At 58.5% G+C, this 57,671-nt stretch carries 46 protein-coding genes and 1 rRNA gene (1 of these 47 running past the window's edge); 20 read left to right on the forward strand and 27 right to left on the reverse strand.

What is annotated here, in order from left to right:
* The 3 genes from VJU77_09650 to VJU77_09660 form a co-directional block, all read right to left on the reverse strand.
* Window positions 1-374 (reverse strand): 16S ribosomal RNA (locus VJU77_09650); the annotation flags it as partial.
* A gap of 524 nt (window positions 375-898) precedes the next feature.
* The gene (locus VJU77_09655) at window positions 899-1,804 is read right to left on the reverse strand and encodes a hypothetical protein (GenBank protein HKP03609.1); all 906 of its coding nucleotides are present in this window, start codon (window positions 1,802-1,804) and stop codon (window positions 899-901) included.
* Window positions 1,805-2,450: 646 nt separating this feature from the next.
* On the reverse strand, window positions 2,451-3,821 hold the full coding sequence (locus VJU77_09660; protein ID HKP03610.1) for a hypothetical protein: 1,371 nt from the start codon (window positions 3,819-3,821) through the stop codon (window positions 2,451-2,453).
* A gap of 415 nt (window positions 3,822-4,236) precedes the next feature.
* Between VJU77_09660 and VJU77_09665 the strand changes: the two genes are divergently transcribed.
* A complete protein-coding gene (locus VJU77_09665; GenBank protein HKP03611.1) occupies window positions 4,237-4,947 on the forward strand; it encodes a response regulator transcription factor in 711 nt (236 codons plus the stop codon).
* A 111-nt stretch (window positions 4,948-5,058) separates the two neighbouring features.
* On the opposite strand, the gene VJU77_09670 is transcribed toward VJU77_09665, so the two are convergent.
* The 3 genes from VJU77_09670 to VJU77_09680 are packed head-to-tail and all read right to left on the reverse strand — an operon-like array spanning window position 5,059 to window position 7,908.
* Window positions 5,059-5,640 (reverse strand): isoprenylcysteine carboxylmethyltransferase family protein, encoded by a 582-nt coding sequence (locus tag VJU77_09670; protein ID HKP03612.1) that lies wholly within the window; start codon window positions 5,638-5,640, stop codon window positions 5,059-5,061.
* Window positions 5,641-5,643: 3 nt separating this feature from the next.
* Complete coding sequence (locus VJU77_09675; protein HKP03613.1) at window positions 5,644-7,365, reverse strand: hypothetical protein; 1,722 nt, start codon at window positions 7,363-7,365, stop codon at window positions 5,644-5,646.
* A 57-nt stretch (window positions 7,366-7,422) separates the two neighbouring features.
* A complete protein-coding gene (locus VJU77_09680) occupies window positions 7,423-7,908 on the reverse strand; it encodes a hypothetical protein (GenBank protein HKP03614.1) in 486 nt (161 codons plus the stop codon).
* Between the two features lie 257 nt (window positions 7,909-8,165).
* Between VJU77_09680 and VJU77_09685 the strand changes: the two genes are divergently transcribed.
* From VJU77_09685 to VJU77_09715, 7 genes are all read left to right on the forward strand, one after another.
* The gene (locus VJU77_09685; protein HKP03615.1) at window positions 8,166-9,281 is read left to right on the forward strand and encodes a hypothetical protein; all 1,116 of its coding nucleotides are present in this window, start codon (window positions 8,166-8,168) and stop codon (window positions 9,279-9,281) included.
* A gap of 468 nt (window positions 9,282-9,749) precedes the next feature.
* Window positions 9,750-10,928: a pentapeptide repeat-containing protein gene (locus VJU77_09690; protein ID HKP03616.1), complete on the forward strand. Its 1,179-nt coding sequence runs from the start codon at window positions 9,750-9,752 to the stop codon at window positions 10,926-10,928.
* Window positions 10,929-10,930: 2 nt separating this feature from the next.
* Complete coding sequence (locus tag VJU77_09695; GenBank protein ID HKP03617.1) at window positions 10,931-11,932, forward strand: NrtA/SsuA/CpmA family ABC transporter substrate-binding protein; 1,002 nt, start codon at window positions 10,931-10,933, stop codon at window positions 11,930-11,932.
* Between the two features lie 20 nt (window positions 11,933-11,952).
* On the forward strand, window positions 11,953-12,741 hold the full coding sequence (locus VJU77_09700) for an ABC transporter permease (GenBank protein ID HKP03618.1): 789 nt from the start codon (window positions 11,953-11,955) through the stop codon (window positions 12,739-12,741).
* Window positions 12,722-13,468, forward strand: a complete 747-nt coding sequence (locus VJU77_09705; protein HKP03619.1) for an ABC transporter ATP-binding protein — start codon at window positions 12,722-12,724, stop codon at window positions 13,466-13,468. The genes VJU77_09700 and VJU77_09705 overlap by 20 nt, the downstream gene beginning before the upstream one ends.
* Window positions 13,469-13,478: 10 nt before the next feature.
* Window positions 13,479-14,672: a PfkB family carbohydrate kinase gene (locus VJU77_09710; GenBank protein HKP03620.1), complete on the forward strand. Its 1,194-nt coding sequence runs from the start codon at window positions 13,479-13,481 to the stop codon at window positions 14,670-14,672.
* A gap of 240 nt (window positions 14,673-14,912) precedes the next feature.
* A complete protein-coding gene (locus VJU77_09715) occupies window positions 14,913-15,671 on the forward strand; it encodes a hypothetical protein (protein HKP03621.1) in 759 nt (252 codons plus the stop codon).
* Between the two features lie 1,119 nt (window positions 15,672-16,790).
* Here VJU77_09715 and VJU77_09720 read toward each other — a convergent pair.
* Entirely contained in the window at window positions 16,791-17,018 is a 228-nt protein-coding gene (locus VJU77_09720) for a hypothetical protein (GenBank protein HKP03622.1), read from the reverse strand.
* 445 nt (window positions 17,019-17,463) lie between these two features.
* On the opposite strand from VJU77_09720, the gene VJU77_09725 reads away from it, so the two are divergent.
* Window positions 17,464-18,405, forward strand: a complete 942-nt coding sequence (locus VJU77_09725) for an aldo/keto reductase (protein ID HKP03623.1) — start codon at window positions 17,464-17,466, stop codon at window positions 18,403-18,405.
* Window positions 18,406-18,728: 323 nt separating this feature from the next.
* Here VJU77_09725 and VJU77_09730 read toward each other — a convergent pair whose 3' ends face one another.
* Window positions 18,729-19,124, reverse strand: coding sequence for a response regulator (locus tag VJU77_09730; protein HKP03624.1), 396 nt, complete (start codon window positions 19,122-19,124; stop codon window positions 18,729-18,731).
* 333 nt (window positions 19,125-19,457) lie between these two features.
* Between VJU77_09730 and VJU77_09735 the strand changes: the two genes are divergently transcribed.
* Window positions 19,458-20,537: an alpha-hydroxy acid oxidase gene (locus VJU77_09735; protein ID HKP03625.1), complete on the forward strand. Its 1,080-nt coding sequence runs from the start codon at window positions 19,458-19,460 to the stop codon at window positions 20,535-20,537.
* A gap of 93 nt (window positions 20,538-20,630) precedes the next feature.
* On the opposite strand, the gene metF is transcribed toward VJU77_09735, so the two are convergent.
* Both metF and surE read right to left on the reverse strand, forming a co-directional pair.
* Complete coding sequence (gene metF / locus VJU77_09740; GenBank protein ID HKP03626.1) at window positions 20,631-21,557, reverse strand: methylenetetrahydrofolate reductase [NAD(P)H]; 927 nt, start codon at window positions 21,555-21,557, stop codon at window positions 20,631-20,633.
* 124 nt (window positions 21,558-21,681) lie between these two features.
* A complete protein-coding gene (gene surE, locus VJU77_09745) occupies window positions 21,682-22,371 on the reverse strand; it encodes a 5'/3'-nucleotidase SurE (GenBank protein ID HKP03627.1) in 690 nt (229 codons plus the stop codon).
* A gap of 230 nt (window positions 22,372-22,601) precedes the next feature.
* On the opposite strand from surE, the gene VJU77_09750 reads away from it, so the two are divergent.
* Window positions 22,602-23,051, forward strand: coding sequence for a hypothetical protein (locus tag VJU77_09750; GenBank protein ID HKP03628.1), 450 nt, complete (start codon window positions 22,602-22,604; stop codon window positions 23,049-23,051).
* Between the two features lie 119 nt (window positions 23,052-23,170).
* On the opposite strand, the gene VJU77_09755 is transcribed toward VJU77_09750, so the two are convergent.
* Entirely contained in the window at window positions 23,171-23,530 is a 360-nt protein-coding gene (locus VJU77_09755) for a response regulator transcription factor (protein HKP03629.1), read from the reverse strand.
* Between the two features lie 127 nt (window positions 23,531-23,657).
* Between VJU77_09755 and VJU77_09760 the strand changes: the two genes are divergently transcribed.
* The 5 genes from VJU77_09760 to VJU77_09780 all read left to right on the forward strand — a co-directional run bounded on the left by VJU77_09760 (window position 23,658) and on the right by VJU77_09780 (window position 33,472).
* Entirely contained in the window at window positions 23,658-25,274 is a 1,617-nt protein-coding gene (locus VJU77_09760; GenBank protein ID HKP03630.1) for an NAD(P)/FAD-dependent oxidoreductase, read from the forward strand.
* 153 nt (window positions 25,275-25,427) lie between these two features.
* Window positions 25,428-28,856 carry a hypothetical protein gene (locus tag VJU77_09765; GenBank protein ID HKP03631.1) on the forward strand — a complete coding sequence of 1,143 codons (3,429 nt, stop codon included), beginning with the start codon at window positions 25,428-25,430 and terminating at the stop codon, window positions 28,854-28,856.
* Between the two features lie 63 nt (window positions 28,857-28,919).
* Entirely contained in the window at window positions 28,920-30,785 is a 1,866-nt protein-coding gene (locus VJU77_09770; GenBank protein HKP03632.1) for a pentapeptide repeat-containing protein, read from the forward strand.
* 183 nt (window positions 30,786-30,968) lie between these two features.
* Window positions 30,969-33,005 (forward strand): S9 family peptidase, encoded by a 2,037-nt coding sequence (locus tag VJU77_09775; protein ID HKP03633.1) that lies wholly within the window; start codon window positions 30,969-30,971, stop codon window positions 33,003-33,005.
* Window positions 33,006-33,019: 14 nt separating this feature from the next.
* The gene (locus VJU77_09780) at window positions 33,020-33,472 is read left to right on the forward strand and encodes a pyrimidine dimer DNA glycosylase/endonuclease V (GenBank protein HKP03634.1); all 453 of its coding nucleotides are present in this window, start codon (window positions 33,020-33,022) and stop codon (window positions 33,470-33,472) included.
* A 254-nt stretch (window positions 33,473-33,726) separates the two neighbouring features.
* Here the strand turns inward: VJU77_09780 and VJU77_09785 are convergent, their stop codons facing one another.
* On the reverse strand, window positions 33,727-34,782 hold the full coding sequence (locus VJU77_09785; protein HKP03635.1) for a sulfite oxidase: 1,056 nt from the start codon (window positions 34,780-34,782) through the stop codon (window positions 33,727-33,729).
* Window positions 34,783-34,832: 50 nt separating this feature from the next.
* Between VJU77_09785 and VJU77_09790 the strand changes: the two genes are divergently transcribed.
* Entirely contained in the window at window positions 34,833-35,042 is a 210-nt protein-coding gene (locus VJU77_09790) for a type II toxin-antitoxin system HicB family antitoxin (protein ID HKP03636.1), read from the forward strand.
* 30 nt (window positions 35,043-35,072) lie between these two features.
* On the opposite strand, the gene VJU77_09795 is transcribed toward VJU77_09790, so the two are convergent.
* From VJU77_09795 to VJU77_09820, 6 genes are all read right to left on the reverse strand, one after another.
* Window positions 35,073-36,461 (reverse strand): MBL fold metallo-hydrolase, encoded by a 1,389-nt coding sequence (locus VJU77_09795; protein HKP03637.1) that lies wholly within the window; start codon window positions 36,459-36,461, stop codon window positions 35,073-35,075.
* Between the two features lie 85 nt (window positions 36,462-36,546).
* Entirely contained in the window at window positions 36,547-36,777 is a 231-nt protein-coding gene (locus tag VJU77_09800) for a hypothetical protein (protein ID HKP03638.1), read from the reverse strand.
* Window positions 36,774-37,046, reverse strand: coding sequence for a KTSC domain-containing protein (locus VJU77_09805; protein ID HKP03639.1), 273 nt, complete (start codon window positions 37,044-37,046; stop codon window positions 36,774-36,776). The genes VJU77_09800 and VJU77_09805 overlap by 4 nt, the downstream gene beginning before the upstream one ends.
* A gap of 263 nt (window positions 37,047-37,309) precedes the next feature.
* Entirely contained in the window at window positions 37,310-37,978 is a 669-nt protein-coding gene (locus VJU77_09810; protein HKP03640.1) for an outer membrane lipoprotein carrier protein LolA, read from the reverse strand.
* Window positions 37,971-40,502, reverse strand: a complete 2,532-nt coding sequence (locus VJU77_09815) for an MMPL family transporter (protein HKP03641.1) — start codon at window positions 40,500-40,502, stop codon at window positions 37,971-37,973. Before VJU77_09815 ends, VJU77_09810 begins: the two co-directional genes overlap by 8 nt.
* 48 nt (window positions 40,503-40,550) lie before the next feature.
* Window positions 40,551-40,988: a hypothetical protein gene (locus VJU77_09820; protein ID HKP03642.1), complete on the reverse strand. Its 438-nt coding sequence runs from the start codon at window positions 40,986-40,988 to the stop codon at window positions 40,551-40,553.
* A gap of 145 nt (window positions 40,989-41,133) precedes the next feature.
* Between VJU77_09820 and VJU77_09825 the strand changes: the two genes are divergently transcribed.
* A complete protein-coding gene (locus tag VJU77_09825) occupies window positions 41,134-43,548 on the forward strand; it encodes a choice-of-anchor Q domain-containing protein (GenBank protein ID HKP03643.1) in 2,415 nt (804 codons plus the stop codon).
* 10 nt (window positions 43,549-43,558) lie between these two features.
* Here the strand turns inward: VJU77_09825 and VJU77_09830 are convergent, their stop codons facing one another.
* The 3 genes from VJU77_09830 to VJU77_09840 all read right to left on the reverse strand — a co-directional run bounded on the left by VJU77_09830 (window position 43,559) and on the right by VJU77_09840 (window position 46,493).
* Complete coding sequence (locus VJU77_09830; GenBank protein ID HKP03644.1) at window positions 43,559-44,869, reverse strand: NAD(P)/FAD-dependent oxidoreductase; 1,311 nt, start codon at window positions 44,867-44,869, stop codon at window positions 43,559-43,561.
* Window positions 44,870-45,170: 301 nt separating this feature from the next.
* A complete protein-coding gene (locus tag VJU77_09835; protein HKP03645.1) occupies window positions 45,171-45,911 on the reverse strand; it encodes a hypothetical protein in 741 nt (246 codons plus the stop codon).
* A 132-nt stretch (window positions 45,912-46,043) separates the two neighbouring features.
* Complete coding sequence (locus VJU77_09840) at window positions 46,044-46,493, reverse strand: hypothetical protein (GenBank protein ID HKP03646.1); 450 nt, start codon at window positions 46,491-46,493, stop codon at window positions 46,044-46,046.
* A gap of 102 nt (window positions 46,494-46,595) precedes the next feature.
* Between VJU77_09840 and VJU77_09845 the strand changes: the two genes are divergently transcribed.
* Window positions 46,596-47,087, forward strand: a complete 492-nt coding sequence (locus VJU77_09845; protein HKP03647.1) for a cytochrome c oxidase assembly factor Coa1 family protein — start codon at window positions 46,596-46,598, stop codon at window positions 47,085-47,087.
* A 197-nt stretch (window positions 47,088-47,284) separates the two neighbouring features.
* Window positions 47,285-48,682 (forward strand): aminotransferase class I/II-fold pyridoxal phosphate-dependent enzyme, encoded by a 1,398-nt coding sequence (locus tag VJU77_09850; protein HKP03648.1) that lies wholly within the window; start codon window positions 47,285-47,287, stop codon window positions 48,680-48,682.
* Window positions 48,683-48,745: 63 nt separating this feature from the next.
* Here VJU77_09850 and VJU77_09855 read toward each other — a convergent pair whose 3' ends face one another.
* The 6 genes from VJU77_09855 to VJU77_09880 form a co-directional block, all read right to left on the reverse strand.
* Window positions 48,746-49,123 (reverse strand): DUF4383 domain-containing protein, encoded by a 378-nt coding sequence (locus tag VJU77_09855; protein HKP03649.1) that lies wholly within the window; start codon window positions 49,121-49,123, stop codon window positions 48,746-48,748.
* A gap of 191 nt (window positions 49,124-49,314) precedes the next feature.
* Window positions 49,315-49,728, reverse strand: coding sequence for a hypothetical protein (locus tag VJU77_09860; protein HKP03650.1), 414 nt, complete (start codon window positions 49,726-49,728; stop codon window positions 49,315-49,317).
* 461 nt (window positions 49,729-50,189) lie between these two features.
* On the reverse strand, window positions 50,190-51,998 hold the full coding sequence (locus VJU77_09865; protein ID HKP03651.1) for a radical SAM protein: 1,809 nt from the start codon (window positions 51,996-51,998) through the stop codon (window positions 50,190-50,192).
* 495 nt (window positions 51,999-52,493) lie between these two features.
* Window positions 52,494-54,320, reverse strand: a complete 1,827-nt coding sequence (locus tag VJU77_09870) for a radical SAM protein (GenBank protein ID HKP03652.1) — start codon at window positions 54,318-54,320, stop codon at window positions 52,494-52,496.
* A gap of 1,016 nt (window positions 54,321-55,336) precedes the next feature.
* Window positions 55,337-56,371, reverse strand: a complete 1,035-nt coding sequence (locus VJU77_09875; protein HKP03653.1) for a hypothetical protein — start codon at window positions 56,369-56,371, stop codon at window positions 55,337-55,339.
* Window positions 56,349-57,671: the 3' portion of a hypothetical protein gene (locus VJU77_09880; protein ID HKP03654.1), read on the reverse strand. 510 nt of this gene lie beyond the right edge of the window; the window shows 1,323 of its 1,833 coding nt (coding positions 511-1,833); the start codon falls outside the window, past its right edge; the stop codon is at window positions 56,349-56,351. The genes VJU77_09875 and VJU77_09880 overlap by 23 nt, the downstream gene beginning before the upstream one ends.

Genomic DNA, 57,671 nt, shown 5'->3' on the forward strand with positions numbered 1-57,671 from the left:
CTCGACTGCTGCCACCCGTAGGTGTCTGGACCGTGTCTCAGTTCCAGTGTGACTGGTCGTCCTCTCAGACCAGCTACCCGTCATAGCCTTGGTGAGCCGTTACCTCACCAACTAGCTGATAGGCCGCGGGCTCCTCAAAAAGCGCCAGGTTGCCCCGGCTTTGGATTCAGAGAGATGTCTCCCTTCACCACATGCGGTATTAATTCGCCTTTCGGCGAGCTATCCCCCACTTCTCGGCAGATTGCCCACGTGTTACGCACCCGTTCGCCACTAAACTTTCCACTGTATTGCTACAGCGGAAAGTCTCGTTCGACTTGCATGTCTTATCCACGCCGCCAGCGTTCGTTCTGAGCCAGAATCAAACTCTCCGTAAAAATTTGGAGCCCCGATTGCTCGGGGACAAAGTTTGAACGCCAATGCCGCTAAGCATTGGCATCTGACCATTCTAATCCGTCACGGTCCGTGGACCGCGACAGGTTCGTTCGATCAATGAATCTTTTGCCAATCGTGAGACCGGCCAAAGTTTTTAATCAAAGAAAACTTAACGAATAACGCACAATTCAATTTTCGCTGACTTACTTCACCTTTTGGATCCGCCAAATCCGTCGTGATACGAATCCAAAATCAAACTGTCAAAGATCACCGTTCCCTGTTCCGGTACACGACACAATCCGATCCGATCAGCTGACTGATGAAACCGGCTCGCCCATGAGCCCGAAGAGAAGAACATCCCGCAGGACGCGGGATCCGCATTTCAGCGGGACAGCAACATATTGCGCCGGGTTGGACCGTCAAACGAAAATATTGCACTTTTCGCAGATTTTTTCGGCGGCCGCCGTGGCCCCCGCGAAGCAGATCATCCGCGACCGCGCAACCGATCCGTTCCGCTGAAACCGAATCATACGATCTGCAGCACGGTTGCTGCGTGGTCCGACATCAGGCCTGCTGCGCCGCTGTCGAGCGTGTTAGTCGCCACGCCGGGAATAGGAAGCGCGACACCGCCGGGGGCGATTGGGACCGGGGCCGCCGGGGAGAGGTCCGAATACCAGTAGTCGTAGAGGTTGCCATTCCACGTTGTCCCCCCAGCCATGGCGCCGGGCGGGGTGGCGGCTGGAGCGGCGCCGACAGCGTAGCAAGTCGCAATGCCCGTCCGCGGTGTGCCCCGAATGATGGGAGCAACGTTGAAATCCCCACCGAGAAAGACGTGACCGCGCCCGCCAGCCATCGCGGGGTTGGCTCGCATGAGGGCGAGGATAGCCGGAATCTGCCCCGCGACGAGGATCCGCTGTTCGACGAATGTATAGAGGTTGTGGAGGAACCCCACCCCGAATGGACCGGTCGCCGCGGAAGTGACTACGACATAGACAACCCCACGATAGTCGGGCGTCGCCGACGGAGGCACCGCCTCGGACCATTCTGGCGACGGTGGACCCGGACGGGCAATGTCGTGAATGAGGTTGATTGCCTGCCCACTCGCCTGCAGAAAAATTCGCCCCACCGAAGCGAGCGCGACGCCGGCGATGCCAATGCCGATGAATTCGGGCCCTCTCGCCAAGGCTGTTATCCCACATGCAGCGAGGACTGCAGGTTGGAGCCCCAGCCAATTGAAGAGATTTGGCGCGGGCCCGCTGAGCGTGACACTCGCCGTGCCGTTGTTAACGATTTCGGTCATACCACCCACGCATATCCCGCCGGCGCCGGCCAGGCCCACGGCGATGGCGCCAAACGCGCCCGTGTAGGACGCATTTCGAGCGGGCGCCGCACCCCCGAAGTTGCGCATGTTTTGATGGAAAAGAAACGCCATGGCGATGAGGCTCTTGTCGATTGCGCGAAACCGGCCGCGGGAAACGCCGCTCCCCGCGTTGGCGGGTGGATCGCGCTCTGATGGTTTACGTCAATTCAACGGGTTGCGTGTGGCCGCGGCAGGAAGACACGAGCGTCGGCCGTGAGTTTCCCGATTGTTCATGGAAGAGCTCCGGTCAGGGTCCACACGGTGCCACTGTCCATGCTCTGATTTAGAACGGAGATGGCTCCGTTACTCGCCCCTCTTTGATTGTTTGGGTCCGTCGTTCGCTGAACGGAATTTGCTATCATCGCTGCCGCGACCGTGCCTCCTCCGATTTGAACCTGGATGTTCGCGTCGCCCGTTGCGGTCCGGCCCTGCATGTCGATTCGGGCAACGCCGACCTGATGCAACGTCCCGGCTCCACGCCCCAGGTCGGCAAAGTTGAGTTGTGCGATGACGGCCTGACAATCACGTCGCTGGGCTTGATTAGGGACTACTCGTCCCCGGATCACGTTACCTGTGTTTGTTTTGGTTAATGGCATATGAACGCTTCAGATTTCGTTGATTAAGTAGGGGTAAGTTGTGCTCGCTCCGCGTGGCCGCCCGGACCTTCATACCCGGGCGGCCATGAACGGCGGGAAAGAGCGTCTGGACTCGAGTATGCTTAGCTTCCGAGCTGTTGGCTCATGACGCCGAGAAGGATGGGCAGCGTGCTGGTGACAGGCCCAATGGTCACCGTGGCCGAGGCATCATCCCACTTGATGTTCTGCTTGGTTCCGTAAGTCGAGACGCTTGCGGAGCCGAGCGTGAAGGGTCCGACCCCGATGGACACACTGGCCTGCGCCTGCCAGGTATTCTTGACGTTGCTGTAATCGCTCGCCTCCATCTTCAGCGTGATAGTCGGCTCGAAGCCGACAACGATCGAGTAAGGCAGCCGTGCCAAAGCGCCGGTCGGGCCGAAGAAATCGGGAGCACCGGTTCGGAGGCTGTTCTTATACAAGTCAATCAGGCTGGCATTGTCCCACCAAAGGCCGGGCGAAATTGAAAAAACCCCAAACCCGGTGAAGGCGACACTCAAGCTGAAATTCGAACTCGTCGTGTTGATACTGACGCGCTGGCCGCTCGATGAGCCCGAACCGCCAATCTCGAAAAAGTCGCCGAGCCAACTCGCATCGACGGAAGCATTCCAGCCGAACTCGCTGTAGTCGAAGGTTTCGCTCGCCGCCGTTACGGTAATAGTGCCGCCAGCGTTATTTTTTCCCTGGACGCTCGCCGTTTGCCATTCGCTATATTTGGCACCGAAGGCTTCGAGCGTATAGGACGGGACGAATGTGGAAACAAGCGTCTGTGGTGAAGGCGGCGGAGTTTGCCCCGGCAGAACCGGCGAGCTCCCGCTCCCCGGCGGCGCGATCGTGACCAGGTCCGCAACCATATTATACGGATTCTGCAGCGTGATATCCGCTGCTCCGCCCTGGACGCCGACTTTATTCCGGGCCGCCTGTAGTTCGCTGTAGCCCGGGCCATAGGCTTGGTTCAGAAGCTGGCTGTAAGAGCTCTGCGCGCCGATAAGAGCGTTATAGGCCGATTGATAAACGGGATAGTTTTGGACGGCCCAGGTCGAAAACGCCACGCTGGACCCGGAGGCAGTTTTGAAGTTGGCCCAGGCGGTAAAGGCGTTGGTCTGGACGGTCAGGAAGTTGTTTTCCGCAGTCGTTAGGTTTCCGGCAGCGAGGTTGATCTGGCTTTGCAGATTCGGGTTTACGTCTCCCTGGAGCTGAACCCAGTCCAGGAAGGTCGCGTAGGAAGTGACCAACCCGCCCGCGGGAGCGTAGGCGGGGCTGTTCGCCGGGACAACGTTTCCGATTTGGTAGATGTTGTAGTTGCTCACTCCCGGATCGCTGTTCGCGAGGTCCACATTGAGGGTGGTGGGCGCGGCGCTGAACTGCTGGCCGTCGCCGATTCCATTCGGGAACGCGAGCGCCTGCAGGGCGCCCATCCATTTCTTCCATAGATCTTCTGTGCTGATTGTAGGCATATAGTGGGGTTTTCGTGTGTTGTTGGGGTTGCTCTTGTTTCTCTCGTTGTGTCTTACGGGAGTTGTTTTTGCTTTCTGGGGGGAAAGGTGACGTTCTCTTGATGCGGAGAAAGCAGCCCGATGCGAAAGCGATCTGTCCTGCCGCGGGGCGATTGGGCAAGAACCGGAGTTCGCCGAAAAGGGACGGGATGTCTGCACAGGCAAGTATTCGGAGGAGGAAGCGGTGCCTCGGGAGCCATGGGGCGGTTGCAGGCGGGGCGTTTGGAGGGGCTGGGGATCACGGATGCCAATCATCCACGGGCAAACGCCGATGGCTATCGGGAGAAGCGTCCTATTTTCGTGTAGGTGAAAAGACGCAGTCCCTAGGGCATTTTGGATTGCCGCGCTGCGGCGCTGGACACCTTATTTTCGGAATATGGCAGAAGAAGTACCTCCCACGAAGGCTGCGGGGAAAAAGAGTTCCGCGGCCCGCCGCACCGCGCGTGTGCTGGTGGTGGATGGCGAGGCGATCGTGTGTGAGGCGATCGTGCAGCTCATCGCGGGGCAGACCCGGCTGACGGTATGCGGGAGGCTGACCGAGGGACGCAAGCTCGTCCAGGCCGTGGAATGCAACCGGCCCGATCTGGTGCTCTTTGACCTGATGTTAAAGGACTGCGATGGGATCGAGACGCTCAAGCAATTCAAGATCCTCTTTCCCATGGTGCCGGTGCTGGTGCTTTGCGGGCGCACCGATTGCGCAAGTGTCGAGCGCAGCATGCGGGCCGGCGCGGGGGGCTATGTGGGGAAATGGGAGACGGCGCGGGAGCTTTTCGAGGCGATCGAATTGGTGCTCGCAGGTGAGATGCGGCTGAACCCGAAGATGCAGGTGTTGCTCCTCGGGCGGCTGCTCGCCCCGGCGCGCCTATCGGCGGTTGGCCGTAGCGATCCTTTGCAACTGACTGAGGGAGAGACCCGGATTTTTGCGCTAATCGGCGCAGGCCTGCGGATGCGGGAGATCGCCACCCGGCTGGGTCGCAGCGTAAAGACGATCGAGGCCCACCGGGAACACATCAGGATCAAGCTCGGGCTTCGAAATAGCGCAGAGGTGACTGAGCGCGCCACGCACTGGCTGGACCACAAGACGTGACAGCGCTGGACGGCGGGCAGCCGGGTCACGCGGATGAACTCACCAGGTGGCGGCCTGGCGATGGGCGGGCGCGTCTTGCGCCTTTGTCCCGCGTCGTGAGACGAGGCCGGATCAGTACATGAATGGCACGAGCCGCTTGGTGCGCCTCATGTATTCTGCGTACCGCTCTCCCAGCGCCCGCGACAGCGCGTCCTCCTCCACATTCATTCGCCGAACGAACGCCACGAAAATCGGCACCAGCACGATCGCCATCGCCACCCAATTCCACAGGGTCAATGCCCAGCCTAGAAACGCCAGCAGGACCCCCGAATACGACGGATGCCGGACCCACCGGAAGGGCCCCCGCTGCACCACTTCATGGTCTTTCTCGACGACCACGTCCACGGTAAAAAATCGCCCCAGGGTCACGATCGCCCACCACCGCACCGCCAGGCCCGCCGCGAACAACCCCACCGCCAATACCCGAATCCAATCCCTGTCCGGAAAATCGAACAACCCGATTACGCCGGACGCGAGCGACCTCGACCGGGCCACGAAAATTCCCGCCGTGATGCTCACCGCGATCACAACCCAGATCATCCCCAGAGTGCTCTTGTCCTGTTTCGTCCCCGTCTTGCTCCGCGAACGCCTCGTGGTCGTGAGCAAAACCTCCGACGCCAAATAAACCAGCCCCAGTTTTAGCGACAGCGACACTTCTTAATTCTTCCTTCTTACTTCTTCCTTTGCGAACGCGCGCACCTGCGCGAGTTCCTTCCGCTCGTCTCCCGCCTTCGCCGTCTGCGCCGCCAGCTTCGCGTAATACCGGCGCGCACTCTCCGTCTCGCCCGCTTTCTCCGCCGATTGCGCCGCGCCGAGCAAACCGCGAAACCGTCCCGGATAAATCTTCAGCTCCGATTCAAACTCACGCTGCGCTTCCTTCGCCTGCCCGAGTTCCAGAAGCAGCCCGCCCAATTGTTCGCGCACCGGCACCAGCGCACCCGGCGAAACCGGATGCTTCCCGAGCAAATCCTCCGCGTCCGCCGTTTCGCGCAAAATCTTCACTGCCTCCTCCGGTTTGCCCCGGACGCACGTCACCCAGGCCGACGCCGTCTTCATTTGCAGGTCGAGATGTTTCTTGAAGTAATCGAACTTCGGGTCCGACGTCGCGTCGCGCAGTTGTTTCATCCGCTCGATGGCTTTCTCTGCGCCGGCGAGATCGCCCGTGTGGGCGCGCCCGAGCGCATGCGCGTATTCGATCAACGCTTCCATGAACGGAAACGACGACCAGTGCGGCACGTTCGGGATCGCGAGCGCCGCGGCGGCCTTCCAGTCATTCCGCTCCAGGGCGTAACGCGCCGGGATCGCCGCCAGCGCATACGCGGCCGTGAATTCCATCTTCGGGTTCGTTTCGCGCACCGTCGCCGCGAAATCCACGATCTCCTTCGCCTTGTCGTCCCGGCCTTCCTGCAAATACGAATACGCCTCGTAATCGATGGCGTGCAGCTCCTCCGCTTCGGTCGCCGCGCGCTGCCGCACCTTTGCATACGCGCGCGACGCCTCTGCCGAAGCCCGGTTTGCCGCGACCGATTCCTCCCACATCCCGAGCCGCGTGAAAATATGCGACGGCATGTGCAACGCATGCGGCACCCACGGCGCGATCGACGCATAAACCTGCGCCGCGGACAGCCCGCGCTCCGCCAGCGCCGGGTAATCGTAACTGTGAATCAGGTAATGCGTGATCCCCGGATGATTCGCATTTTTCTTCCGCAAATTTTCCAGAATCCGCGCCGCTTCGAGCTGCTTCGAAAGCGTTGTGTCGCTGGGCGTGGCGTAACCGACCGCCAGGATCGCGAGCGAATAAAACGTCTGCGCTTCCATGTCGTCGGGGTTTTTCTCCGCCAGTTCACGCATCTCCTTCTCGTAAGCCAGCGCGCGTTCCCGCGATCCCACCGGCCCATGACACGATTGCCCCACCGCGCCCGACGCCGGCCCATCCGCTGCGTGATAATAAGCGTGGAGCGCCGCGATAAACTTCTTCTCCCGCCCTGTCGCGCCGGAGCCTTGGCGAAGGCGGATCATTTCGTCGGCCCGGTCGATTGCCGCTGTGCCGGCGGCCATCTCTTCTTTTGTCGGCGGCGTCCAGATCGGGTGCCACCACGTCATCGCGATGCCCCATTGCGCCATCGCACATTTCGGATCCTTCTCCGCCGCCGCCGTGAAGATTCGCCGGGCCTCCTCATAAAAGAACGAGTGCAACAGCGCCACCCCTCGCTCGAATTCCGCCCGCGCCGCCGCGTCACTCGAGATCGGAAACTCAATCTTCCCTGCCGCCCTCAAATCCCCCGGTGCGGGCGCGCTTGAATTCTCAGCCGCCGCCAGACCGCTCCCGCTCGCCGCCGCCAAAAAAAGTACACCCCAATAAACTCCCCGGATATTCATTCCTCGGTTCCTCCCCACTTCTTCCTTCTTCCTTTTTCCTTCGTACTTTGCGCCGCGCTACTTCGCGGCCGCAACACTGTTCAGGATCGCCGTAATTTCGTCGGCATATTCCGCCATGCCTTCGCCCCGCTGGATCAGCATCACGCCCTGGTCCTTCGTCACTTCCAGCGCGGTCAATGTGATCTTCATCGTCTTCCCATCGCTCGTCCGGCCATCGTCGGTCACGGTCACCACGTTCATCCCGTTCAACGTCGATTTGGTATCCTTATACGAATCGAAATCCGGCTTCACCTTGAGCAACGCCCAGGCCTTGTCGTTTGAGGGCCCCAGCATATCGGGCCGCGTGACGATCACATCAATGAGCGCACTCCCATCCTCCGCGCTCGCCGTGATCGTCTCAGCACCTGCGCTCGCCTTCCAACCTTCTGGGAACGTGATCGACGCCACCGGCTTGTCTGCCGGAATTTTCACGGAGGTCTGCGCGAGCAGGGCAGGGGAAACAAACACAAAAGCGAGCGACACCGCAGCAATCAATGTTTTCATAGTTTCCCAATGGCGTAATCGCTCGCCGACCAAATGTAAATCCCGGCGAAGGATTTTCGATTCTCGATTTTCGATTGGAATCTCGACGCCTTTCTCCCTTCTCAGTCTTCCAACTTCGACATTGGATGTTGGGCGTTGGACGTTCGGCGTTTTCTTCCCCGTCTCCACCTCGCCCCCTTGTCACGCCGTAGCCCCGCCTCGCGGGACGAAAGCGGATCGCCCCTTGTGCTACGTTCTCCGGTCAAGCCCAATCAGAAATGCACGTCACACGTCGCATGTCACACGTCACTGGCCCCGATCTCATCCGAATCAAATATGTGCCGGCCGAACCGAAACACCTGCTCCGTCCTCTCGCTCTCTTTTGGGCCCGGCTCGGTTCACTCCAGATTTATTTCGTCGCCGTTCTCGCCATCGTTCTCGTCCTCGCCGGCCTGGGACTCTGGCACCTCGTCTCCCCGTTGAAACAAACCGAACCCGCCACCGCCAATCCGTCGATTGCCAAGGCCACACCCCAACCCGAGCCGCCCACAAAGCCGTCGCCGTCTGCGGCCGCCATTGCTCGCATCTCGCCCGGGATCGAGTCAGCTTCGCCCACTCCCGTCTCTCCCGCGCTCGAGCGACAAATCGCCATCATCGACCTCACCCAGGAAGAACGACGGGGACCACGCGGCGAAGAGCTCGTCATCGGAACCATCGGGCTGACTTCCCGCACTGACGTAGAAAAGAGCAACGTCGAAATCGCCGTCTTCTTTTTCGACCTCACGCCGACCAACGAAATGCGCCCCACCAAAGCGCAGGTCACCTACCGCTGGCTCACCCCCATCCGCGACTGGAGCGACCCCGAGCCGAAATATCTCGCCGCCACCTATCTCAAGCCGCCATCCTCGCTGTCACGTCGTAGCGCTTTTGCGAAGGCGGATCCGCGCCGAATCCCCGACGACCTCCGTTACGGCGGCTTCATCGTCCGCGTCTATTCCGACGGCAAACTCCAGGACGAACGCTCCCAGCCCGAAACCCTCATCAGCCAATTGCGCCCCAACGCGAGCCAGCAACCCGCCGGCCCCTCGGTCGCTTCTGTCAGTCCGCCGCCCCCTGTCGTTGCTTCGCAAGGTCCGCCCGACTCTCCAACCAATCACCAATCACCAGTCACCAATCACGCTTCCGTCCCGCCTCCGGCGCAATCCTCCACCATTCACCAATCACCAGTCACCGATCACGCTTCCGACTCCCTTCCCAATGGAATCCTAATCCCTGGAAAACCCGGTTTCGTCTCCAGCCCGTACGACCCCAAATTCCTCATCGACGTCCGCGGATTTCCTCCTGGAACTTTGGTCATCGATCCGAATACAAATAAACCGTTTCGTGTGCCTTAGCCGCAGTCGCTTTTTGCCCGCCGCCGCTGCCAGGCCGACTCGTCCCGTCGTAGGCTTGGCGAAGATGGAAGCCTTGGGGGAGGAGGGTTCACCCTCAATTCGCCGTATCCGCCGCCGAACGGATTCGCCGCGGCGAACCTCGCCAATTCCACCGCCCGGCACCCTGTCAACGATCTAGCGAACAGACTCTTTCGAGTTCCGTGCAACTTTCCTGACGAATGATTTTCCAGACCGATCTTACACCGTTGCTATGGATTGGCATTACAAGAGCCTGTCTCCGGCTCCGGAGTTGTCACAATTTTTCTTGGCAACATCGACCAAGACCACTACAAGGGCGCTAACGACTGGGCGCCACCGGCCATTTCCCCAACCCCATAATTCGAACCCCCTCATGAACGATAGCGAGCGGCAGCCTTATTCCTCCATGGTCGAGCGCTCGAGAACTTGTATAGCTCGCATGGCTGCCGCATGCGTCAAAACGCCATGTTTCAGCCGAAAAGCGTGAAGACGTTTCCGGTAAAATCAGCAGCACCAGCCGCAGCGGGCACCCTTCGCCGACTCGCACAGCGAATTGCGGACGACTTTCACGAATTGGTCAGGCTATCGCAGAATCACTTAAACCCGAGCGCATGGAAGAAGGTGCTCAATTACGCGGAAAAAGCGTTAGCCATTTGTGGTGTGATCGCTGCAGCCATATTTGCCTGGGAACAATTCCTGGAGGGTCGAGCTCAAAACACCAAATCATTGGTCGAAAGTTCGTTCGCCTCCGCGAGGGAACAGTTAGCTGCCTCATCTCCAGCGATACGCGCTAGTGCGGTGCGCTCGATTTTCGAGCTATCATTTACCGAAACAATCGCCGAGCCCAGCTTGCTTAAGGGGTTTCCAGGTCAGTATACCTGGAATTGGATGCTACGTCGACGCGACTTTCCAATGCTCGAGCGCGGAAAAAGTTTGCTGAAGGAATTTGCATTATCAGATCCGATTCCCAACGATGCTCCAGAAAATATTGTTTCGTCGGCTTTGCTTTCCGTCGGCCTAGATATATCCGAAAGGGAATCGCGCATGCGCGGGGTCAGTTTTGTATCAAATCCCGGCCTTTTGCTTCACAGGGCCAATCTCCCTAGGGCGAGGGCCAATAATCGGACACTGGATGATATTGATTTTGGAGCTGCCGACTTTTCCCAGGCAAACCTATCGGGATGCAGACTTAAGCGAGTGGGATTCACTGCAGCTCGATTGCAGAAGGCGGTCTTTAATGGGTCTATCCTCCTGGAAGCAAATCTCCTTCGGGCCACAGCATCCGGATGCGATTTCTCGTTCGCGAACCTAGAGGACGCCGTCTTAATGCAAGGCGAATTAAGTCATGCCAAGTTTACGCGCGCGACACTCAGTGGAGCGGATTTCTCGTTGGCAATGCTTCGAGAGGCGACATTTAGAGGCTCTGTCGCCGTCCGCGCCAAATTCAAGGAAGCAAATCTTCAAAGAGCGGATTTTTCTCAAGCAGATGTCGCTGCCGCAGATTTTAGTGGCGCCGATCTCGATGAAGTAGATTTCCAATTCACGACCGGTTTAGAGACTGCGAAGTGGGAGGGAGCTCGCCATGCAGACACAGCAAAGTTTCCCGCCGGTTTTCGTCCGAAACTTTAGTGATGAACAATACCACAGAATCCATGAACAAACTACGAACAGTTACATGCGCGCTCGCGCTACTTGGGTCGATAATGTTTTTTATTGTAGTCGGTTGTCGACAACATCAGTCGGAGCCGAAGGAGATTACGATAGGTACTTTCTCGAGGGCGATTGATTACGCTCCCTATTACGTGGCGAGGCATTTCAAGTGGTTCGAAGAACAGCTTCAGGCGACGAGCGCTGGCATAACGATTTCTTACCGAGAATTTGGCAGTTTCCCTGAGATTGCGCAAGGTTTTCAGGATAATACTCTGGGCGCTTTCTTTTCGGCAGAGGCTCCCGCGACTATCTTGCGAGCGCAGCCCAACGACATTCGCGTCGTTGAGGTGGGTTGTACGCTGCAACAAGAAGTTGTCGTACGCCGTGACTTGCCGGTGAAAAGCGTAGCAGACCTACGTGGCCGTAAGATTGCGGTGCTAAAGGGAACGAGTTCCCACTACGGTTTGCTGAATATCCTTAAAGCTAACGGCCTCAAACCCGAAGACGTCACAATTCAAGATGTGCCCCCTCCAACTGCACAAGCGGCGTTCCAGTCGGGGGACATTGATGCATGGGCAGTATGGCCCCCCTTCGTCGAGGAACAGGAAGTCAGCGGAAAGGGATTGGTCCTGAAGGGAGGAGACGCCGTAATTCAAAGCGTCATGTCGGAGCCTCAACGACTCATCAGCACTCAACGTGCGGTCGCCCAAGCGTTAGTCGCGGCCATTCAACGGGCCAAAGACTGGATACAGGCAAATCCCGAAGAAGCAGTGAGTATTGTCTCGAAAGAGTTAAAAATCGACCCAGGGATTGTGAAGCTCGCATGGCCGAAGCACAATTGGGCTGCAACGTTATCCGAGAATGTTACTGTAGATATTGAGGCGAAAGCAAAGTTCCTTTCTGAGCAAAAAGACCTCGTTCGTAATAACCAGGTAGTAAACGTTCGGACTGATTTGCTAGACACAAGCTTTGTCCGGAAATGAGAGCACGGCGCATACGACGCATGTTCGTCGATATCGGAGTGCTCATTCTTTTGCTGCTGGCATGGCAAGTGGTATTCTCTTTTCATGTACTGCCGGAGCGATACTCGGTAAGCCCGGCAACGGTGTTTCAGCGATTTCTCCGCGAGCGAAATGCGATTTTTGCAGCGACAGTCGTGAGTTTGACCCGATTGCTGGCGGGGGTAGCTCTGGGTGCTGCCATAGGGGTAGCTCTCGGGCTGGTCGTATCACAGCGTCGCCATCTTGAAGAGTGGGTTACACCGCCAATTCAATTGTTCGCTCCGATTCCAATTATCATTTACGCGCCATTCCTTGTGCTGTTCTTCGGATTGGGGGAACTGTTTAAAGTAGTACTGATCGGGCTGAGTGCGTTTTTTCTTTTGTTTCTTCAGACACTTCACGCCGTTCAGATAATCGGTCAACCCTACATAGAAGTGGCGCGCATCTATGAGAAGACGCGCTGGAAGGTTCTCAAAGATGTGGTGTTGCCCGCTACGTTGCCGTCGATTCTTGGAGGAATACGCCTCAGCTTGATATTCGGCTGGGTGGTCCTCGGGTATGCGGAGAAGGCAGCTGCGACACAGGGCAAAGAAGGCCTTGGGTACTACGTTTTGGACAAGGCTTGGTTTGGACTTGTTGAGGAAATGCTCGCAGGAGTAATCGTCCTAGCGGCCATCGGGTTTTTGCTGGATTTGGTGATGGCGATCCTTCAGCGCAGAGCGGGAAAGTGGAGCGACTCGGTAGAGTCATGGATGGATGAGGTTGTCACGAATGAGCCATCTACAATTTAATGTGCAGTCGATGGCATTCGCGGGTGAGCGAGAATTGATTAGGAATTTTGAGTTGAGCCTTGAGCGAGGCGAATTCGTATCGTTTTTAGGCAAGTCAGGGGCTGGTAAATCGACGCTGCTAAGAATAGTGGCCCGACTTGAGACACGATTCCGCGGCAGAGTCGAACTGGAAGGAGCGGAGTTGAAAAGGCCTAGTCGCAAGGTTCAAATGGTCTTTCAAGACTATAGATTGTTGCCGTGGAAGACTGTTCGCGAGAATCTCGACTTCGCTTCAATCGGTGGGAGTGCGAAGTGGTTAAGCAGTATCGATACGTGGTTGGGGGGCACTGGGCTTAATGAGCATGCGATGAAAATGCCAAAACAGCTGTCCGGAGGCGAGAAAAGCCGTGCAGCTTTCGCTCGCGCACTGGTAAATCCTCCGCAGGTGTTACTGCTAGATGAACCATTCGCCGCTTTAGACCCCGAGACGCGGTTCGATTTACAGGATACATTAGTCGCGGCTTTGAACGATCAGCCGATTACAGTAATAATGATTTCACACAGCATTCGTGACGCTGTATTCTTGAGCGATAAAGTTCATTTGCTCGAGCAGAACCCACTGCGTATCGCTCGGACATTCACGGTATCGCAGAAAAGGCCGCGCCAGCGAAGTGACCCAGCTCTAATACAACTGTCGGATGAAATTGCGCGGGCGCTTCGTCCGACCGACGGTTCCGCGAGCGATTGACTGTTCGTATTTGAACGTCTCAAAGGTTGACAAGATGCAGCAGGACGGTCCTCCGAACATGCATCAGGCGTTTTGGGGAAGGCTGCAACAGTTTGCCAGCAAGTTGCGTTTGGAGTCGGTGTCCATCGGTTCCAAAGGAATAACTTTTTCTGGCGCCGGAGCACTGACACCATCCTTTGATCAGATTAGAGAGAGGATTGAAAAGACTCGCGTGAGGCCGAGGGATGTTTTCGTAATTTCAGCGCACAATGTAGACGAGATCACGATTGTCGATAGAATCGAACCAGATCACGAATGCGAGGCGCTCCGTGGCCCTGTTCGTCGTACAGGTGGATCAGGTGCAAATACTGCTTACGCTCTCGCTCGACTAGGCGCTTCAGTCGGCGTTGCCGGCATTGTCGGAAGTGATCGTTACGGAACGATGTTACGAAAGGACCTTTGTGACGTCGGCGCCGACGCAGAGCTCGTGCTGATAGGCGTAAAGTTCCCGACGGGTCGAACTACGACGCTTGTGGACCGTGAGGGCAAGCGACTCATTGTTGTTCATCCGGGAATAAACGACAAATTCGGCAAAACTGCAGACCTTGCGACTCTTCGTAATGCCGCATTGGCGTCACGAGTTCTTCACCTCTCATCCTTTGTAGGCCGCGACGAATTATATCTTCAAGAGCGACTTGTTCAGGATGTCCGCTCGCAAACGTTGGTTTCTCTAACCCCTGGCGCATTATACGCACGTCGGGGTTTGGGGCGACTCGAGCAAATTCTACGATTCGTGGATATTATGTTTCTGTATCGGGAACAACTACGGCAATTAATTAACAGTTGTCGCGACGGTCCAGTTCCGAGGGAAGTGACGACCAATGAACTTTTGATTCGACTGTTTCAGTGGAGAAAACGACATCAGTTTGATTCACCGGTAATTATCGTTGTAAAAGATCCACTCGAAAGTTCATCTGGCGGGGTCGGAAGGGAATTCTTGACTGTCGGAGTGGGCCGTCAATCGTTGGAGGGAACCTTTAGTCCCCAACCACTTGCCGCAGACGCGCATTTTAAGGCAGTAGACCTAACTGGTGCTGGAGACGGTGCGGCGGCAGGTTTTCTTTATGGTGTACTGCAATCCGCGTCACTCGAATCCTGTGTCGACCTGAGTTTCTTGATAGCGAGCTTTGTCTCGACTCGTCTTGGCGCGCGCAAAGCCTTTTGATTCGATGTCGGTCGATCCACGCTACAGGTTGTATGCGCGCGATCTCGAGTTCTCAGCACTCGTTTAGCGGAGGAGGGAAAAAGCAGAATGATAAGGAGACCAACAACGCTTGTTTTGGGAGCCGGCGCGAGCGCCCCGTACGGCTTTCCGGTTGCGTCGGAATTAAAGGAGCGAATCTGTAGCGAATTTGTCAGAGATTCCGTCGCGACTCGTCTGCTCCACGAAGGCTCGGAAATCCCCATGAACGTTTTTCTCGAATTTCGAGACGCGTTTCACAAATCCGGTCAATCCTCTATCGACGCATTTCTTGAGCATCGACCGGAGTTTTTCGAGGTAGGAAAACTGGCAATTGCATACTGCTTAATACCCTATGAATCCGAGGAAGCGCTCTTTGGGATTACTGGAAACCGAGGGGGAGATTGGTATCAATACCTTTCCGAAAAACTCACTGCGTCTTTCGAAAAATTTGGGGAAAATCGACTTGCGGTGATTACGTTCAATTATGATCGATCATTAGAGCACTATCTATTCACGACTTTGCGCAACGCGCATGGCCGTAGCGATGAGGAGTGTGCTCAGATGCTGCGCCGGATCCCGATCCATCACGTCTACGGTCAGCTCAGCCGGCATCCATATCCGGATCAAGAAGCACGGCCATATACTCCGGATCGAAGTAAGTACAAGTACGTCGGGTATGCCGCGCGTGGTATCACGCTTCTGCATGATAAGGCCAAGCCCGAGCTTGACGCAGCGCGCGAGGTTCTCAAGAGGGCGGAGCGGATTTGCTTTTTGGGGTTCAGCTACCATCCCTTAAACTTGGAGCGGTTGAGGCTACAGGATTCTTCCGGTCGCGCTGTCTTTGGCACTGCCCGGAGATTGATAGGCGACGAACTAGGCTCCGTCGAGCAGGACCTTCATAGCCTCCTATTATGCGGAAACGTTACATTAACCGACGCCGACAATCTGGTGATCCTTCGGCAACATTTGATTCTCGGGTGAATAGTTTTGGCTAGAAGCGCAACGTGGCGTTTGTTGCGGATATCCTGCGGTTCGCACGATGGGCCTAGCCTAAAGGGTTGTCATTGACGCTCGCTCGCGGGTCACAGCTCATGCTGCTTGTTGCTGATGGGGGCCGCCGGCATAAACTGAGTCTCATGACACGACGGAAATTTCTTGGGACAACCTCAATTGGCGGAGCGGCGGTTTTGGCTGGCTTACGGGCCGGCGGGGAGCGACTCTCTCGCGTTATACGCGTAACCCGTTTGCACCATCCCTGTGTTCTAATTCTCATTTGCTGTCGGACTGATGCATCGTAAGCGGCTTACGGTGTACCGTTAGAGAGTGCCTTCGGATGACCCTCGAAATCCAGGAGATCGTCCCAATGTTCCAGGGCGAATTGGACGCCGACGCGGCTGATCCGTTTGGCCGAGGGCTTGTCCATCGAGCCTCTCGAAGCGAAACCGATGCTCCGATTCGTTGACTCTTCCGCACGCGGATATTGATGCATCATAAGCTGATTACGATGCAGTGCGATCACAACGCTGGCGCTTGGCCGCATGGTGACAAACAAGCAATCGCCCGATGGAGCGGCCGATCCACCCGGGAAAAGTTGGCCGGCAAACGGCGCTGCGCGCGGAGCAGAGAGCATTATTGCCCTCGACTCGTACCGTAGCGAGAACGGTTGGAGCTTTGTTGCCTGCCCAAGCGAACAATCGCCCGATGGAGCGGCCGATCCACCCGGGAAAAGTTGGCCGGCAAACGGCGCTGCGCGCGGAGCGGAGAGCATTATTGCCCTCACTCGCACCGTGGCGAGAACGGTTGGAGCTTGGTGGCCCGCTCAAGCAAACAATCGCCCGACGGAGTGGCCGGTCCACCGGGGAAAAGTTGGCCGACAAAAGGCCGCCGCGCGCGGAGCGGAGAGCACTATCTCCCTTCGAAGTTGAGCGGGAAAACGGGCGTTGCGCGGAGCGGAGGATTTTCGCCCTTCAAAACTTGAACTGAAAAACCGGCGCCGCGCAGGAGATGTGCGGAGCGGCGGGCATTGATGCATCGTAAGCCGCTTACGATTGTTCTCTGTGCGCGCTCTTCAGGAATTCGAGGGCCCGGATGCGGACGTATTTAAAGCGGCCTTGCTTCTGGCTTCCGGAGTAGCGCAAGCGTCTTTCGATGTGTCTTTGGAGGGGGCTTGCCTTCTTTCTTGGCGGCGCGTTTCGCTTCCCGGATTCCGACCATGATTTTCGCTTGCTGGCGCGTCAATTCACGCCGGCCGGCGTGCCCGCCGCGTTTGCCGATCTCAGCGAAATATTCGCGGACTTTGCGAGGCAGCGTGATTCGTTCGGGAGGCATTGGATTAACGTAGCCTCCTTCGCAACATTTGCTACGGCGCGCCAGGACCGGCTTACGATCGACATCCAAGCGCGGATTCTGGGACGTGCGCTACTTATCCTACAGCGCGATCTCTTTAGTTTTTGTCCGCCAATTGGATTGACTCTTTCGCGGCTGGTTCTGATTTCGAATGTCGCGGTAGATCGGACAGTCGCCGCAACTCTGCTGGCTCGATGGCGGTTGTGAGCGACGAGAGACATTCAGACATCGCCCAACAATGGGTTGAGGGCTTGGGAAGGAGGCGTAATCTGCGTGTCATGACGCGACGGGAATTTGCTGGCATCACGGTGGCTGGCGGAGCCGCGGTTTTGGCTGGAGGAGTTCAGGAAGGCAGAAGGAAGAATTAGGATCCGCCTTTGCCGGGACAGGAGTTGCTGGTTCGGGAGACGGCCTTAATCTTCGTGTTATGACCAGGCGAACATTTATCCAAGGAGCTGTTGCGAGCGGCAGTTTTGTTGCGGCGGGAGGATTACCAAGGCTGGTGTCGGCGGAGCCGACGAAGGCGCCGTTTCGGTTTGGGGGGGATCTGGCGGTGAATCGGATGGGGTTTGGGGCGATGAGGCTCACGGGCGACGGGATCTGGGGGTGGCCGCCGGATCGGGAGAACGCGAAGAAGGTTTTGCGACGCGTGATCGAGCTCGGAGTCAATTTTATCGATACGGCGGACGCTTACGGGCCCGAAGTGAGCGAGCTGCTCATCGCGGAGGCGCTGCACCCGTATCCGAACGGACTCGTCATCGCGACGAAGGGCGGGCATACCCGGCCCGGGCCGAACCAGTGGGTGCCAAATGGCCGGCCGGAATATCTCACCCAGTGCGTGGAGAAAAGCCTGAAGCGATTGAAGCTGGAGCGGATCGATCTTTACCAGTTGCATCGGATCGATCCCAAGGTGCCGGTCGAGGATTCGGTCGGCGCGCTCAAGAAGATGCAGGAGGCCGGGAAAATCCGGCACGTCGGATTGTCGGAAGTTTCCGTGAAAGAGATCGAGCAGGCGAAAAAGGTGCTGCCGATCGTGAGCGTGCAGAACCAGTACAACATCGAGAACCGGAAATCGGAGGATGTGCTGGCTTATTGCGAAAGGGAGAAGATGGGATTCATCCCGTGGGCGCCGATCGGCGGCAGCCGGGCCTCGGTGGCCAAGACGGGCAATCCGCTGGAACCGGAAGCGAAACGGTACGGGGTGAGCACGGTGCAGATGGCGTTGGCCTGGCTGCTGTGGCATTCGCCGGTGATGGTGCCGATCCCCGGGATGTCGTCGGTGGCGCATCTGGAGGAGAATGTGGCTGCGACGAAGATCCAGCTCACGCCGGAGGAGTGGGGGACGATCGAGGCGAAGGTGGGAAAGTAAGAAGGAAGAAGGAAGAATTAAGAAGGGAAAACCGCGGATTTCGCGGATGGCACGGATGATGGGGCGCCAGACTTTAGCGCCAAAGGCGCGGTGTCATTTTAGCCTGGGGCAACGCCCTAGGATGATCGATTTAATCACGGACGCGCTGAAAGCGCGATTCCTCCAGGTGGCGATGAATTTCGGTTGAGTCGCGCTTTCAGCGCTCCGGGCCGATCCACAATTTTTACCCTGGGGCGTTGCCCCAGGCTCGATTTGAGTTTGCGCCCTTGGCGCGGAGGGGACGCTTCGCGTAGCGAAGCGGCTACAGGGCGCAGGCGGTTGCGTCAGGCTGCTGCCGGTCGCGAAACCGGGGGACTCGGTTGAGACGCCAGCATCTGCGCGGCGTCGTCGAGGACTTTCTCGAGGAGGGCGACATCGACGGGTTTGGGCAGGATGGCGATGGCGCCGGAATCTTCGGGGTGTTCCGTTGGCGACCAGCCGGAGACCAGGATGACGCGGGCGGCCGGATCTCGCGAAACGATGTGGCGGCAGGCGGTGGCACCGTTGAGTTTTGCCATCCAATAGTCCATCAGGACGACGTCCGGCTTGTGTCGGTCGTAGGCCTGGATCGCTTCCAGACCGGAGCCAACCACTTCGACGACTTCATGTTGGCAATGCGAGACCAGCGCCGCCAACGTTGTTCCCACATTTCTTTGGTCGTCGGCGATGAGTATGCGCATGCTGAATTTGCAGAACTTTTCATGCCAAGAGCGGAGGGTGATTTCGGGTGAGGGGAGGACCGCGGATTACGCGGATTTCACGGATGATAGGAGGCGCTTCGCTCCGGGCTTCGCCAGGCTTCGGCGTGGCAACCAGAGAAGCCGCTACAGAAGAGATGAAGCGTATGTAGCCACGGCGCTCTGTCGCCGTGTTCGAGCGGATAAAGACGCCTCGACAGAGCGAGGCGGCTACACGGCGAAACGTTGTCGGTGTCGCGACTGAAGAGGCAGAGGATGTCCCGATAATAGCCCAGCGTTGAAACGCTGGGCTCTTGTCAGCAGAATTGGAAAAAGATGAATGATGAATTGCTGAGCGTCGCTGATTATGGGAAGGCTGCGCACGAGAAGCTCCGGGCCGACGTTCGGGACTATTTCGAAGGCGGGGCGCTGGATGAGATCACGCTGCGCGAAAACAGGGCGGGATGGGAGCGGCTGAAGCTGTATTATCGCGTTCTCGCCGGGGTCGGAGAGCGCAACCTACAAACGACAGTTCTCGGGCAAGCGATATCGATGCCGATTTGCGTGGCGCCGACGGCGTTTCACAGGCTGGCCTGCGACGAAGGCGAGATCGCCACAGCGCGGGCGGCGAAGGGAGCGGGGACGTTGTTTATTCTCAGTTCGCTCTCGAACACCCCGATGGAGAAGGTATTTGCCGAAGCTGGTTCGCCGAAATGGTTCCAGCTCTACGTTTACATAGATCGGGGCGTTACGCAGGCGCTGGTGCAGCGCGCGGAGGCGGCCGGAGCGGAAGCGATTGTGCTGACGGTGGATGCGCCGGGGCTCGGGACGCGGGAGCGGGATATGCGGAATCGGTTCACGTTGCCTGAGGAGTTGGCGGTGGCGAACCTCGCGCCGCTAGGGAAGGGCGAGATGCCGACGGTCGAAGGCTCGGGGTTGGCGGCCTACGTCCGGAACAATTTCAAATCGGACCTGGGGTACGATGATCTGGATTGGTTGTGCGGCTGCACGCGGTTGCCGGTCGTTGTGAAAGGCGTCTGCCGCGGCGACGACGCGCGGCGGTCGGTGGAGCACGGGGCGAAAGCGGTGGTGGTGTCGAATCATGGAGGGCGTCAGCTCGATACAGCGCCGGCGACGTGCGAAGTGTTGCCGAACGTCGTCGAAGCGGTGGACGATGGTTGCGAGGTTTATGTCGATGGCGGGATCCGGCGCGGGAGCGAAGTGCTGAAAGCGATCGCGTTGGGAGCGCGGGCGGTGCTGGTGGGCCGGCCTATTCTCTGGGGATTGTGCATCGATGGCGAGCAGGGAGCGACGCGGGTGCAGGAAATTCTGCGAAGGGAACTCGACGAAGCCATGCTGCTTTGCGGATGCACGCGGCTCAAGGACATCGGGAGATGGATCCTTGAGCCGAAGTAAGAAGTAAGAATTAAGAAGCATCGCCCGACGGAGCGGCCGATCCACCTTTGCCGAAACGAAACATCGCCCGACGGAGCCGCCGCTCCACCTCTACTACACGCTAGGAATCTGTTCGGTGGGTTGGCGACGCGGAATGCCAAGGCTGTCGAAGATCGTCCGGGTCGCGTCGGATTTGTTGAGGGTGTAGAAATGGATTCCGGCCACGTGGTTGTCGAGGAGATCGTGGCACTGTTCGAGGGCGAAGTGAACGCCGACCCGGCTTACCATTTCCGGTTCCGTTTCGCACCGTTGCAGGGCACGCAAAAGTTTGGCGGGAAAACGAGCGCCGCCGGCAAGCTCGGCGATGCGCTTGCAACCGCTCATGGAAGTGATCGGCATGATGCCGGCGATGATCGGGATGCGGATCCCGGCCAGCTCGCAGCGTTCGCGGAAATCGTAGAAATCGCGGTTATCAAAAAAGAGCTGCGTCACCATGTAGTCCGCGCCGGCATCGACCTTGGCTTTCAGGTGATCCATTTCGACCAGCCGGTTCGGGGTCGCAGGATGGCCTTCCGGAAAACCCGCCACGCCGATACCGAATCCGCGCTGATCGGGATGATCGCCAACTTCATTATAGCGCTTGATGAACTTCACCAGGTCGATGGCATGCTGAAATACATCCGCCGATTTGTCATAGACGCAGCCGCGAGGCGGATCGCCGCCCAGCGCGAGAATGTTGCCTATGCAATTCTTCGCGTACCGAGCCAGGATCGCTTCGATCTCGGCATGTTTGTGGCAGACGCAGGTGAGGTGAGGGATCGGATCGAGCTTGGTGGTGTTCTTGATCCGGTCCACGAGGTCGTGGGTCAGGTCGCGAGTAGAGCCGCCGGCGCCGTAAGTGACGCTGACGAAATGCGGCATGTAGGCTTCCAGGTCGCGGATCGTCTGGTAAAGGCTCTCGGCCGCTTCGGGAGTCTTGGGCGGAAAGAACTCGAACGAAAACGTGGGCGAACCCTGTCGGATGACGTCTTTGATGTGCATGGTCAGGACGTGGGCGGTTCGTTTCGCTTTGGGTAGACTGGCTGTTCGCAGGTCACGGTTGTGAGCACGTTGCGCGATTGTGAGAGGGCTTTCAACCCCGGGCGCGCATTCGATTGCGATTCCGTTAGAGCAGCCGCACCGCGGTCACGGCGATCCGGCCGCCGAAGCAGATGTCGACGTCGGCCCCGGACGCGCGCGGCCGCAATTGATAATCGCCCGCGTAGTATAGCCCGCTTTCTTCTTCGTGCCGGTAATTGAGCGGGAGCGGATTGGGGTCGAGCGGACACCAGACGACTTCCGGTTTCTCAACGCTAGCCGGCAGGTTCGGCAGGTTCACGTTGTAAAAAAGACCGGGCTCGATCGGTCTGGCCAGGAGATCGGCGAGAATAGGCGTGGCCCATTCCGCGGCCCGGGCCCAATCGTAGGCCACGCCGGATTTGCGATAGTGCGAAACGGCGATACCGGGCCAGCCGTGCAACACCGCTTCGCGCACCGCCGCGACGGTCCCGGAATAGTGGACATCGGCGCCGAGGTTTGCGCCGTGATTGATCCCGCTCAGAATCCAGTTCGCGTCGGGAAGCACTTTGAGCAAACCGAGGCGGACGCAATCAGCGGGGGTGCCGTGGATGGCGAAGCGCCGGTCGCCGCGCGGCTCGATCCGGACGCCGTCGTGCCAGGTGACGCGGTGGCTCACGCCCGATTGCGGGTCGGCGGGCGCGACCACGACGGATTCGCCCAGGGACCGCGCTGCGTTGACGAGCGCCTCGAGCCCGGCGGCGTCAATACCGTCGTCGTTCGTAATCAGAAACTTCATCCGAGTTAACTGGTAGCGTCGAAACTCGAATTTCGAAGCACGAAATCCGAAACAAATTCAAATGTCGAAGAAGCAAATCCAAAACAGGGATCGTTTTGCGTGGGTCGATTGGACAATTTGATATTCGGTCCTTGTTTCGAGTTTCGGACTTCGAATTTTGAAGTTTGCGTACGATTGACGAATGACGAAACCTGCGACGTCGACACGCGTGCTACGTTGAGCTTATGCACATGGACGACCTTTCTTCGATCGACGCGATCATTAGCGCCTCTTATGAGGTGATCTCGGGCCCGGCAGGCCAGAAACGAGATTGGGACCGGGAACGGGCGTTATTTATTCCGGGAGCGCGATTGATTCCGACGGCGACTGTCCCCGGGCGAAATGATGTGGATCTTGCGCCGGTCATTCTCGATGTCGAAGGTTACATCGAACGGGTTGAGCCAATCTTCGCGAAGGCCGGTTTTTACGAAACGGAAGTCGCGCGCCGGACGGAAGAGTTCGGACGGATCGCGCAGGTCTGGAGCACCTATGAATCGCGCTATTCGCCGGGCGATCCGGAGCCGTTCATGCGGGGGATCAACAGTTTTCAGTTATTCAACGATGGGACGCGCTGGTGGATCGTCACGATTTACTGGCAGCACGAAGGCGCGAAAAATCCGATCCCGGAAAAGTATCTCTAGGTGGATCGGGCGTTATTGGACGGTCGCTCGAATCGCGCGGCGGAGCCCTTCGACTTGCCCAGGGCCTTGAGCTTGTCGAAACGGCGCACGATCCACCAGCTTGCATCATCTCACGCCGGCTACGGGTTCGACGTGCGCGGCTGGCCTGCCTGGTAAAGAACCTCGTAGAGCTGGTCCAAACGGATCGGCTTGATCAGGATGGCGAGCGCGCCGGAATCCGCGATTTCCTTCGGAGAACCGGAGACGAGAATGACGCGCGCGTTCGGATATTTCGCCACGATGTTCCGGCAGGCGGTGGCTCCGTTGAGCTTCGGCATTTGGTAATCCATCAGGACCACGTCGGGCAGGTGGCGGGCGTAGGCCTGGATCGCTTCCAACCCGGAGCCGACGACTTCCACGACCTCGTGGTGACAGTGGCGAACCAGCTCGGCCAGCGACGTGCCTACGCTTTTCTGGTCGTCCGCGATCAAAACGCGCATGGGCGGAAGATGGCAGAGATTCGCGTGTCAGCCGAGCCAATTTCGCGGCGCTTGCTGAGCCCACCTTTTGTGTTCATCGTCGCGGGATGAAGGGGCGCCGGGCGGTGAATCGAGCAAGAGCAAGAGTATGAGCAACAGTATGAGTGGAGGGCGTTATGATGTGGTGATTCTTGGGGCGGGTCACAATGGAATGGTGGCGGCGGCCTATCTGGGCCGGGCGGGGCTGAGCGTGTTGCTGCTCGAAAAAAACGATTACATCGGCGGAGCAACGACGTCGCAAAAGGTGTTTCCTGATTATGACGCCCGGTTGTCGCGCTACTCGTATCTGGTCAGTTTGTTTCCGGAGAAGATTATTCGCGATCTGGGGTTGAACCTGGAATTGCGGCGGCGCACCACGGGCTCCTACACCCCGTACGTGAAGGAAGGCCGGCACGACGGCCTGCTTTTGAGCAACGTCTCGGAAGAAGCGAGCGCGCAGTCGATGTTCGAGCTGACCGGAAACCGGAGCGAGCACGACGGGATGAAACGGTTTTATGGGCTCGCGCGGAATTTCGCGGAACATTCCTGGGATTCAATGCTCGAACCGCTCGTGGCGAGGGACGAATTCAAGCGGCGATTCGACAACGACGAAGTTTCCCGGGAAGCGTGGCGCAGTCTGGCGGAAGAGCCGCTAGGGCGGGCGATTGAGCGGTATTTGCAGAATGATCTGGTTCGCGGCCTCGTATTCACCGACGCGAAGATCGGCGTTTTCACTCATCCGGATGACGAAACGCTCTTGCAAAATCGCTGTTTCCTCTACCACCTGATCGGGAATAAGACCGGCGAGTGGAAGGTGCCGGTGGGGGGAATGGGAGCCGTCGCCTTGAAGCTGGAAGATGCGGCACGCAAAGGCGGCGCGGAATTTCTGGCGAACGTGGATCTTCGCGCCCTGAACGTAAACGGCGGGCGCAGTGGCGTTGACTTCGAGGTCGAGGGAAAACGGCGGACGGTGGACGCGCGCTTTCTGCTCGTCAATTTCGGCCGCAACGTCCTGGCGCGGTATCTCGGCGGGCCGTATCAGCCGGACGCGACGGATGAAGGTTCGGTCTTCAAGATCAACATGTTGCTCCGCCGGCTTCCAAAGCTGAAGGCGGGGCGTTACTCCTCCGCCGAAGCATTTTGCGGAACGTTCCACAGCTCCGAAGGCTACGGCGAGATGAAGGCGAGCTACGAGCAGGCGTCGCGGGGAGAGTTGCCGGACAGGCTGCCGTGCGAAGTCTATTGTCACACCCTGACGGACGACAGCATTCTCGCGCCAGAATTGCGGCAGCAGGGATTCCAGACCATGACGCTGTTCGGAATCGACACGCCCTATTCGCTCTTCGCGAAGGGCAACGCCGAAATGCGCGGCCGAGCTGAAAAGAAGTTCCTCGAAAGCATGAACCAATGGCTCGAAGAGCCGCTGGAGGATTGCCTGGCGGTGGCGCGCGACGGCAGTCTCTGCATCGAGAGCAAGAGCCCGGTCGATATCGAGGAGGCGTTAGGCATGTTCCAGGGCAACATCTTCCACGACGCGCCGACGTTTCCGTTCGCCGAAACCAAGGAGCAGGCCGGGACCTGGGGCGTGGAGACGGAATTCGAGAACGTCTTTCTCTGCGGTTCCAGCGCGCACCGCGGCGGCGCCGTCAGCGGAATTCCGGGACACAACGCTGCGCGCGCCGTGCTAGGATCGCGGATGGGCGGGAAACGCACCGAAGGTACTTGATCGTCGCTGGAGAAACGGTCAATCTCGCCAACCAATTCCTCAAACCCCCATGTCAAAATCAGAATCGGAAGGCGTGTCCGGGCGCCATCAACAGACGCCCCAAGGGAGATGGAGACGGCAGCGGCTCAACTCACCTGATTGGAAATTAGAACGATGACGGAAACCGAAATCCGAACCCTGCATTTCGATCTCGCCCACCTTCCGAGCGAGACCAAGCTTTGGCTTTCCGCCGGAGGAAATGACTATCCGCTTGTCGCGCACACTGAGGCGACATTGCGCGAAGCTCAGGCGACAAATCAGGCGCTGCGCCTGATTCCCGCCAGCAACGTCACCCATTACGTCAAGGACGTTGCCTTACCCGCCAGGTCGCCTCAATTGTTGATGGTTCACAGCCCAAGCCGCGTCGAGGGCAGCCTGCTTCCCACCCTCGAGATGACCCATATCCACCTGCCCACGGCGGCGCGGCAGCGCGCGGTCGAACTGAGGCATCGTCATCGGGAGCACCCCTCGCATCAGCGTCCCTTGGCGAAACTGGGCGACCACGGCGTGGACTCTCAGGACCTTTCGGACCCCGTCATCATCCATGTCCACGACTGGGTGACGGCAATGGATGCGGCGGTGACGCTGGTTTTTTTCCACCAGGAGATGATGAGCCTGGACGCGGAGGCGGCGGCCATTGTGCACCTCCAGATTGAGTATTCAAACGGTATAAGCGATTTGGCCGCCAGCATCCTCCAGCAGGCGCGGGCGCACGCGCGCGATCCGAAGGTCCAGAATTACGTTTACGAGGGCAGCTATCTGGATCCTACGACGATGCAGCCCAACGGCGAGCCGTGCTACCTGTGGACGACCAAGACGGCAACCTGGGCTCAGGGACCGATGGTTTCAGCGCTGCGTGACACGAAGAACGATCCGTTTCTGGAATCGACCGAAGAGCGTCCCGGCGTCTGGAGCGTGGAACCGGGAACAACCTGGGGAGGCCTGGTGGGTACGCAGAAAGGCTTCGCGGAGACGGAGAACGCAGCGCAAGCGTCGTCCACGGGCTGGACCTTGGTCAACCTTACCGCAGGGCATGGGCTCGAAGTCGGTGATCTTTCCTTCGACTTGGGGTCGCTCACCCTACCCCTGAAGAATAACTGGTTGCGCTGGCTTTCGGTTTACGCGCAGTTCCTCGACGCGGACGGAAAACCCTACAATCCACCAGACTGGAAGCCCATTCCTCCGGGAGAGAATTATCCGACCAAGAAATACATCGGATTGTTAGCGTCCGCTGCGACAATTCTGGCCATTCCGCTGCCGTCGAGTTTTGAGAACCTGGTGTTTCCAATGCCGAGCGGCGCCAGCAAGGTAAATTATTTCGCCGGTGGACTCGGCCGCGTGAACGGGATCGACGGGGTGGGGCAATGGGATCGGGAGGTGTGCGCCATGGGGACAGCGATGACCTCCATCTTTAACCTGGGCATGCCGACTATCGGTATCGTGGCGGGTTTTTCCATTTCACTGTCGAGTCTGAACGAGGTCGCAAAACTGGCCCTCGACGAGATCAGCATTTTTCTCTCGTTCTATTTCCAGACGAAAGCGTCGGAGCAGCTAGGGAAGGGTGGCTCCGGGACCTGGCTGGCTTTGGCCGATTCTCTGGTGAGAGCGACAATTGCCGCTTCCCCGGCCCTTTCGGCCTGGATCATCGCCAAGTTTTCGGAAGCAGCGGCGAAAAAGGCGGCGCCGATTATCGGTTGGATCGCCACGGCGGTATCGACGGCGGCTGATGCCGCCCTGCTTATTCAAACGTCCGTAGAAGTGGCGCAGTCTCCGGCCACCTTCACGCTCACGGCCGAGCGCAAAATGGATGTCGACGTGACGATGTTGCCGGACGTCAACCATCAAAACCAGTGGCCGGCCACGGCGACGCACTACCGCGTTTCGGCCCAGTACAGTCCGGCGGACTTGAAGAACGGCTCGAGCGGCTTCGTCTTCAACGCCATGTATGACGATAACGGCACCAAGACGGTAGATTTTCCAATGACCGTGATGGAAGGCCCGATCAAATTGTTAATGAAAGGAGCCCCGGCCGGAGGAACTCTGACGCTAATTGTCTCCTTCTACTCGAACACAAACTGGCTGTGCGGACACTATAAAAGCAACCCGACGCCGGCCATGCCGGGGCCGAACAATACACTGGTCATCCCCCAGTTCAATATCACGGAGGAGTTAGTGCCCCTTAACCCGGACACCTATTATGCCCCGAAGCTCGAGCTCATTTATAAGAATGGCGTTCACCAGTGGGCCCAGGGCCGTTTTGACATTCGAACTGATGTCACCCTCCTGACCGTCGACTTGGACGCGAATGCCGTCACTCCGGCGTTGAAGAAAGCATTTCTCGACGCGGGTCACGTAACGCTCTCTTTATCCGATAGCGTGATTACCACACGGCGCAGCACTTCAGGCAAAGGCGATCAATGGCTGATTACCAGCTCTGCGGCCTGCTATCATGTAAACCTTATTCGACCGGCCGGAGCAGCATCCTTTCTCGAAGTAACTACCGGCAATACTGCTACCATAAAGAACCTCAGCGGCAGTAACATTGGCCACAACCTGGCCACTCTCGTCAAAGTGACGTTCAGCCAGAGTGCCCAGCGACTCGGTTATACCTGGCAGGCCTCCGGTCAGGAGATTCCGTTGGTTACCGGGGGCGGGGTTTATTCGGGGCAGATGTTTACCTTCCAGGGTATCAACGCCGGTAGTCAGCCGGAGACGGGGTTGAAATTTGTGCCGGCTGGATTCCCGACCAGGCCAGTTCTTATTTACGACCTCTATGGTCCGGCGGGAGACCAGGCCTTCACCTATTACATCGATCCTCGTGACGAACTCTACCATGTTCGAAGGGTGAATCTCAGCAAGGCCGGTCCTTTCGATTTGGCCACGGGCTCGAGTTATGGCCGGTTTAACCAGCAAATCGATGGAGCTGCCGTGCATCCGAATGGTTACGTGGTCGGCTTCAATCTTCGAAATTGCAAGATAGAGGCCCTCCCGTTGTTAAAAGCGGCGCGGCCGGACGCGGAGGCACCGCTGGCGAACCTCTATTCCGGAAACGGCAGCCGCCCAGGATTGATTCATAATCCGGCGGCAGTGACAGTGACACCGAATGGCACCGTTCTTGTCCTGGAGAATCCAACGGAAACTTCCGAAGGCCGGGTCCAGGCCTTAGACTACCTGGCCGACCCAGTGAACGCGTTCGAAGGAGGGACAAGTCCTTACCTGAGGCTCAAGATCGAACAAGAGAAAGTCACCTACCTTGATATTGCCAGTGAGGTAGGAGGTTACATCTATGTGCTGAAGTATTTAGGCGAAGGCAATCGCGTGCAGGACTATCGCCTCGATATCTATGCTCCGAACGGCTTGTTCGTTTCCCAATCTACTGCGGTCAACGCGGGGAAAATGTGCGTCAGCCTCTGGCGGGAGCTTTTCACGTTCAACTTTAACATCGTCGCGGGGCCAGGAGGCCGAACGGAACCTTCGGTGAGCGAATGGATTCCTTCGACTCCACAAGGCTCGGCGGCCACCGGACAGGCAACCCGATCCTAAATCAGAACCACCGTTCATAAAGACTATGGCTCAAAAGCAACTGACGCGTTCCGGAGGCGGGCGATGATATTTCTCGGCAAGATTTATGTGCAATCAGGAGGAAAGCGCATGGGCGTCAAGGCCGATGGCAAGCTGGCCATGCTCAGCTTATCACCGGACGACCCCGCCGGCATGTTCCTGGCCTACGACTTCGGCGGGGGCTGGTTCGGTTTGCAAGCACACACCGCCCAGTGGGTGAATCTCATCGCGTCGCAATCCCCAAACGCATGGTACCCTGTGCTCTACGGCGCGTATTTGAGCGGTCTCTCCGATTTCGCCAAGTTCGACCTGCGCTATTTCGACAAGGCGAAGAGCCAGGTCAAATTCGTGTTCCGCCGCGAGGACAACGGAGAGCTCGTCCCTCTGCTCCTCAAGGGTGGAATCAATCCCTATTGCCAGTGCGAGTTCGATGTCGCGACCACGACTACCTTGGGCACTTTTTTTGGAATGGGAATCGTGACCCCCGGCTTGCCGGAACTCCAGCAGACAAAGAACGGAGCCGGCGTCAGTTTTGGCTGCCTGGGCAAGGCGTGCATCGATTTTTCCAGCGTTACTTTCTCCAAAATCAATTTCCCGGACGCCGATTTCGCGGGAGTGAATCTCCGCTCGGCGGTATTCGATGGATGCATCCTCACCCGCACGAAGTTTCGAGGAGCGAACCTGACCGCAACGGATTTCCGTCCTTCTTCCATCGCCGGGGCAGACTTTTCCGATTCGGACCTGACGAACGGGACGCTTTTGCCGGCGCCGCCATTCTCGAACGATGCCACGAAGCGCACGATTCTTCGCAATGCCAAGGTGTCCGCGAGCGCGCTGCAGAATAACTGGTCGTATTTGGATTTGACGGGGGCACAGATTACGGGCCTAAAGACGGACCTTACCGGCCTCATAGCGCGCTACACCCTCGCTTCGGGACTGACGCTGGAGGGCTTCACGCTGACTAATGCAGATTTCAGTAATTCCGACCTGAGCCGGACGAACTTCCAACGTGCGCAGCTGGAGTCGGCCAAGTTCCAGTCAGCCATCCTGATTGATTGCATATTTTCGAGGTGCAGACTCGAAGGAGCCAGTTTTGCCCCAAATCCTTCCGATCCGAACAAGACCAGTAGTGACTTGAGTGGCGCGAGATTCAGCTCCGCGATTTTGTCGCGAGCCTCGATGCGACAGGCTCTGCTGCTAAGGACAGTCTTCACTTCCGCCACGATGGATGAGGTCGATCTCACCTCCGCTCAGCTGGGTGGCGTCGATCGCAGCGCCGCGGCCAGCTTGTCCTACGCCTACCTGGCGAATGCAAAACTGGACAAGGCCAATCTGTTCGGCGTGAACTTTAGCTACGTGACCTTGTTCGGGGCCAATACGTCGGTCGCGCAGACGGCCACCATGGAGCAGGCCAACTTTAGCAACGCCTACCTGGCCGGCATTGATCTCTCCGCGGCTAATTTGCGTGGCGCGAGCTTTGTCGGGGCTTGTCTGGTCAATGTCCGGCTGAACAATGCCGTTTTTCTTCCGACCGCTTCCGGCAGCGTCGTGGCATCATTGGCCGGCGCGACGCTGCAAGGCGTCGACTTTACCGGCGCACAGTTGAATCATGCGGATCTCTCAAATGCGGCCGTGGCGTTCGCCAACGGAGAAATACCAGTGCGTTACTGCGATGAATATGGGTACCCGTTCCCCGAGCCGCCTCAGTTCCTGCCGCTGCGATTTGGTCCTACGATAGCCCTCGACCTCCAGACCATGGGTCCCGAAACAAAGTGCCCGAACGGATTCACCGTCTTCGAAAACGAGCTGGATAAGAAAACGCTTCAGCAGATGCTGACTTCGAGCAATGCGCCGACGACATGGTATCCGACGAAATGTGGCCCGGCCCTGGGATCAATTGACGCCGCTTAACGGGCCTCTCGGCCATACGGCCATCAAATCGGCATCGCGGAAACCGGAAAAGGATTGTCGGCCATAGCGGCGGGAGAATGGCGGACTGGCCGGCACGCGACGGAGCTGGAGGTCCAGGCGGGGCCATGAAACTGTCGAAATCGTCTTTCGCCTGCTCGGAAATGCGGTAAGAGAACAAACATTATGCACCTGACCAACTTCTCTTTGTGCCGCCGGACCGGTAAACGTTCGCTCGCCGCGATCCTCTGTTTGGCCGCCGCGATGCCAGCGGCCATTGCGCAAAAACCTTCGACGGAGCAGAAACCTGATGTATCGGACAAGGCTTTGATCACAAAACAGACGCCCGCGCCGAAGCAGAGCTCATCACCACAGCCCTCGGCGGCCGCTTCGGTGAAGCAATACACGATTGAGCAGTTCATGACTACGACCCGGATCGGCGGCAGCGCGTTCTCCGCGGACGAGAAGTCGATTCTCTTTCACAGCAACAAGAGTGGGATCTTCAATGTTTACACGATGCCGGTTTCGGGCGGCGAACCGAAGCAGCTCACGAATTCGACCAAAGAGAGCACCTTCGCCGTTTCTTATTTCCCGGGCGATGCGCGGTTCCTCTATCGCTATGACAAAGGCGGGAACGAAAATGAGCACCTGTATCTGAGGGAGCTCGACGGGACCGAGCGCGACCTGACGCCGGGCGAAAAGACCAAGGCGCAGTTCGCCGGCTGGAGCCACGACCGGAAATCGTTCTTCTTCGGCACGAACGCGCGCGACCCGAAGTTCTTCGATATTTTTGAAATGACCGTCGCGGATCTGAAACCGACGCTGATTTACAAGGACGAGACCGGCTACGTCCTCGGCGATATCTCGAACGACAAGAAATTCCTCGCTTTCGGGAAGCCGGGGAATTCCACCGCGGACTCGGACGTCTATCTTTTCAATACCGCGACCAAGGAAATGAAGAACATCACCGCGCACACCGGCGACGTGGATAATGCTCCGGAGACGTTCGATCCTTCCTCGAAATTCCTCTATTACCTCTCGGACGAGGGAAGTGAATTCAAAGGAATCGTCCGCTACGACTTGGCGAGCGGCGAGAAAACTCCGATGGGGAAAGCGAACTGGGACATCGCGTTCATGGCGTTTTCGCGGACAGGCAAATATCGGGTCGTCGGCACGAACGAAGATGCGCGAACGAAGGTGACGGTTTACGAGGGTACGACGGACAAGGTAGTGCCGCTCCCGCCGCTTCCGGAAGGCGATATCAGCGGGGTCCGGTTCTCCGACAGCGAAACCAAGATGGCCTTCTATCACGACGGGGCTCGCTCACCCGCGAACCTTTACGTTTATGATTTCGGCACGAAGAAGCCACTCAAGTTAACGGAGAGCCTGAATCCGGAGATCAACGCGGCCGATCTCGTCGATTCGCGCGTGGTGCGCTACAAATCCTTCGACGGAACCGAGATTCCCGCAATTCTTTATCAACCGCACGGCGCCACGGCGCAGGCCAAGGCCCCGGCGATTGTGCGGGTGCACGGCGGGCCGGGCGGACAGGCGCGGATGCCGTACAGCGCGGGCGTTCAGTATCTCGTGAACCACGGCTACGTCGTGCTCGACGTGAACAACCGTGGATCGAGCGGCTACGGCAAGACGTTCTTCAAAGCCGACGATCGCAAACACGGGCGCGAACCGCTCTGGGATTGCGTCGAGGCGAAGAAGTATCTTCAGACGCTCGATTACGTCGACGGCAAGAAGATCGGCATCATGGGGGGCTCGTACGGCGGCTACATGGTGTTGGCGGCCCTGGCGTTCAAACCGGAAGAATTCAACGCGGGCGTCGATATCTTCGGCGTTTCGAACTGGGTCCGGACCTTGCAAAGCATCCCGCCGTATTGGGAGTCGGAAAGGAAATCGCTCTACGCGGAGATCGGCGATCCGAATACGCAGCTCGACATGCTGAAGGAGATTTCGCCGCTCTTTCATGCGGACAAGATCACGAAGCCGCTTCTCGTCTTGCAGGGCGCGAACGACCCGCGCGTGATCAAGCCGGAGTCGGATGAGATCGTGGACGCGATCAAGAAGAAGAACGGGGTGGTCGAATACGTGGTCTTCGATAACGAAGGCCATGGTTTCACGAAGAAGGCGAACGAGATTCGCGGTAATAAGGCGATCCTGGATTTTCTCGACAAGTATCTGAAGGGCGGCGCGGCGGCGGGCGCGAACTAGACGCCGTTCGAGCGATGCGGCTCTGGACGATTCATCCGCGCTATCTCGACGCGAAGGGACTGGTGGCGGCGTGGCGCGAGGGCCTGCTGGCGCAAAAAGTTTTGCAGGGCGAGACCCGGGGCTACACGCGCCATCCTCAGCTCATCCGGTTTCAGGCTCAGGCGCGCCCGGTTGAGGTGATCGCGGCCTACCTCCTTGTCTTGGAAAAGGAGGCCCGCCGGCGCGGTTACGTTTTCGATCTCAGCAAAATCTCAACGCCGCGCTTCGCTGGAAAACTTGTCGAGACCCGCGGCCAATTGCTTTTTGAATGGCGGCACTTGAAACGCAAGCTCCGCTCGCGGACGCCAGCAGTTTACCGGGAATGCCGGGGTCTTCTTTGCCCAGCGCCGCACCCACTTTTCCGAATCGTGAATGGTCCGTGTCGCGACTGGGAAAAAGGAGACCGGCCGCGAGCGCGTCGGGGATGATTGCGTGTGGGCTTTTTTCAGCGCCAACGGGCGCTGAGTCAACCTCAGCCTGGGGCAACGCCCCAGGTTACTTAAATCCAAAAAAAGCCGAGCGCTGAAAGCGCGATTCACACGGTGTTCATTGCTGCCAGAAAATGAACCGCGCTTTCAGCGCTGGAATTCTTTTTGTCGTTGGTATCCTGGGGCGTTGCCCCAGGCTCTAATTGCAGTCGCGCCTTCGGCGCTAAATCAGATTCCCGCCTGCAGGGCGACCGCTACTGAATTTCCACTTCGATCGGCAACAGGTGGTTAATCATGTAAGTGCCGCGGTCACCTCCGCGTTTGGGGGCCTGCACGTTGCCGCGCGAATCGGTAGCGCGAGCCATGATTGTCAGCCGCCCGGGCTCGGCCGGCGTTTTCCATTCGTATGCCCAAAGCCGCCAGGAACCTTGCACGGCGTCACCGAGCAGAGCCGCATCCGACCAGGTGGATCCGGAATCGAAGCTCAGCTCCACTTTTGTGACGTCGGCTTCTCCAGCCCAGGCCGCTCCGTGGACCCGGTAACTGGAATTGGCCGGCACGGTTTCGCCGGTCTCGGGTCGTGCAATCTCCGCTTTCACCAATTGTCCTGTGATGGGGATGAGCGACGGGAGCGCACCGCTTCGGTCCCAGAACGTGTAGTCGAGCGATTGGTAAAATCCGTAGAACGGCTTGTCTGTGACGATGATTCGACGCAGCCATTTCACGGAAGCCATCGCGTACCAACCGGGCACAATGGCTCGCAGCGGGAAACCGTGGCTCGGAGAAAGCGCCTCGCCGTTCATTTCGAAGGCGAGCAGAACATCGGCGCGCGCCTTTGCCAGCGGCAAACTGCGGCAGTAGGAGATTGTCCCGGCTGGGGTCGGCGTCTTGTCGACCACACCTTCGTCCGCGCCATCGAGAATCGCCTCAATCGCGCCCGCTTTCGGTTTCGCCCGATCCAGCAAGGCCGCCAGGGGAACGCCGGTCCAGGAAGCGTTCCCCACTGCGCCCAGGCCCCATTGCACGCCTTTGGCTTTCGGCTCGAGGTAAATCCGGTTGTTGCCGGCGCATTCGAGCGTCGCGGTAATCGTACGCGACTCCATTGCGCGCAGCTCTTCGTAATTGATTTCGAAAGGCGCTTCGACTTCGCCTTCGATTTTCAAGCGCCAGTCGTTCGCCGCGATCTCCGGGATCGGGAAATGGTTGCGGACGTAAAACAGTTCGTTAGGCGTGATGAATCCGTCCAGGCTCGAGAACGGCATCTCGAGGTTGAGTGGGTCCTGTTCACGAACAATCAGGTCTGCGCTCATGCTGGTTGTTGCGTTGACGTTAAGGCGCTCTGTCCGCACCTTAGTGTCCAGTGAGGCGCAAATTTCATGTAGCGTTGCTCGCCCACGAGGAGGGAGTATCGGTCAGTTGTCCGGAATTGCCCGGCTGCCATTCTCAAGGAGCGAATGTGGACGAAGCCTTGGAAAACATCCAAGGCGCGATCCGGGGCTACGTGGAGCTTTATGGTTGTCCTGACGCTCATTGCGAGATCCGCGAGATGGAAGTGATCACGGACAAGTAATGCCGAAGCTCCCCGCACCTTTTGTAACGCTCATTTTTCGACCGGCAGTTTCGCAGCTTTCCAGGCGTGGATGCTTCCGGGGAGGTTGCGGACGTCGGAGAAACCCTCCTTTTGCAAGAGGCTTCCGGCGAGGCTGGCGCGATAGCCGGTGGCGCAATAGAGGAGGACCGGGCGTTGCTTGTCGAGTTCGCCGAAGCGCTTCGACAATTGCGGAAGGAAAATGTGGGTCGCGCCCGGGATGCGGCCGTTTTTCCATTCAGCCGGCCCCCGCACATCGACGAGCTGAAGACCGTTTCGCGCGGCCTGCAATTCGTGGATGGTCATTTGCGCCATCTCGCGCAACGGATACCCGGCGTTCTGCCAGGCGCGCATCCCGCCGACGAGATACCCGGCGAACTTCGTGTAACCGGTGCGAACGAATAGCTGCGAGACCCTTTTCACATCGTCGTCGCTATCGAGCACGAGCAGGATCGGCTTTTCCGGATCGAGGAACCAACCGGCCCAGATCGAGAGAATGGGAGACGCGGCGATGTTCAACGCGCCGTCGATGTGCCCGCCGCCGAACGCCAGCATCGTCCGCGTATCGACGAGATGATATTTCTTCTCTTCGATCATCTTTTTGAACTGCGGCGGCGGCAGCGCCGGGATGCGGGGTAAACTGCCGAGCACTTCCGGCCCGGCGGCATTCACCTTCTTCATTCGCTTGTAGTAGGTCGGCTCCGGAGGTGGCGTCGCCAATGCGTAATCGACAAAGGCCTGGCGTTCGTTCCGCTGGTAATAGGGGTTGAAAAGCTTTTCGTAGCCGATCGTGCTGTCGAGGCGTTCGCCGATGTCGGCGCCGCAGGGCGAGCCGCTGCCGTGGGACGGATAAATGATCACGCCGTCGGGCAGCTTGGCGTAGAAACCCCAGAGCGTATCGTAGAGCTGCGACGCGAGCTTGTCAGCGTCCCGGCCGAGAAGATCGGGTCGGCCGGCGGAACTGACGAAGAGCGAATCGCCGCTGAAAACGCCCCATGGCGTGTCGGGGTGATCCTCCTCGGTCGCCACATAACTGACATGTTCCGGCGTGTGACCCGGCGTGTGCCGCGCCGTGAGAATGAGCGCGCCGAATTTGAACTGATCGCCATCCTTCACGGACTCGCGCTCGAAGCCGTATTCCGCCCCCGCTTCACTGCTCGCATAGACTTTTGCGGTGCCGGTACGGGCGGCAAGCTCGCGCGAACCGCTCACGAGATCGGCGTGGATATGGGTCTCGAAGACGTGGGTAATGGAGACGCCGGCCTTTCGCGCCAGCTCGAGGTAGATTTCGACGTCGGGCCGCGGATCGATGACCGCCGCCGTGGCTTCCTCGTCATCGCCGATTAAATACGAAACCGCGGCGATGCCGTCGGTGACAATGCGTTCGAAGATAAGTGACATATGCTTTGAGAGTTAATTGCTGCCGGCGCTCGCAAACGCCAGAGCTCCTTATAACGCCGAAACGGCCGGGTTGTCTTTCCGAAAATTACTTTGCGGTCTTTCGGCGCCTGGCTTCCGCTCGTTTTTTTTCCGGCAATTCCGCACGGTTGGCGACCTCGACGATCGCATTCTTTGCCGGGGGGACAGCCTGTTTCTGGCGGTAATATTTCGTACCGAGGCCCAGGACGAAAGCGGCGAGGACAAAGGTGAGGGTTCGCTTCTCTTCCGGCGTCAGGACGAAAATCTGGCGGCGGTTCTTTTTCGCAGGAGCTTTCACTCCGAACGCCGCCGGACATGGAGCGAGCGGTATTTGTGGCGGATGTTCTGGTCGTAAAAGCCCGTTTTTGAAGGCGCTTTCAGAAGAGCGTCGTAAACAACCGGGTCGACGCCCAAATAGCGGTAGATCGCGCCATTCCGAAATTCGATCTCAAGGGCGCGCAGCCGTTTGCTGTAACCGACCGTGGCCAGCACTGATGACTCGACCGGAGTTCGCTTGATCCGCGAGACGATTTGCGTCGCGGAGGGATCGGCGTGAGCCGTGAGCACGGCGAAAAGTAGAATCGCCAAGGCAATGGGGGGACACCGCCGCATGGAGCGTCCCTTGTAGCGCGCAGGCCCAATATTGGTCGAGAATTATTTCCTCCTCGTTCTCGTTCTCGCACTCGTCCTCGATCTTCGGGCATTCGCGATGCTGGGCTCTAGAATTGTAGGGCAACCGCTCCGGTTGCCGAACGAACGGGGCAGGCGGTGCGCCCGCCCTACAACCGATCTTCGAGCACGAGGACGAGCACGAGCACGATTACGAAGGACTATTTGCCGAGCGGCGTCGTTACTTCGGTGCCGGCAGGAGGAGTGAACTCGAAAGTAGAGGCGGGAATCGCTGCCCGGCTTTCGTTCGAATAGGTCGTCACGATTCGGTCGCCGTTTGGCTGGACCATCTCGGTGCGCACGACCTGGAGATCGTTGTTAATCCGGATCGTGAACGTCTGGAGAAAGCGTTTCATCGACGGGTTCCGCGGGAGGAGCTGAAGCGAGTAGCCATCCGTCTCTTTCGTTCCGGAGATGTGGTAGGTGGCCTCCACGTTCTCGAGGTTCAGACTCGCCGTGATGGCGTTGATGCCGGCTTCGAGCGGGGAGTGTTTGGCCAGGGTGTAATGCTCGGCAGAATGGAATTTCGGGTAGTAAATCCACAGCTGCTGGCCGTCGCTTACGGTGACGCTGGGCGAATTGCCCTTGGCTTCGCGCTTGAACTTGTTCGGGCTTTGGAACCAGATCTTGCCCGAGCTGGCGATCGGTTTGCTCAACATCTTGACGTTCTTTTCTTCCTGGAAATCCGCCTGGAGCTGGGGCGCGGCAGCGCGTTTCTCGCGGATCCGCCCAAGGAGCGCTTTGAGATCGGCAGGGGGGAGCGACTCGGCTCGGAGCAGGGGAGAGGAGAGTAAGAGCAAGAGTAAGAGGAAGAGAGATTTTTTAGCCATGCTCGGGTTGTTTGACGCGGGGCTGCAAAGATTCTTCGCGCCACGACTTGGGTTCAGCCGCAGCCGCCGCCGGTAAAGTAAAAAAGATCGTCGCGACCAGGCTCCAAAACAAGCCCAGAGCGCAGGCGTAACCGAGCCCGGCCAGGGTAGGGTTATTCGCCGCGCCTAGCGAACCGAAGCCACAAATCGCGGTGAGCCCGGCCAGAATCACCGGTTTCACCACGCCCGCGACATCGTGATCGAGCTGCCGCGCCTTTTGCCATACCAGGAGGACGTAGATCCCGTAGTCGACGCCGATCGCGAGTACGAGCCGGAATGCGAGCACGTTCAGGAGGTTCAACGGGATTTGGAGCAACTTCATGGACGCGATCATGGCGCAGACCGCCATGACCAGCGTGGCGGCCTGGATAAGCCAGAGCCGCCAGTCGCGGTAGAGGAGCGCCAGGAGCGTCGCATCGAAGAGCGCCATTAATCCGCTGATCAGGATCAATTGCCGATGCGACCACGGCACCAGGTCAGTGAGGGTGAAACTCCAGCCGGACAGGACCATCGGCACGCCTTCGACGGGCAGCTCGCGCCGCAGCATTTCCTTTTGTTCCTGGGTCGCGACCGGCTCAGTCGTGGTCACGAATCCGGTGGTGAGGAGCGGATCGTGGGCGAAATAGCGGTCGATCAGGAACCACCAGCCGGAGGTTTGCGGCAGCACTTCTCGCCAATCCGGCAACTTGGTCGTCGGGTCGGAAGCGGTTTTGAGCTCATCGAGGAGTTTGAAACCAGATTCGAAAGTCTCCCGGCTGAAGCCCTCGGCAGCGGCCGAACTCTCCACCGCCTCCCGCGTGGCCGGGAAATTCAGCGCCGCTAATTTCTGCCGATTCGCCTCGAGCCGCTGTGGCGCGAGCGAGAGGGCGGCCGGCGTGGAATACCCTTTGATCTTGCCCGCTGCCTGGAGGGCGGCCCAGCGCGGTTCGACTTTCTGCCAGTAATCGTGGAGCTGCTGCGCGTTCTCGGCCTTGACCATCCCGATGACCGGCTCCCACCGGGTCGGCATTTTTTCCATGATCGTCTTGAGCGCGTAACCGGCGTCGCTCCGCTTCGGTTCCATCGAATGCGTGCTGACGTCGAAAATGACCGGCGGCTTCGGCGACAGCGCGATCGCCGTCAGGAGAAGGAGAAGGGGAACGGAAATCCAGAGCATTTTGCCCGGGTGGAGCACGGCCCAGCGGACGTAGCGTTTCACCAGGGTGAACATCCAGTCGTGGCCGGGCGCCGGACTCTTCCGCGGCAGGAACAGGAAGAAGACCGTCATCATGAAAATGCCGGCGAACGAAATGCCGAGCGCGATGAGAACGCCGAGTTGAGTAAAGCCGCGCGAGCCCGCGAGCGTCAGCGCCATAAAGCCGACGGCCGTGGTGAGCGCCCCGAAAAAGACCGCTTTCCCTAATCCGCGGATCGCTTCGCCGACGGCCGCGGGATGTTCTTCGCCGTCGTCGCGGGCCTGTTGGTAACGTCCGAAAACCAGGATCGCGAAATCGACCCCGAGCCCGATCAGGATCGCGCAGAAACCGACCGTCACCATGTTCAGCTCCCGGAAGATCAGGAGACCGGTGGCGAGCGCGACGAGGCAGCAGAGCAAAAGCGAAATCCCCATGCCGATCAGCGGCAACAGCCGTCTAAACCCGATGAAGAAAACGCCGCCCACCAGGCCGATCGAAAGAAGCACCGTCTCGACGATATCGTGCCGCATGCTGAGCGAAATCTCGGCGACATACGCAGAGCGCCCCGTGACCAAAACCTGAAGCGGACCGCCTTCCCAGCCTTCTTTCGCGGTAGCCTGGAATGCTTTCACTTCGCCCATCAGCTTTTGGCAATCGAACGCGCCGATTCCCGGCTGGTTCGTCACCGTGAGAAAAACGCGCATCGTCCGGTCGGGCGACGTGAGCGGCTGGTCCTCCGCCATCGAAGAATTGCCCGCGAACGGTTTTAGGGCCGGCGCGATCACGCCGAGCGCGTCGAGGCTCAGCTCGATTTGCGGCTTGGGCGAACCTGCTTCCATTTCCTCGCGCAACCGGTGCAACCGCTCCTGGATTTTTGGCGGCTGAAGCAGGGCGATGGTTTCGTCGAACGCTTTCGGGTCCAGATTCAGGAGAAGCGGGACCGCGATCGATTGCAGGTCGCGCACACCCTCCGGCGTTTCGATCGGCACGCCGCTGAGGACGCGCTTGCACCACGGCTGTTCGCGCAGGCGCTGGGCGAACGTCGGCGCGAATTCCTCCAGCTTATCGATGTCGTTAGGCTCGCAGACGAGCGCGAAGGTCAGGTCGCGCACCTGGGCAAAATCGCGGTTGTAAACCTTGAGGCCTTCGACGGACTCGAATCCGCCGGGAAGCAGGTTGAGCACTTCCGTATCGAGCCTCATCCGCGTGACCAGCACAGCAACGGACGCGGCGCTGATCAGGGCGACAGCGATCCAGACCAGGCCGCGGCGCTGGATGAGGAGTCGGGCGATTTTGGAATGGAAAGCCATGGAGATGCGTCGGACCGAAAGCGATGCTCGCGTTTCAAGCCGCGCAGGTCAAAACCGGAACGTGAAAGTCTCGCCGCCGGACGAGTGGGTGAGCGACGTCTTATCGCCGAGCGCCATCAATTTCTCACGCAACCCCAGCCAGCCGCGCAGGTGCGCCGGCGCGTTGGCGGTGCTGCCGGACCACTTCACTCCGGCAAGCGGTCCCTTGACGTTGAAGTTGGTCGCGTCCTGCCGGATCTCCAAAAGGGCCACGCCGGGGCCTTTGGTGAAGGTGAGCTCGAAATCGCCCGCCTTCGAGAAACGAACCAGCACTTCGCCGATCAACGTTGTTCGTTTCCCGTGATACAAAAGCTGTCCATTGCGCGCCTGCCAGTCCGGCGCCGGGCTGATGAAATCATGGATCGCGCTGCAGCCTGAAAAGGCGGCGGCCATCAAAACGACGGCGCAAACGATCGCGGAATTTTTGAAGAGTACGCGGTAGTTCATATGCCGTTGAGGTTTCTTCACGCTCCGAGCCATCGATTCAATAAAGCTTTCATTCCATTATTTGAAAGCAGATGGAGGTCACAGTTTTTACTTGCGTGAAGGAAATTAATGGAGGATATGCGCCCCCCCGCTTCCTGCGCTCATCATGAAGAAATTCCGTTTCCTGCTGTTCTTTCTGGTCGTCTGCGGCCTCAACATCTCTACGGTCCGCGCGGTCACTCTTGTGGTTACCACGATGGCAGATAGTGGAGCAGGCTCGTTGCGCGACACCATTACTGGAGCCAGCGATGGGGACACAATCCAATTCGCTGCCGCGCTCAACGGGCAGACGATCACGCTCACCAGCGCCGAACTTCTCATCAACCACAATATCACGATCAGCGGTCCCGGGCCGAGCCAGTTAACCGTGAAGCGCAGTTCTGCAGGTGGCATCCCCAATTTCCGCATCTTTGAGATCGCCCCTGGCCACATAGTGACAATCCAAGGAATGGCGATAAACAACGGGATCGCTCAAAATAGCGGTTTTGGCGCGGGCGGCGGGATCTATAACCAAGGCTCCACTCTGACTGTTGCCAACTGCAACATCAGTGGCAATTCCGCCCCAGGCTACGGAGGGGGCGGCATTTGCAACGATGGTGCCACCGCCGGCGCCGCAATGCTGACGATCACCGATAGCACGATCAGCGACAACTCAGTGGAGCAGGGCCTTGGCGGCGGCATCTATAATCTCGGGGAAAATGCTTCGGGTCATGCCGTTGCAACAATAACTGGCAGCACAATAAGCGGAAATTTCGCTCATGGCTTCGGAGGCGGCATCTGCAATGACGGCCAGGATTCAGGTAGTGCAGCGCTCACGATAACTGATAGCACAGTGACAGATAATTCGGCGGATATCTATGGCGGCGGAATCGATAACGACGGGGATTTCTCGAGCGACGTTACGGCAATTGTGACTAACTGCACCGTTAGTAGCAATTCGTCCGGCCAAGAAGGAGGTGGGCTGTCGAACCATGGTTCCTCAAGCTCGGGCGGCGGGATTTTGGAGATCGCTAATAGTACAATCAGCGACAATTCGGCTTTTCAATATGGCGGCGGAATCAAAAACAATCGTGCGCAGGTCAAGATCACTAACAGCACTCTAAGTGGCAACAAAACAACCTGGATTAACGGCACAGGCGGCGGCATCTACAACAGCGCGTTCGTGGGCCAGTTGCTGGACATCGCCAATTGCACGTTTAGTGGCAACTCGGCGAGTAGTTTTGCGGGCGGCATTTTAAACGGCGGTCCGCTTCGCATCGGGAATACCATCTTTAATGCGGGGTTGGGTACCAACATCACGAATCAAGGCGGCACGGTCACCTCACGCGGCTACAATCTTAGCAGCGATAACGGCGGGAGCTTTTTGACGGCAGCGGGTGACCAAATCAATACCAATCCAATGCTTGGCCCGCTCCAGAACAACGGCGGCCCAACCTCCACGCATGAATTGCTGATGGGCAGCCCCGCCATCAACACGGGCGACCCAAACTATGCCCCGCCGCCTGATACCGACCAGCGCGGGCCTGGTTTTCCGCGCAACATTAGCGGCCGCATTGATATCGGTTCATTCGAGGTGCAGACCTTGTTGCCTACCCCCACACCTGGGCCAACGGGCACCCCAACGCCGACGCCCGCACCCACGGCGAGTTCGACGCCGACACCAACTCCAGGGCCGACGGTGACGCCTACACCGACTCCTGGTCCGACGGCCACCGCCACACCGGTCACAACCCGCCTGCTCAACGTCTCTACACGATTGCGTGTGCTCACCGATGACAACGCCCTAATTGGCGGCTTTATCGTTACGGGCAGCTCACCGAAGCGCGTGATCATTCGTGCGATTGGCCCGTCGCTGACTAATTTTGGCGTTGCTGGTGCCCTGGCTGACCCCATCCTGGAGCTGCACGGTCCAGGCTCATTCGCCACGATCATTAATAACAATTGGAGGGACACCCAGGAGGCTGAGATTACAGCCACCGGCCTTGCGCCCTCTCACGATTTAGAATCGGCCATCGTGACGAACTTGTCGCCGGGCAGCTATACCGCAATCGTGCGCGGCACCAACAATGGAACGGGAATCGGCCTCGTCGAGGCGTACGATTTGGACGGAGCGACCGATACCCGGCTGGCGAACATCAGCACCCGCGGCTTCGTAGACACCGGGAACAATGTGATGATTGGGGGTTTCATCGTAGGCAACGGTAGTGCGGGCATCCGAGTCTTAGTCCGGGCCATCGGTCCATCGCTGACCGCTTTCGGCGTGCCGAACGCCCTCTCCGACCCCACGCTCGAGCTTCACAGTAGCAATGGCACCATCATCGGGACCAATGACGATTGGAGGGATACCCAGGAGACGGCGATTAGTCAGACGGGGCTTCAACCGAGTGATGATCATGAGGCGGCCATCCTCCGGGATTTACCGCCGGGGGCTTATACCGCGATTGTTCGAGGCAGGGACAACACGACAGGCGTCGCGCTTGTGGAAGCCTACCATGTGGGAAGCGCTGTCCCGGCGCCCTAGTCGGAAAAGCTTACGATACGGTCTCCAGCGCTTCGGCTCGGGATGGCGCCGGCTCTTGCTTCGGCACCAGCGTTCGCCGCGGGCAAAGCGGAATGTATTTTTGGAGCCGGACGATCGCGTAGAAGATCCACATGCGCCATTTGATGGCGAAGCTGTCGCCAATGTTGCCGCCCAATACGGCATTCACGGCCGGTGGAATTTGAAGCAAATCCTGCGGATGGAGGAATACCTCGATGAACTCCTTCGAATACCAGGCGTCCACAAAGCGGAGGTAAACATCCATCGCTTTGTTAATGTTGCGCTCGTAACGCGTGAAGAGCTTTTTCCGTTTGGCGGGGCGATCGAGCACTTCGTGTAACGCGTCGGCCGCCTGTTCGCCGCCGAGCACGGCGAGGAAAACGCCGCTGCTGAAAACCGGATCGATGAACCCCGCAGCGTCGCCCGCAAGCATCCAACGATCGCCGTAGAGCCGCGTGCTGCGATAGGAAAAATCGGCGGCCGTCCGGACCGGCGTCACCCGCTCGGCATAACGCATCGCCTCCATGAGGAGCGGCTGCTCCCGGATCGCCTGCTCGAGAAAATCTTCCGCGCTCAATTTCGATTTCTTGTAAACCTCGCCGTCGAGCACGACTCCGACACTTGTCCGCGTGGCCGTCAACGGAATCACCCAAAACCAGCGATCGATCGCGCGCACCATCCGCGTCAGCGTGCCGTCCCGGCCCTCGGCCCGAATCATCCCGTCGTAATGGGCAAAGACGGAAACCTTTTGGAGATGCTCGTAATTTTTCTTCAGCTTGAATTTCGCGCTTAGGATCGAGTTACGGCCGCCCGCGTCGATCACGTACCGGGCCCGAATCTGTTCCGGCGCGCCATTTCCTTTTGCGGAAATCATGAGCGTCGCCGCGTCCTCGGAGAACTCGATGCTCTCTACGCTGGTCTCTTCGCGCACCTCCGCCCCGCTTTCGGCGGCGTGATCCAGGAGGACCTTGTCGAAATCGGCGCGCGTGACTTGGTAGGAACGATCGGTCTGGGAGCGGAATCCGTCCTCGAAATAGAATTTCACGCCTTCGTTGCCGCAGGCTCCATACATTTCGCCACCGAATTTTTCCATGAACCCGGCTTTAACGAACTTCTCGTGTAATCCGAGCCGGGTGAATGCCTGCATGCTGAAGGGGAGGAGCGATTCGCCAATGTGAAACCGCGGAAACTTGTCGCGCTCCAGAACCAGGACCCGGCGCCCGGCGCGCGCGAGGAGGGCGGCGGCGGTGCTGCCGGCTGGGCCGCCACCGATAATCGCCACGTCATACATTTCGCTGCTCATTGGGTCTCCAAGTTAGCAAACTTCGCGATGAAGCAAAGCCCTCGGAGACCGATGCAACGCGAACAAAATTCAATTCAAGATCCCAACCCATTCTTGCCCGCGATAATCTTGACGGCTTTAAGCCGTCAAGATTGCGAGGGCGCGCTCCCTGCGAAATACCGACGAAAGCGTGTCCCGGGTGCCACCACCGGGAGCGGACATGGAATGGGGAGCAAATCGGGTTGTATCCGCGCGGGTGGGCCGCCATGAACTTGACGGCTTTAAGCCGTCAAGGTTGCAATGGCTGTCAGAGCACAACGAGCTAATGAAGGTTCGGGAGTTTGAGCCCAGAGCGAAGCACTTCGTAAGGTTGCGTTGGCATCTGAATCAGAACCGGCTGCGCGGCCGGATCGAGCCAGCGGAGCAATCCTACCAAGTCTCGCTCCGGCATGGCCGTGCATCCAACGGTCGTCGTGGCCGAACTTTTCCAGATGTGCAAAAAAATGCACGAACCTGCACCCGGCCTCGGCGGCGTATTGTGTTCGACAACCACGCCCCATTTATAGCGGACGTCATCGCGCCGCATCTGTTCCGAAGAGTGCCAATCCACCCGCGCGACCTTTGAGCGATCGACGAGCCGGTTGTAATAACGCGACCCCGGATCGTCGATCGCTTCGATTTGTTTGGTCAGCGGCAAATAAGGCAGCTTCACCCACCGAGCTGAGGACGCGGGCGCGTAGCCAAAAGCTTCGCCCAACTTGAAAATTCCGGCCGGGACTCTGTTGTCGCCTTCAATCTTTACCGGGCCCGGCGTGTCCGGCGCTTTCACCAGGCCGCGTCCCCAGGCCAGACCTTTTTTCCCCAGCATAACCGGAACTGCACGGCCGTGAACCTCCCAGGGCGCATTCTTGTTTGCCCGTTCGAACGCGCGCAAGACGCCGTCGGTCGAGTTCCAGTTAGCGGCGACCACCACCAGGCATTGGCGCGATTGTCTCAACGGATCAGGAGCGGCGATCATCGCGGGCGCAGATAGGACGAACAGGACCAGGGCGCTCAATCGCATGCACAAGCAACTAAGACAGCTCGGAGGCGGTTGCCAACTCGCAAGGGCGGGCGCTGAGATCGCCGCCTGGCCGGCGGCATGCTCGTCCGGTAATTTCAAAGGCGCCTGCGGGCGCGCCCTGAGCCGCTTCGGTTACTCCATGCTGAGGAGCGTCTTGATTTCCTTCAGCGCTTTTTTGCGGGAGCTATCATACGCCTGCGCGTCGGTCTGCTTCCCGCTGGCGATGAAATCCTTCAGGTCGTTCGACTCCCGGAGCACGAGATCGAGAACGTTGATGGTGTTTTGGACGAACTGGGCGTCGTTCTTCGTCAGGGTGTCGGCATCGACCAGTTTTTTCATTTGGTCTTTCATCCCTTTTGTAATGTTGATGTAGGTGGTGACAAAAGTGTTGGCCTGATCGGATTTGTAAGCCTTGCCCACGTAGGCGTCCGCAAGGGTGCCGACAGCCATGTGAGTGAGCAGGACCGACTGGCCGGTCGTATAGCCAAGAGTGTTGAGCAGGGCCGTATCGTCGGCCGCCTTCAAGGGGGCGACGGCGAGGAGAAGAACGGACAAAATGGCAAGAAACGGTTTGGAAGTCATAGGACGCCGACCGTAACGAGTCGCGTGCGGGGGCACAATCCCAAAGCGCGGTTTGAGCGAGAAAGTGCTCGACTCGGCCCGGCGGCTGGACAAGAAAACGCCATGGACTCAACGCCTCCGCCGCCATCGCCCCCGCCGCAGCCGTTTACGCCGGCACCGCAACCCTCACCTCAACCCGCTCCCAGCTGGTGGAACCGGAATTGGAAATGGTTTGTCCCCACCGGCTGCTGCCTCGGCTCCATCCTTGCTATCCTGCTCGCGATAGTCGTATTCGGCGCCGGCATCTTTGGCATCATCTCGGGAGTTGGGAAGATCCTCAAATCTTCGGAGCCGTACCAGACCGCCCTCGCCCGGGCCAAGTCGAACGAAAAAGTCGTGACCGCTCTCGGCACCCCGATCGAGGAAGGTTTCCCGATGGGCTCGGTCAATACGAATAACGATTCCGGCGATGCCGATCTGAGCATTCCGGTCACCGGCCCGAAAGGAAAGGGGACGATTTACGTCGTGGGAACCAGGTCCGGCGGGACATGGACCTACTCGAAGATGTCGGTCAAGATCACCGGCACCGACGAAGAGATCGATCTGAGTCCGTAGCGGAGCCGCGAAAGTCCGTCGCAGTTTTCTGTAGCCGCTTCGCTGTGCGAAGCGCCGTGACGTCCGCTGCCAACAGCTGACTTCATGCGCTGCGACAACGCACGCTGCAACCCTCACGTCGCCCACACGGCGACGGCTACAGAAGAAGGGCTTCGTACGCGCGTTGGCGTTTCCCAGAAACGCCCTACAATTCGGACGTGAGCGAGAACAACGATCCGTCGCGCCTCGAGCTTTCGGCTGACGAAATGCGGCAGCTTGGCTATCGCGTCGTCGATATTCTGGTGCGGCATTTTGCGGAGGGGCGCAATGAGCCGGTGGGCGCGAAAGGAACGCCGGACGATCTCCTCGCGTCCTTCGCCGGGCCGCCCCCCGAGACCCCGACTGAGCCTGACGAGTTGCTGACCCGATTAGAGAAAGACGTTTTCCCGAACAACCTGCACGTGGATCATCCGCGCTTTTTCGCGTTCGTTCCCGGTCCCGGAAACTTTGTCGGAACCATGGCGGACGCGCTCGCTTCGGGCTTCAACGTTTTCAATGGCACCTGGCTGGGGGGATCGGCGGCGGCGGCGATTGAAATGGTCGTGATCGGCTGGTTCAAGCGCTTTTGCGGTTTTCCGGACAGCGCGGGCGGCCTCTTTACCAGTGGTGGCTCAGTGGCGAATCTCACCGCCCTCCACACCGCGCGCCGCCACAAACTGGGCGATCAGATCCAGGGCGCGACCATCTATTTCTCCGATCAGACGCATTATTCCGTCGAGCGGGCCCTCCGGGTAATCGGTTTTGCGCCGGAACAAATCCGCAAGATTCCTTCAAACGATCGGTTTCAGCTCCCGCCCGAATCATTGCGGGAGGCGATTCGGTCGGACAGAAACGCCGGGCGGCGCCCCTTTTGCGTCGTTGCCAACGCGGGGACCACCAATACCGGCGCGGTCGATCCGCTTTCCGATCTCGCGGAGCTTTGCCAGAAGGAGAATCTCTGGCTCCATGCCGATGGCGCCTACGGAGCCGCGACCGTCCTCTGCGAGCGGGGGCGCGAAAAACTCGGAGGGCTGGATCGAGTCGATTCGCTTTCCCTCGATCCGCACAAATGGCTGTTTCAACCATTCGAATGCGGGTGCGTCCTGGTGCGAGAGGCCGCGCATTTGAAAGCCGCGTTTCAGTTGATGCCGGAATACATGCGCGACGTCCACCGCCACACTGCGGAAACGAATCCGGCCGATTATGGAATTCAACTTACTCGCGGATTTCGCGCGCTGAAGGTCTGGTTATCGATCAACACTTTCGGCCTGGCGGCGTTTCGCGATGCCATCACGCGCGGGTTCGAGCTGGCGGAATTCGCCGAAAAAGAGCTGCGCCGGCGCCGCGGCTGCGAAATCCTTTCGCCCGCCGAGATGGGGATCGTCGCGTTTCGCTTTGGTAAGGACGACGAAGTTCAGACCGCGCTCGTGGAGCGCATGTTGCAGGACGGTTTCGCTTTTCTCACCTCTACGACGCTGAAGGGGAAAATCGCGCTTCGTCTCTGCACGATCAATCCGCGAACGACAGAAGCGGACATCGTCCAGACGATCGATCGTCTGGAGAAGTTCGCGCCGTAGCGTAGCCGCCCCGATGTGTCGGGGCGCTCCCCTCGCGCGGCGACACAGCGCCGCGGCTAACAACTACGCCGGCTCGCTGCTCGCCGGCATAAACCCGACGATCAGCGAAACCGCGGAGATGGCCACGTGCAACCAAGTGTCGGCCGTGTTGTTGCTGATCAGGCCGAGGAGCATGGTGTGCTCGCCCGGATTCAGGAATCCGAGCACAGCCACAGCGCCATAAACCAGGCCGAAGATTTTAAAATACAGTCGTGACGCACCGACGCCCGCCATGCCGCAAATGAGCGCCACCACGCCCGACAGCAAATGGACGCAATTGTGGGCCGCGTTGACGTGGAAGATGCCGAGCAACATATCGTCTTTCGTCACCGCTGGAACGAACCCGAGAATTCCGACGACGAGAAAAACGACACCGAATAGAATCGCCATTGTTTTGGCCATATGAATCTCCTTTGTTGAGGGGCGGCTATCTCATCCGGCCGGGCGGGATAAGTCAAGCTTTTGGCGAATGGGCGGCACGCCTGGTCGCCCTTGGAGACGGCACGCCCTCGTGCCGTAGGGGATTTGCGACGCGTCCACTCAGCGGCCTGAAGGCAGGCCGGCTCCAGTGCCGTTGGGGAATTCGTCGCCCATTACGACGCCAGGAGATAGATCGCCGCCAGCGTCAGGAGAAAATAGGGGACCAGCGTCGCCGCGCCCGCATAATCCTTGGCCATTCGCTGGCCGAAGAAGAGCGCCACGATGGAAATGGCGGCGATGACCGCTCCGTGAGAGGCGAACCTCGAATCATGCCGGGCCAGGATCATGACGCATCCCACCGCGCTAAAGGTTCCGGCGGCCAGCTCGAGAATCGTGATCACCGTGACCAGCAGCGGCACCAGCCCGGCAAGCGGGCTTTTCGCGAAATGTCCCTTCAACCACTCCAGGTTGCCTCGCCGATCCACCACCTTATCGATGCCCGATTGAAGAAACAGAATGGCCAGGAACGCCGAGATGAAAGCTTGGATCAGGTACATCGCCCCCGCCGGGCTGTGGAGGTAGTGCATGGCCGCTATTGCTTTCCAGCGTGGCGCGCGTTGCAAGGTTTTTCTGTAGGCGGTCGCTCCGCGACAAGGAGCGGCGGTTTACGAACCGCCGGGGACCCAGGGCGGTTAGGAAAGCGCCCCTCCTTGGTAGGGATGGCGCGTTGCGCCGTCCGCCGCCCCACCGGAGCTTGGAACGTTATCGGGGCGTTCCCGGAGTTCGCTTTGCTCACTCCGGGCTTTAGTCCTTCGTGCCTACGGCACTCCTGCAATACGGCAAACGCCGTGAAGAGATCGACCGGATTGCAAGCGGGCTTGGAGCCTTGGGAGAGACGAGCCGTTTCGTGCGCGTGGCATGGCTGAGTTGGGGGACAAAATCCTTGGAGAGACAGCCCGGAACGGGCGCCGGCATAGAGCCGGAGGTGAGCGAAGCGAACCTCCGGTACGAATCGTTGGAAGAAACAAGCCCCGAAGGGGCGGCGGATTTACGCCGCTGCGTGCGAATGCGCGTGCTCGCGGGCGGCGGCGTTGGTGGCTTCGCGGCGCTGCTCCTGGGCGACGAACGCGGGCGCGGACGGCGTATGGAACATCTCCAGATCCTCGACGTCGTGATCGGTGACCGGCGTGAGCGCCACGTCCATGTACTTGAAGCGGTTCGGATCTTTTTTGATTCGCTCGTAAATCCGTCGGATGCGGGCGTACAAGAAAGCGAGCCGCGAGAGTTTGACGACGCATTCCGTCCAGTAGCGCGGATAAAAAATCAACGGAGATTCAAGCGGTAGACCGGGCCGGCGGTCTCGCCGGAATTTGAGTCGAAACACGCCGCTCTCAAGGGGATGCACACCTTCGAGATGGATCGCGCTCATGAACCACATCATCAGAACGATCGCGTTACTGGCGCGGCCTTTCTTGGCCGTGATCCGGCGCAGAACTGTCTCGATATGCTCGAACGTGTAGTAGGTTTTCCAGGCGGTGATGTAGGCGCTTTCCCACTCCTCCTTCGACATCTTCGAGTGCGCGGTACAAACGTGGTTGAGATCGTATTTGTTCAGGTCGGGATCGACCGGGACGCCAGCCTTGACGAGTTTCTGATGATCTTCCGAGCCGGGGAGAGGCGTGAGGAAAAAGAATTCGAGAACATCGAGCGGCAATTCTTTCTTCACGATCTCGACGTCGCGCCGGATGGACTCGGCGGTGTCGCTGGGAAAGCCGGTGATGTAACCGCAATAGGTGATGATTTTCGCTTCCTTCCAGGCGAGAAGCATTTTGCGGTACTCTGTGATCTTGTTCTGGCGTTTATGCGCGGCGGCGAGGTTATCGGGATTGATGTTCTCCAGGCCGATGAAAACGCGCCGCACCCCGGCGCGCGCGCATTTCTCGATGAAATTCGGGAGCTTGTGGCAAAGCGTGTCGACCTGGATGAGGAACCCGAGCTTAAGCTTCTCCACTTCGCGGAGGTGAATGATCCGGTCGAGGATCGCTTCCCAATCCTTGTTCCGGGCGAAATTGTCGTCGGTAATGAAGAAGCTGCGCAGACCCTGGGCAACGTTCTCGCGCACGATCCGCTCGATGTCGTCCGGCGTCCGGCGGCGCGACTTGCGGCCCTGGACGTTAATGATGGTGCAGAAGGAGCATTGAAACGGACAACCACGGCCGGCGTCGAAGCTGGTCACGTGGCCGGCGGTGCGCTGGGCGCGGACCGAGCTGATAAGCGGGATCGGCATTCCATCGATGCCGGGCAGGTCGGCCATGAAATTGTAGAGCGGCTTGAGCTGTCTCTTGTAGGCGTCCTGCAAGACCATCTCGAGACGCCCTTCCGCTTCGCCGGCGAAGAGGGAGAGCCCCATCGCCTTGGCGCGATGAACATCCGCATCGTTGCCGCCCAGCATGCTCATTGTTCCCGAGACATGGAATCCGCCCACCGCGATCTGGATATCGAGGGCGCGGAATTGTTTCGCGAGGTCGAGCATGTGCGGGAACTGGTTCGATTGCACCCCGACGAACATCACCATTCCGTCGCCTGCTTCGCGGATCATCGCCGCGAGTTCCATCGGTCGAATCCGGGCATTCGTCTCGTCGAACGGATGAATCTCGATCTCGACGTCGTCGCCCAGGACGCGCCGTTCCCGGCAATCGCGGGCGAGCCCGTAGAGCGCTGCGAGCGAGTTCGACGGGATCGTCGAGCGGAGCCACTGGATCACATAGCCGTCGTCATCGTAATGCGACGGCTTGATCAGGATCAGGCAAAACCGCTTCGTGGCCGGCGTAGCTGTCGTTAGGGCAGGGGCTTCCATTGTGGGTCGTCCGAAGTGCCACCATACATGACATGCCCCGTTCGGACAGGAAAAATTGGGTGTAGCGGCGGCTGTCGCCAGCCGCAGGATGATGATGCGGCTGTCACCAGCCGCTGTAGCGCCGGGTGTCACCACCCGCAGGAAAAACGCCGAACCCGCGGGTGAGACACCCGCCCCTACAACATCCCCGTGCTCCGCACGTCCCAAAGCAAGGAGCGGCGGTTTACAAACCGACGGGGGAAGGTGGGCGGTTTGGAAAGCGCCCCTCCTTGGTAGGGACGGCGCGCTGCGCCGTCCATCGCCCCTCCGGGGCTGGGGATGCCATCGACGGTTCCCCGGAGTTCGCTCCGCTCACTCCGGGCTCTAATTCCCTTCGTGCCTACGGCACTGCCGGTACAGCCCGGAACGGGCGCCGGAATAAAGCCGGAGGTGAGCGAAGCGAACCTCCGGATACCTGTCGTTAGGAAAAATCAGCCCCGAAGGGGCGGCGGAACGCTACGCAACCGCCACAGGCTCACGCCGCTCGGCGGTCGCTGCCGCGCGTCGCTGCTCCTGCGCGACGAACGCCGGTGCGGAATGCGTGTGGAAAATCTCGAGCGTCTCGATCTCTTCATCCGTCACCGGCGTGAGCGCGAGATCCGTGTATTCCCACTTCTTCGGATCGCGCTTGATCTTCACATAGACGCTGCGCAACCGCGCCCAAAGCTTAAACCACTTCGCCATCTTCTGGACCGATTCAACCGCGTATTTCGGATAAAATTTCCAGCGGGGCTCGATCGGCAACCCCGGCCGCCGATCACGCCGGAACTTGTAGCGGAACAGCCCGCTCTCCAGCGGATGAATCCCCTCGATATCGATCGCGCCCTTGAACCAGGTCGCCAGCAGGATCGCGTTGCTTGCCGGAGCTCGCTTCGTCACCAGCCGGCGCAACACCGTTTCCATGTGCTCGTTCGCGTAATACGTTTCCCACGCCGTCAGGTAAGCCTTCTCCCATTCCTCCTTCGACATCGTGTCGTGCGGCGCGCAGGCGTGATTCAAATCGTACTTGTTCAGGTCCGGCTCGATTTGCACCCCGGCCTGGACCAGCTTCTGGTGGTCCTCGCTGCCCGGGAGCGGCGTCAGGAAAAAGAACTCCAGGATGTCCACCGGCAATTCCTTCATCACGATCTCCACGTCCCGCTTGATCGACGCCGGCGTGTCGCCCGGGAACCCGAGAATGTACCCGCAATAGGTGATGATCTTCGCTTCCTTCCACGCCTGAAGCATCTTTCGATACTCCGTGATTTTGTTCTGCCGCTTGTGCGCGCCCGCCAGGCTGTCCGGGTTAATGTTCTCCAGCCCGATGTAAGCCCGCTTCACTCCGGCCGCGGCGCATTTCGCGATAAAATTCGGCAACTTATGGCAAAGCGTGTCCACCTGGATCATGAACGACATCTTGAGCCCGACGTTCAGCCGCAGATGAATCAACCGGTCCAGGATCACTTCCCAATCCTTGTTCCGGGCAAAATTGTCGTCCGTAATAAAAAAGCTGTGGAGCCCCTGGGCCACGTTTTCGCGGATGATCCTCTCCACATCGTCCGGTGAACGCCGGCGCGACTTCCGTCCCTGGACATTGATGATCGTGCAGAACGAACATTGGAACGGGCATCCGCGGCCCGCGTCGAAGCTCGTGATCGCGCCCGCCGTCCGCGCCGCGCGAATCGCCGGGATGAGCGGCAACGGTTCGCCCTCAATGTTCGGCAGGTCCGCCATGAAATTATAGAACGGCTTCAGCTTCCCTTCGTAAGCGTCCTTCAGCACCAGCTCGACCCGTCTCTCTTCGCCCTCGCCGCAGAACATCGTGATCCCCATCGCCTTGGCTTTCTTCACGTCCGCGCACTCGCCGCCGAGCATGCTCGTGATCCCCGAGACATGGAACCCGCCGATCCCCACCTTGATCCCGCGCTCGATCAACGGCTTCGCCAGGTCGCACGCATGCGGGAACTGGTTCGATTGCACGCCGATCATCATCACCATCCCCGCTCCCGCCTCCTCGATCATCCGCGCCAGTTTGTCCGGCCTGATCCGGGTATTGGTTTCATCGAACGGATGGATCTCGATTTCCACATCCGGGCCGAGCACCTGCCGTTGCGCGCAATCCCTGGCCAACCCAAACACCGCCGCGAGCGAGTTCGACGGAATCGTCGACCGAAACCACTGGATCACATACCCATCCTCGTCGTAGTGCGACGGCTTAACGAGAATCAGGCAAAAGCGCTTTGAGCGCCCTGTCGCCGGGATCGTCGATCCCGGCTGGTTGCCATTGGAAAGCATCGTCGTCATTCGGGTTTTCGGAACGCCGGATGATACACAATTTTACCGCTCTCGATAGCAAATTCTGCCCGTCCGCCGTCTCCCGCTGCTTCGCTAGTCTCCGTCCGAAACGCAACTGGTCCCTACTTTGTCGCCCGGCCAACCCATGCAATTTCGCTTCTCTTGCGTTTCGGCCTAAAGCTTTCTGATCTCAGATTCAAAGAGCGTCGACATTCTTGGCAATCGACTGAACACCAAAGCCTCGTCAATAGGTACGCGTGACCTGATGTTTCGTCCGACGCAAACCGTGCGCCGGACTTTACAAGCCCACCAGCCCCGATAGAGGTCTAAGACTCCGTCGTGCCAAAGAGCGCTGACTACAATGAAGCCGCCCCGACTGGCGGCCGCTCTTGAAGCATACGCTAATCGAATCTGATCGTCCCAACTGAAGAGGCGTTCATTATAACGGAGAAAACCGTTATTCGCGCCCTTTGTCGTATACGGCGGATCCGCATAGCAAACGTCGCCCCGACGTACTCGATTGATGACGCTCTCAAAATCGCTCGCTATCAGTTCCGTGTTATCCAAGCTTTTGGCTAGGGCCGACAACTGCGCACCCCTGCATATCACTCGCCCTGAATTTCCGAAAGGAACGTTAAACTCACCGCGGCGATTTAGCCGGTAGACGCCGCCCCAACAAGTCCGATTCAAGAATATGAACCGAGCTGCCGCGGCCACCTCGCTGCGCGGCTTTGATCGGCGCACCCGCTCGTAGCATTCACGCGTGTTCGAAAATCTCCAAATGGCTGCAAGAACCTTTTCCGAATTCTCGCGAACGGTATTCAACGTAGATATCAGATCTGCATTTATGTCTGATAGGACTGCATTTGTCGGTCGAAGATGCATGAATACCGAGGCTGACCCGAGGAATGGCTCGTAGTAGAACCGATGTAGCTCGGCCCGCAGCAAGGTTTGTAATGGGCCTGCGAGCCATCGCTTTCCGCCTGGCCACTTCAAGAGCGGCTGAATTCGTTCGATCGGATTTTTCAAATGCTAGCCTGATCATTGTCCCTTTCAGTCGACGCAACGCTCTGTCGACTGCCGATAGAAAACCCAACGGCTTCTCCCGCTGCTGGCACATCCACCGGAGTGAACCCCTCCATCTTTCGTTTAGAGACGTGAAAACAAACGACACCGGACGGTTCGTCGAGGGTGAGCGGGACCAACGAACTCGCAAAAATTAAAGGCTTCGGGCCATCTGGAACGATGACGATGTCACCGAGCTGCCGAAACTGAAAAACGGCTGATCGAATGCCACTAAACGCTTTTGCGAAATCAGAGACTGGAACGGTAAATACAAACGAAGCCGCATCGAGTACCTCGCGATTATCGGACCGTACGCGCTCGACATAGCTTGGGAATACCGCTGGATCGCCGTAAAAGCACACTAAGTTTCTCGGATCTAGAACGCTCCAGATTGCTTGTGACCGGACGCGATCAAAACCGAGGCCGAACAAATGTGTTCGGAATTTCGCACTAAGAGATGCACGGCCCGAAAAGACGTGAAAATCAGAGGTTCCGGCCGTGGGATAAATAGGATCAGTGTACAGACCTGGAGTGTACCAGAAAAATGCACGGTCAAATGTGCGCAGCTTTTCCTCCAATATCTGGGGCAGCCTGCAATACCAGTGTCTCGGCATGCAAGAGTAGTCGATGTGAATCTCCAAACGCTCATCTGACGTTAGAGCTTCAATGGTTTCGCTGAGCCTATTCGCGAAGGCATCAATAAACGAGACCTCGCGAGACGAGCCGCACTTGGTGATTTTCAGTCCGGCTTTGTGATAGAAGTCATCATTTTCCGGTCTGCTCAATTTGTCTTCTAAATCAGCAAATCCAGCGACCAAGAAATTATCTTTCTTGAAGCGGTCTGATTGGCGCATCACCTCACGGATTAAGGCGGACGATCGACTCTCGTACCCGCTTGTCGCGACGAAGAATCTCCTCGTAGGTTTGCGCTGCCCGGTATTTGCCCAGACGGCAAACTGCTCCGTCTTTAAACTAGGAAGCCTCAACTGCCTCATCGTTTGACCCCTCGAAAAGGTGAAGTTGAAATGCATTGCGGACGGCGTCGGGCTGGCGATTTCCAGCCAAACTCTCTGAAAGCTGATTAGTCAGCACAGCATGGCGCGATCGCAGCGTTGCAGGGTCTCCCTTCCGCATCGGTAGCCAGAATGTAACCGCGAATATATACGAAAGTCTTAGATCAGACGCTTCCTGAAGTTTGCCGAAGAATGTATCTTCATCTGCGATAATAATGGAATACGCGATGGCAAATTCGATAGTTTTTCGAAAGACGCCGACATCTAGCAGCCTTTGCTCGATAGAGAAGTTGCAACCACTATCCGTCATGTGATTGCCGTGCACCCTCGCGCTTAATAGTTGACCAACATCATCTAGGATTTGTTTTAGCATTGGGCCGCACTCCGGATATCCCTCGACATCGTCGAAGTAACGCTGACAAAATGCAGATAAAATCCGATGCTGATTCCGCGCCGTAAGTTCTAAAGCGCGAGCTTGCTCGACAAGGTGGTTCATGATTTGAATAAACCGTCGGGGATTTCCATCTGCGATTCGACGAATCGTGTGGGCGCCCGCGAACCAACCGGGAGTTCGCGCACCACGGGCATTCTCAATGCGCATTCGCCGGGTGAAGTAAACCGGAGCAAAACGATGAAGATACGGGCGATCGACCTTTTGTGGATCGGCTTTAATTTTCTCGTAATTCTCCCTTCGCCTAACAGATAACGATTCAACGATGGACTTCAAAAGCGCTTCGTTTGAAGTCTCCTCAGGGGAGAATTCTGCCCTGAAATAGTCTATCAGGTCATCATTCCCGATGGTTCCTAGAAACGACTCCAGGTCGGTGCCGGAGGGAAGTCCGCACTTTCGGAGGCGGGAATCGCATAGGAAGTTCGTTAACCCTTCGAAGTCTGCCGAATCCCAGGAAAGGTCTACGGGACGATAGTTAAAGTCGTTGCCATGGGGTTGAATGGAAATACCCGGGGCTGCGGTCTCACACGTCGAATGTTTGAAGGGCAATGTTGCGATTTTGACAACTAAGGGCCGCTTTTCGCTCCGCATAAAGGAATTAAGACACCGAATGAATGATGGACTCAGAAACTCTGCCTCGTCGATGGTTGCCACCCACGTGGTGGCTCCTGGCGTCAAGCCGAGAAGTTTACCAACTTTCGCTAAGACAGCCGTAATAGGGGCTAGAATCGGCCTTGCTAGGGGAGGCGTTGGATTGATGGTACCGTCGCGCCAGAAGGGTGTGCGCGAGTAGTGCTTCTCAATCTCCCATTGTAAGTCCTCGATGGTCGA

It is taken from the genome of Chthoniobacterales bacterium (assembly GCA_035274845.1).
Lineage (GTDB): Bacteria > Verrucomicrobiota > Verrucomicrobiia > Chthoniobacterales > UBA10450 > AV80.

What these genes read in the sequence shown, in the direction of transcription:
- VJU77_09820 (HKP03642.1), bottom strand. Translation starts at nt 40,988, where the DNA reads ATGAACTACCGCGTACTCTTCAAAAATTCCGCGATCGTTTGCGCCGTC.
- VJU77_09760 (HKP03630.1), top strand. Translation starts at nt 23,658, where the DNA reads ATGAGCAACAGTATGAGTGGAGGGCGTTATGATGTGGTGATTCTTGGG.
- VJU77_09750 (HKP03628.1), top strand. Translation starts at nt 22,602, where the DNA reads ATGGACGACCTTTCTTCGATCGACGCGATCATTAGCGCCTCTTATGAG.
- VJU77_09690 (HKP03616.1), top strand. Translation starts at nt 9,750, where the DNA reads ATGCGTCAAAACGCCATGTTTCAGCCGAAAAGCGTGAAGACGTTTCCG.
- VJU77_09875 (HKP03653.1), bottom strand. Translation starts at nt 56,371, where the DNA reads ATGAGGCAGTTGAGGCTTCCTAGTTTAAAGACGGAGCAGTTTGCCGTC.
- VJU77_09730 (HKP03624.1), bottom strand. Translation starts at nt 19,124, where the DNA reads ATGCGCATACTCATCGCCGACGACCAAAGAAATGTGGGAACAACGTTG.
- VJU77_09780 (HKP03634.1), top strand. Translation starts at nt 33,020, where the DNA reads ATGCGGCTCTGGACGATTCATCCGCGCTATCTCGACGCGAAGGGACTG.
- VJU77_09795 (HKP03637.1), bottom strand. Translation starts at nt 36,461, where the DNA reads ATGTCACTTATCTTCGAACGCATTGTCACCGACGGCATCGCCGCGGTT.
- VJU77_09680 (HKP03614.1), bottom strand. Translation starts at nt 7,908, where the DNA reads ATGAAAACATTGATTGCTGCGGTGTCGCTCGCTTTTGTGTTTGTTTCC.
- VJU77_09720 (HKP03622.1), bottom strand. Translation starts at nt 17,018, where the DNA reads ATGCCTCCCGAACGAATCACGCTGCCTCGCAAAGTCCGCGAATATTTC.
- VJU77_09770 (HKP03632.1), top strand. Translation starts at nt 28,920, where the DNA reads ATGATATTTCTCGGCAAGATTTATGTGCAATCAGGAGGAAAGCGCATG.
- VJU77_09735 (HKP03625.1), top strand. Translation starts at nt 19,458, where the DNA reads ATGAATGATGAATTGCTGAGCGTCGCTGATTATGGGAAGGCTGCGCAC.
- surE (HKP03627.1), bottom strand. Translation starts at nt 22,371, where the DNA reads ATGAAGTTTCTGATTACGAACGACGACGGTATTGACGCCGCCGGGCTC.
- VJU77_09835 (HKP03645.1), bottom strand. Translation starts at nt 45,911, where the DNA reads ATGCGATTGAGCGCCCTGGTCCTGTTCGTCCTATCTGCGCCCGCGATG.
- VJU77_09715 (HKP03621.1), top strand. Translation starts at nt 14,913, where the DNA reads ATGAACGTTTTTCTCGAATTTCGAGACGCGTTTCACAAATCCGGTCAA.
- VJU77_09870 (HKP03652.1), bottom strand. Translation starts at nt 54,320, where the DNA reads ATGACGACGATGCTTTCCAATGGCAACCAGCCGGGATCGACGATCCCG.
- VJU77_09765 (HKP03631.1), top strand. Translation starts at nt 25,428, where the DNA reads ATGACGGAAACCGAAATCCGAACCCTGCATTTCGATCTCGCCCACCTT.
- VJU77_09675 (HKP03613.1), bottom strand. Translation starts at nt 7,365, where the DNA reads ATGAATATCCGGGGAGTTTATTGGGGTGTACTTTTTTTGGCGGCGGCG.
- VJU77_09785 (HKP03635.1), bottom strand. Translation starts at nt 34,782, where the DNA reads ATGAGCGCAGACCTGATTGTTCGTGAACAGGACCCACTCAACCTCGAG.
- VJU77_09815 (HKP03641.1), bottom strand. Translation starts at nt 40,502, where the DNA reads ATGGCTTTCCATTCCAAAATCGCCCGACTCCTCATCCAGCGCCGCGGC.
- VJU77_09685 (HKP03615.1), top strand. Translation starts at nt 8,166, where the DNA reads ATGCACGTCACACGTCGCATGTCACACGTCACTGGCCCCGATCTCATC.
- VJU77_09660 (HKP03610.1), bottom strand. Translation starts at nt 3,821, where the DNA reads ATGCCTACAATCAGCACAGAAGATCTATGGAAGAAATGGATGGGCGCC.
- VJU77_09840 (HKP03646.1), bottom strand. Translation starts at nt 46,493, where the DNA reads ATGACTTCCAAACCGTTTCTTGCCATTTTGTCCGTTCTTCTCCTCGCC.
- VJU77_09665 (HKP03611.1), top strand. Translation starts at nt 4,237, where the DNA reads ATGGCAGAAGAAGTACCTCCCACGAAGGCTGCGGGGAAAAAGAGTTCC.
- VJU77_09700 (HKP03618.1), top strand. Translation starts at nt 11,953, where the DNA reads ATGTTCGTCGATATCGGAGTGCTCATTCTTTTGCTGCTGGCATGGCAA.
- VJU77_09655 (HKP03609.1), bottom strand. Translation starts at nt 1,804, where the DNA reads ATGGCGTTTCTTTTCCATCAAAACATGCGCAACTTCGGGGGTGCGGCG.
- VJU77_09775 (HKP03633.1), top strand. Translation starts at nt 30,969, where the DNA reads ATGCACCTGACCAACTTCTCTTTGTGCCGCCGGACCGGTAAACGTTCG.
- VJU77_09865 (HKP03651.1), bottom strand. Translation starts at nt 51,998, where the DNA reads ATGGAAGCCCCTGCCCTAACGACAGCTACGCCGGCCACGAAGCGGTTT.
- metF (HKP03626.1), bottom strand. Translation starts at nt 21,557, where the DNA reads ATGCACATCAAAGACGTCATCCGACAGGGTTCGCCCACGTTTTCGTTC.
- VJU77_09695 (HKP03617.1), top strand. Translation starts at nt 10,931, where the DNA reads ATGAACAATACCACAGAATCCATGAACAAACTACGAACAGTTACATGC.
- VJU77_09860 (HKP03650.1), bottom strand. Translation starts at nt 49,728, where the DNA reads ATGCACTACCTCCACAGCCCGGCGGGGGCGATGTACCTGATCCAAGCT.
- VJU77_09705 (HKP03619.1), top strand. Translation starts at nt 12,722, where the DNA reads ATGAGCCATCTACAATTTAATGTGCAGTCGATGGCATTCGCGGGTGAG.
- VJU77_09830 (HKP03644.1), bottom strand. Translation starts at nt 44,869, where the DNA reads ATGAGCAGCGAAATGTATGACGTGGCGATTATCGGTGGCGGCCCAGCC.
- VJU77_09855 (HKP03649.1), bottom strand. Translation starts at nt 49,123, where the DNA reads ATGGCCAAAACAATGGCGATTCTATTCGGTGTCGTTTTTCTCGTCGTC.
- VJU77_09725 (HKP03623.1), top strand. Translation starts at nt 17,464, where the DNA reads ATGACCAGGCGAACATTTATCCAAGGAGCTGTTGCGAGCGGCAGTTTT.
- VJU77_09825 (HKP03643.1), top strand. Translation starts at nt 41,134, where the DNA reads ATGAAGAAATTCCGTTTCCTGCTGTTCTTTCTGGTCGTCTGCGGCCTC.
- VJU77_09845 (HKP03647.1), top strand. Translation starts at nt 46,596, where the DNA reads ATGGACTCAACGCCTCCGCCGCCATCGCCCCCGCCGCAGCCGTTTACG.
- VJU77_09755 (HKP03629.1), bottom strand. Translation starts at nt 23,530, where the DNA reads ATGCGCGTTTTGATCGCGGACGACCAGAAAAGCGTAGGCACGTCGCTG.
- VJU77_09810 (HKP03640.1), bottom strand. Translation starts at nt 37,978, where the DNA reads ATGGCTAAAAAATCTCTCTTCCTCTTACTCTTGCTCTTACTCTCCTCT.